This is a genomic window from Hyalangium sp. (genome assembly GCF_045802625.1).
GTDB lineage: Bacteria > Myxococcota > Myxococcia > Myxococcales > Myxococcaceae > Hyalangium.
In genome coordinates this window covers 1-57,671 of record NZ_JBJMQP010000059.1, presented here as the reverse complement: position 1 = coordinate 57,671, position 57,671 = coordinate 1, and the positions used below count along the sequence as shown (strand labels likewise).

Here is a 57,671-nt window from a genome sequence, read left to right as displayed (position 1 = left end):
AGCGAGGAGCGCATCGCCCGCGCCCGCGCCGCCTTCGAGCCGCTGACGCACGACAACATCCGCATGATCCGCCTGCAGAGCGCCTACCACCTGGGCGTGCTGTCCGTGCAGGCCGGGGACTACAAGGACGCCATCCAGCGCTTCAAGGAGCTGGCCGCCCTGCCCGCCAACGAGCCGGAGGAGCTCCGCATCCGCGAGCTGGCCAACCTCTCCCTGGGCCGGTTGCTCTACGAGACGGGCAACCTGGACGAGGCGCTGGATCGCTACCAGGAGATCTCCCGCTCCAGCGAGTCGTACACGGACTCGCTCTACGAGATCTCCTGGGCCTACGTGAAGAAGGGCGACTTCGAGCTCGCCAAGAACGCCATTGATCTCCTGCTGCTGGTGGATCCGGAGTCGTCGCTGGCGCCCGATGCACAGCTGCTCCAGGGACACCTGCTGCTCAAGCTGCAGCAGTACGAAGAGGCCACGCAGTCGTACCAGGGCGTCATCGATACGTATGGGCCGGTGCGAGACAAGCTCGACGAGCTGTTCACCCGGAACCAGGACCCGGTGGCCTACTTCGACAACCTCCTGTCCCGCAACGAGAAGACGCTGGACCTGACCACGGTGCTGCCGCCGGTGGCGCTGCGCTACGCGAAGACGCAGGAGGAGGTGTCCACCGCGGTGAACCTCATCGGCGACCTCGACAGCGGCCGCAAGGGCGTGGGCGAGGCGCAGGAGCTGGCCACGCGCATCCTCCAGGCGCTGGACGAGCGCGGGCTGGAGACGTTCCCCGAGCTGCAGGAGGGCTACACCCGCGCGGACGCGGTGGAGAGCGGCCTCACCCGCGTGGAGCAGGTGCTGGTGGCGCTGGAGTCCTCGGCGGTGCTGGAGCACCTCACCTCCGAGGAGCGCGCGAAGCTGGAGGCCGTGCGCAAGGAGCGCGAGTCCCTGTCCCAGCGCTTCGCCCTGCTGCCCACCACCCAGCGCGAGGTGGAGGAGCGCCGCGAGCGCATGCAGGCCCGCGTGGATGAGCTGGACCGCGAGGCCTTCCGGCTGGGCTACGAGCTGCAGAGCCTGCGCGCCGTGGCCACCGCCGTGCGCAAGTGGGTGGATGACACCCACGCCGAGCGCAACACGCCTCCCGAGGAGGAGGTGCAGTTCCTCGGCCAGCTCCAGGCGGAGTCGGACACGCTGGAGGAGCTCCAGGCGGAGCTGGGGCGCACCCGCACCCGGCTGGCGGACGAGCGCAACGCCGTGGCCACCGCCGTGGCCGGTGAGGAGCAGATCCGCCACCAGTTCTTCGAGGTGCTGCAGCGCGAGCACCTGCTGGTGGCCTCCTTCGCGGGGCGGCTGCCCGAGGACGTAGGCCGGCTGATGGAGCGCATCCAGGCGGTGCGCGAGCGCACGGAGGGGCTGCGCACCCGGGTGACGACGGCCAAGTCCACGCTGCGGGCCCAGCTCGAGCGCCGCGGCCGCGTCATCCGCGACAAGGTCCAGGCCGAGCAGCTCCTGCTTGGCCAGTACGACACGGAGGTGGCCGCCGTGGCTGGCAACGCCCGCAACCTGGTGGGCCGCATCGCCTACGACAGCTTCCGCCGCGTGCGCCAGCAGTTCTACGACCTGGTCCTCAAGGGGGACGTGGGCCTGGTGGACGTGGCCTTCACCCGCAAGCAGGACAAGACGTCGGAGATCCAGAAGCTGTCCGCCCAGAAGGATCAGGAGCTGCGCGCCCTGGAGAAGGACTTCAAGGAAGTCCTCAAGGACGCCGAGTAACCCATGCGCCGCCTCCTGCTCATGCTGCTGGTGCTGACGTCCCTGGCCGCCGGTGCTCGGCCCGCGGGCGCGAAGCCTGTCACCCAGAAGCCCAGCAGCAGCGCCAAGCCTGCCAGCAGCGCCAAGCCGAGCACCGGGAAGGCCCCCAGCCCTCAGCCCTCGGAGAGCGCAAGCGCCGCGCCCGCCGCCACAACGAGCGAGAGCGCCCCGCCGCCTGCCGCCGCCGCCCCGGCCGCGCCTCCTCAGAGCCAGTACCTGGAGAACCTGGGCCGCACGCCCGAGGAAGAGGCGATGCTGCGCGAGATCAGCAGCGCCCTCCAGGAGTACGAGGAGGAGTCGCGCGAGTTCCGCCGCGAGGTGCAGCGGCTGGTGGAGCGCAAGTACGAGGAGAAGCGCAACGGCCTGGCCGCCTCGTACGAGAAGCTCATCGGCGAGCAGGAGATCAAGGAGCGCAAGGAGCGGCTGGACGCCATCGCCCGCTTCGAGGAGTTCCTGCGCCGCTACCCGACGGAGCCGCGCTACGCGCCGGACGTGATGTTCCGTCTGGCCGAGCTCTACTACGAGCGCTCCAGCGACGAGCAGCTCGCCGCCATGCGCGAGCACGAGGAGAAGCTCAAGTCGCTGCCCGAGGGCGCCGAGGCCCCGCCCGAGCCGGAGGTGAACTTCGGCCCGTCCATCGCCCTCTACCGGCGGCTCCTGCGCGACTTCGAGGGCTACAAGCTCAACGACGCCGTCATGTACCTGCTCGGCTACTGCCAGGAGAAACAGAACGAGTTCGACGAGAGCCGGGGCACGTACGAGGAGCTCATCGCCCGCTATCCCAAGAGCCGCTTCGCCACCGAGGCCTGGGTGCGCATCGGCGAGTACTGGTTCGACTCGTACAGCGACCCGAACGCGCTGACGAGGGCCGCCGAGGCCTACGAGGCCGCCACCCAGGACAAGACCCACCCGCTCTACGACAAGGCGCTCTACAAGCTGGGGTGGACCTACTACCGCCAGGATAACTTCGACAAGGCGGTGGACAGCTTCCTCACGCTCGCGGACTTCTACGAGGCCCAGAAGAAGGCCCAGGGTGATGAGTCCGGTGGTGGAGATCTCCGCGAGGAGGCCCTCCAGTACGTGGCCGTCTCCCTGGCGGATGAGAACTGGGGCGGGTTGGACAAGGCACAGAAGCTCCTCGAGCTGCGAGGCCATCCCGCTTACGAGGCCGACATCTACCGGCGCCTGGGCAACATCTGGTTCGACCAGACCAACCACCCCAACGCCATCGCCGCGTATCAGCTCGTGCTGAAGAAGGATCCGCTGGCTCCGGACGCGCCGCAGCTCCAGCAGAAGATCGTCCAGGCCTACGAGCGCGACCGGAAGATGGACGAGTCCTACGCCGAGGCCGAGCGGCTGGCCACCGCCTACGCGCCGGGCTCCGCCTGGTACAAGGAGCACCGGAACGAGCCGGACGCGCTGGCCGCCGCGGATGATCTGGCCGAGAAGAGCCTCTACCGCGCCGCGATCTACCACCACCAGCAGGCGAAGACCTTCAAGCAGGAGGGCAAGTACGATCAGGCCGCCGCGGTCTTCCAGGTGGCCGCACGCGCCTACGGCGCCTATCTGGAGCGCTTCCCGCGCACCAAGAGCAGCTACGAGATGCGGTTCTATTACGCCGAGTGCCTCTACTTCTCGTTCCAGTTCGCGCTGGCGGCGAAGAACTACGAGGAGGTGCGCGACTCGCGCCTGGACGACAAGTACCGCACCGAGGCGGCCCACAGCGCGGTGCTCTCGTGGCAGCAGCAGCTCGCGGGCGAGCTCAAGGCGGGCACGGTGAAGGAGTACAAGCCGCTGCGCTCCGCCGAGCGCCTCGCGGGCGAGGTGGTCCAGCCCATTGCCCTGGCCGAGTCCGAGACACGGCTCGTCGCGGCCTCGGACGCATATGTGGCCCTGCTGCCCAAGGACGAGAAGAGCCCCGGCATCGCCTACAAGGCCGCGGAGCTGTTCTACTCGCACAACGACTTCCCCGAGGCGCGCCGCCGCTTCGAGCAGATCGTCAAGAGCTACCCGAAGAACGAGGTGGCCCAGTTCTCCACCAACCTCATCGTCGAGAGCTTCCTCATCGACAAGGACTGGCGCAGCGTCGAGGACGTCGCCGGAAGGCTCGCCTCCAACAAAGAGGTCATCGACCCTTCGAGCGATCTCTACAAGAACCTCGTGAAGTTCAAGCTGGGCGGCCGCTTCAACCTGGCCCAGCAGCTCATGGACCAGGGCAAGTACGACGAGGCCTCCAAGAAGTTCATCGAGCTGGTGGATGAGGCGCCTCGCCACGAGTTCGCCGACAAGGCCCTCAACAACGCGGCCATCTGCAACGAGAAGACCCTGCGGTTCGACTCGGCGCTCAAGCTCTACGAGCGCATCTATCGCGAGTACCCCACCTCCACCCTGGCCGACGCGGCGCTCTTCCGCGTGGCGGTGAACGCGGAGAACTCGTACGACTTCGACAAGGCCGTCGTCAGCTACCAGAAGCTGGTGAAGGACTACCCCGCCTCCAAGGACCGCGAGGCCGCGCTCTTCAACGCCGCCCGCTTGCTGGAGGGCCAGCAGCGCTACCCCGAGGCCGCCGCCGCCTTCCAGCGCTACGTGGACCTGTTCCCCAAGTCGGAGGATGCGCCCAAGTACCAGTTCCGCGCCGCCCTCATCTACGAGAAGCAGGAGGACTGGAAGGGGCAGATCCGCGCGCTCAACGCGTTCGTGAACAAGTTCGCCAAGGTGCCCGCGCAGTCGGAGCTCGTGGTGGACGCCAAGCGCCGCATTGGCGACGCGCACAAGAAGCTGGGCAACGCCAAGGAGGCCGAGCGCGCGTGGGAGGAGGCCGCCTCCGAGTTCGATCGCCGCAAGCTGAAGCCGGAGAGCTCGCAGCTCGCCGCGGACGCCGCCGCCTACAGCCGCTTCCAGTTGGCCGAGCTGGAGTTCGAGAAGTTCGACAAGCTGAAGATCGGCGGCAAGGGCAAGGCGCTGGAGCACAGCTTCACGGCCAAGCGCGCCTCGGTGAAGACCGTCAACGAGGCCTACGGCAAGGTGCTCGCATACAAGCGCGCCGAGTGGTCGCTGGCCGCCTTCTACCGCAAGGGCTACACCCTGGAGCGCTTCGCCAACACCATCATCGAGACGCCCGTCCCTCCGGACGTGAAGCGCCTGGGCGAGGAGGCCGTGGTCGCCTACCAGGATCTGCTCTCGCAGCAGACGGCGACGCTGGAGGACGCGGCCGTGGAGAGCTACTCGGGCACGCTCCAGGAGGCGCGCAAGCTCCATATCTCCAACGAGTGGACGCATCGCACCCTCGAGGCGCTCAACCGTTTCCGCCCCAAGGAGTACCCGGTGCTCAAGGAGCCCAAGCAGGCCATCTCCTCCGACTCGGCTTATCCCGATGGCCTGGTGGGTGGCCTCTTCGGCCCCGAGCGCCCCGCCGAGCCGCCGCCACAGAAGCTCACCGGTGGAGGTGAGAAGTGAGCACGCGCCGCCTGAGACTCGCGGGCTTCGCCCTGCTGCTGGGAGCTGCTTGCTCCTCCGCGCCCAAGCCGGTGCCCGCGCCCGCGGACAAAGGCGCTCCGGCCGCTGGTACCTCCGCCGCGAGCGCCCCCTCCGCGAGCGCGCCCGCTCCAGAAGCCTCCGCGGCCTCCAAGCCCGCAACCTCCGGTGGAGCTCCAGCGGCGAAGACGGAGCCCACGGCTTCGACCGAGACCAAGAAGCCCGCACCGCCTCCTGCAACGGGCCCCCGCGCGGACTTCGAGCGGGCGGTGGAGATCGCCCGGCACGGCGAGCTGGAGATCGCGGCCAAGGGGCTCGAAGCGCTGGTGGAGAGCAACCCCAAGCTGGACTACGCCTGGGCGAACCTGGGCGTCATCCGCGAGCGCCAGGGCAAGCCGGACGACGCCGAGAAGGCCTACCGCAAGGCGCTGGAGATCAAACCGGATCAGGAGTCCGCCTGGGACTTCCTCACCCGGCTCTACTGCCGCACCCACCGCGCCACGAAGATCGAGGCCGAGCTGCGCCAGAAGCTGGAGTCCCAGCCGGACGCGGTGGGCATGCGCACCGCGCTCGCCTTCGCGCTGCTGCAACAGAACAAGCTGGAGTCCGCCTCCAACGAGGCCAAGCGCGCGCTCAAGGTGGACGAGCGCTACGTGAAGGCCATGCAGGTGCTGGCCCAGGTCTACTACCACGAGAAGAAGTACGAGCTGGCCCGCCTGGTGCTGGAGAACGCTCGCGCCGTCGACGCACAGGACGCGGCCACCCACAACGCCCTGGGGCTGGTGCAGCTCGCGCTCAAGTCGAAGCCCCAGGCGCTGGAGAGCTTCAAGCAGGCCGCCGAGCTCCGCCCGGACTTCGCCGAGGCGCGCAACAACTACGGTGCCCTGCTCAACGAGACCGAGGACTACCCGGCCGCCGTCACGGAGCTGGAGGCCGCCGTCCGGTCCGCGCCGGACTTCGCCTCGGCCCGGCTCAACCTGGGCAATGCCTACCGGGGGCTCGGAGACTTCGCCCGCGCCAAGGCCGAGTACGAGCGGGTGCTGCAGCTCAATCCCTCTGGGGTGGACTCCTACTTCAACCTCGCCATCCTCTATCTGGACCTGGAGCCCGAGGGCCTGGACACCCTCGAGCGCTTCAAGACGGCCATCGCCTTCTTCGAGCAGTACAAGGGCAAGGGCGGCAAGGACGACCGGATCGAGCAGTACCTCAAGGATGCCCAGAAGGGCATCGACAAGGAGGAGCGGCGCCGCGAGCGCGAGAAGCGGGATCAGCTCCGCAAGGCCCAGAAGGCCGAAGAGGAGAAGAAGCAGGCCGCCGCCAACCAAGCGCCCTCACCTGCACCTACCCCTGCCTCGCCCGCCCCCGCCGCTCCCCCACCCTCTGCCACACCGGGCCCCACCTCGGGTAAGCTCCCCCGCGACACCCAGTAGAGGCCTCCATGCGAACCCTTCTCGTCCTGATCCTGATCGCCGCCGGGCCCGCGCTCGCGCAGGACTCGGGCGCCAAGAAGAAGAAGGTCATCCGCCTGGATGCCCTCACCGTCGAGGGCAAGATCCAGAAACCCCAGGCCTTCTACATCCTCCAACGGTCCAACCTGAACTTCGACGACCTCAGCCACCCCGAGAGCTTCGTGCCCAAGGTGGTTCAGACCGTGGACAAGCAACCTTTCTAGGGACTTCGCTGTCCAACACCCCACATGGCTTCCCCCCAGCTCTCGCAGAACAAGCTGTTGCGCGTCGGCATCATCCAGGGCGACCGCATCCTCGAGGAGCATCACCTCCTGCGCGATGACGTCACCATCGGGCACGACGCGAAGAACACCATCGTCCTGCCCCCCTCGGAGGACCTGCCGGCGAAGTTCGCCCTCTTCGAGAACCGCAACAACCAGTACCAGCTCGTCTTCGACGACACGATGCATGGCCGGGTGCACCTGGGCAGCTCGGACGTCGACCTGGAGCGCATCCGCAAGCAGGGGCTGGCCCAGGAGCGCGGCACCGACTACGTCCTGCCCCTGCAGGAGAGCGCTCGCGGCAAGGTGGACCTGGGCAACGACATCACCCTCTTCTTCCAGTTCATCACCCCTCCGCCCGAGTCGGAGAAGGTGAAGCTGCCCGCCGACGTGCAGGGCGGCTTCTGGAAGACGATGGACCGCGTCTTCTTCACCATCCTCGCGGTCTCGCTCCTGTTCCACTTCGCCTGGGGCGCCTTCATCTTCGCGAGCGCCCCGCCTCCCGAGCCCGAGGTGGCCCTGGATCAGCTCGACGACCGGTTCGTCGCCGCCATGATCCCTCAGAAGCAGCCCGAGCCGGAGAAGGCCGCCGAGGCCCCGCAGGCCGCCGCCGAGGAGACCCCCGACAAGAAGGAAGACAAGAAGCCCACCAGCGAGGACAAGGGCGACTCCAAGCCCAAGGACGCCGCCGAGCACAAGGCGGAGGTCGTCAAGAAGGTGCAGGGCAAGGGCCTGCTGAAGATCCTCGGCTCTTCGGGCTCGGGCACCCGCGGCGCGTTCGCGGACGTGCTCGGCGGCAGCACCGGCGGCGGAGAGATCGCCGAGGCGCTCGCGGGCGCGGGCGGCGTGGGCGTGGCCACCAGCGACGTGCTGGGCGCCAACGGGCCCAAGGGCGGCGGCAGCGGCAAGGTGGCCAGCATCGGAGACCTGGGCACCACCGGCGGCGGCAAGGTGGACCTGGGGGCCAAGAAGGAAGTGGCCGTCGAGGGCCGGGTGAAGGACGCGGCCCCCGAGGTGGAGAGCGCGGACGTGGACCGCGATGCCCTGGCCCGCTACGTCAAGGCGCGCCTGAAGGCCATCCAGAACTGCTACGAGAAGGAGCTCAAGCGCAACCCCAGCCTCAAGGGCAAGGTGGTGGTGCGCTTCTCCATCAAGCCCTCCGGCCGCCCCGGCGACATCGACATCGAGGAGAACACCCTGGGCAACGAGGCCGTGGGCAGCTGCATCCGCACGGTGATCCGCAGCTGGGTGTTCCCCTTCAAGCCCGATGACGAAGTGCCCGTGGCCTACCCCTTCGTCTTCTCTCCGGCGGGGTAGCCTCCGCCACACCGCGCCGGGGGCCTGGGCGTGCGTTGACACCCCCCGGCCCTGCTTCTACGCTCGAAGGCCGTCCTCCCTCCGGGCCTGAGACATAGGGTGAGTCGTATGCGCTTCATCGGACTGCTGACAGTGCTGCTCGTGGCGGGGCTCGCTGGCGCGCAGGATTTGAAGCCCCCGGCCAAGGCCCCCACGGCCGCCAAGGGCCTGCCCATCCTGGAGAAGCCCAGCACCGTGAAGGATCCGGACAAGCTCGAGCGCAGCGCCAAGGCGCTGGGCACCATGCGCGAGGTGCTGCGCGAGGTGCTGGAGAAGCTCGAGGAGGCCCGCCGCACCAAGGACGTGGTGAAGCTCAACTGCGTCAACGAGAAGCTCACGCAGATCAAGGGCCTGCTGCGCATCTCCGAGACGGCTGACGTGGCGCTCCAGGAGGCCGTCACCCGCAAGGACAGCACCTCCGCCGAGCACGAGTACACCAAGGTGATGATCGCCAACCAGAAGGTGGCTCAGCTGCGCTCGGAGACCGAGGAGTGCATTGGCCAGCTCGCCTTCCGCACCGACGAGAACCTCTCCGTCGAGGTGGAGGAGCCGAGGGATCTGCCCGGGGGTGATCCGACCCAGCCGCCTGATCCTCCGGAGGTGATCCTCCGCCCGCCGCCGGCCAGCCCGACCCTGTAGCTCCTACCCTCTGAAGGGCCTGATCCGGCACGCCCAGAATCCGACAAATTTCTGCGGGCGTACGGAGGCTGCGTGCTATGAACTTTCTCAGGGCCCCAGCCAGAAGTAGTGAAAGGTAGCCGGCATGCCGGCGCGATCGTCCGAGTCATGACGCAGTCTGGCAACAAGCGCTGGACCCTGTGTGCGCTCGTACTTGCGATGCTGGGGCCCGCCGCGGCGTGGGCGCAGCAGCCTCCCGTCGCGGCCGGTGGCAACGGCATCAAGGTGGGAGATGGGCGGCTGCATCCCTTCTTCGACGTGGAGACGCGGCTGGACACCGCGGTGGGCTACTTCCCGGAGCCCACCACGGCGGATCCCAACGCCATCTCGCCCTCGCTGTCGCCCGAGATCGTGCTGCGGCTGCGGCCGGGGTTCAAGCTGGAGGTGCCCTCGTCGAAGATGGCCCTCAGCGCCGCGGCGCGGCTGGAGTACGTGCGCTACACGGGGCTGCTGACGAAGCAATCCACCTATGGCTCGCACCTGGAGGGCGCGGCGAACCTGACGGCCCACTTCAACCCCGAGGGCCAGGTGGGCCTGATCCTGGCGGATGAGTTCACGCGCTCGGATCAGACGCGCGATCCCTCCCTGGGCGCGGGGGTGCTGTCGCTCTTCAACGAGGCGCGGGTCTCGGTGCCCATCAAGCCCGGCGGCGGCGCGCTCGAGGTGACGCCCCAGCTGGGTTGGGGGCTCGAGTTCTTCCAGCCCATTGGCCTGGCCGTGCCCGTGGGCTGCACCGAGGGGGTGTGCGATCCCGTCGCCGTGGACGCGTTCGACTACACCAACCTGCGCGCCGCGGTGGACGCTCGCTGGCGCTTCCTGCCCAAGACGGCGCTGGTGCTGGAGACGGACCTGAACCTGCGCGAGTACCTGCGCAACAGCCAGACCCCCAGCGCCCTGCTGCTGCGCGCCATGGGAGGGCTGGCCGGCCTGGTGTCCGCGAAGATCTCCGTCGTCGCCAAGGTGGGCTGGGGCTACAACTTCGGCAGCTCCGGGGGCAACACCCTCATCGCCCAGCTGGAGGGCAACTACCTGTTCAGCCCCACCATGACCTTCAAGGGGGGCTACCTGCGCACGCTGAACCCGGTGGCTGCCTATGGGCTGTTCCAGGACAACCGGGGCTACGCCGAGGCGCGGGCCCTGCTCGGGGGCAAGCTGGTGCTGCATGGGTACAGCGCGCTCGACTTCCTGACCTTCTATGATCCGACCCAGCCTCGCAGCGACACGGTGCTGTTGCTGGACCTGGGGCCCGAGTACCAGTTCAAGCCGTGGCTCGTGGGCGCGGCAGGCTACATGCTGACCACGCGCTCGTCCTCGGTGATGGGCGCCGGACTGAACTTCACGCGCCACGAAGCGTATCTTCGGCTGACGCTGGTGTACTGAGCCCCCTTGGTGATGCGCTCCCTGCCCGCCCTGCTCCTGGCCCTGCTGCTCGCGGTGGTTCCCGCGTGCCGCTCGGCTGCGCCCGCGCCCGCCCTGCCCCTGCCCTCCGAGGCGGAGGCCCACGCGGCGGCCGGCCAGGCCAGCACGCTGGGCCCGGGAGACCTGGTGGAGGTGCGCGTCTTCCAGGAGCCGGACCACTCGGGCGTCTGGCGCGTCTCCCCCGAGGGGACCATTGACTACCCGCTGTGCGGAAAAGTGGCGCTGGCGGGCCGCACCTCGAGCACGGCGGCGGACGCGTTGCGCGAGTGCCTGGCGCGCTACCTGCGCCGGCCCCAGGTGTCGGTGCTCATTCGCGAGTACAACTCGAAGAAGATCTTCGTCTTCGGCGAGGTGCAGAAGCCGGGCACGTTCCCGTACGACGGGGAGATGAGCATCATCCAGGCCATCACCCTGGCCGGGGGCTTCACCAAGACAGCCGCGCAGAACAGCACCCACGTGACGCGGCTGGTGAACGGGCAGGAGCGGAAGATCCGCGTGCCGGTGGAGGACATCGGCGTAGGCCGCGAGAAGAACTTTCTTCTCCAACCAGGCGACATCGTCTTCGTGCCGGAGAGCTTCTTCTAGGGAAGGGAGCTTGCCGCCCGAGCCGCGGCCCTCAACCGAGGGCCGCGAGGACCAGGCGGCACTCCTCCTGAAGCACCGCGGCCAGGCCCGGCGCGCTCGCCAGCACGTCCCCGTGGTTCACGTCGAAGGGCGTGCCGTCGATCTGGCTCATCACCCCGCCCGCCTCCGTCACCAGCAGCGAGCCCGCGCCGATGTCCCACGGCTTGAGGCGGAACTCGAAGAAGCCGTCGAAGCGCCCCGCCGCCACGTACGCCAGATCCAGCGCGGCGCTGCCCGAGCGCCGGATGCCCTGCGCGTGGCGGATGAAGTGGTTGAGCAGCCCCACGGGGCCGTCCGGCCTCTCGCGCACGTCGTAGGGGAAGCCCGTGCACAGCAGCGCCAGCCCCAGCTCCGTGGTGCCGCTGGCCTTCAGCGGGTGGCCGTTGAGCGTGGCGCCCTCGCCGCGCGCCGTGGAGAAGAGCTCGTCGCGGATGGGATCATAGACCACCCCGGCCAGCACTCCGCTCGGGCCCTCCACCGCGATGCTGATGCTGAAGTGCGGCACGTGGTGGGCGTAGTTGGTCGTGCCATCCAGCGGATCGATCAGCCAGCGCAGGCCCGCGCCCTGCGAGGCCCCGCTCTCCTCGGCCAGGATCGAGTGGCCCGGGTGGCGCTCTCGGATGAAGCGCAGCAGCACCTCTTCTGAGGCCTTGTCCGCGTCGGTGACGAGATCGATCCCGCTGCGCTTGAACTCGATGGTGCGCGTCTGGTGGAAGCGCTCGGCGAGCACTCGGCCCGCGAGCCGGGCCGCCTCCTCCGCGGTCCGGCGCAGCGCCGCGGGTGTGTCCTGCTGCATGGCCCCTCCTCCTGCGCTCACTGCGCGCGCTCGGCGAGCAGCTGTTCGATCTCCGTCTGGTACTTCTGGAGGAACTCCTCCGCGAAGCCCTCGTGGACGAAGCGCGCCACGCCCCGCCGGTCCACGATGAAGGTGGTGGGCATCATCTTCACCCCCAGCGTCTTCTCCGCCACGGCCGCGTTGACGTCCACGAGGATGGGCAGGTCCACCTTCATCTCCTTCAGGAAGGGGGGGATGGCGCGCTCGTCCTCATCCACGTTCATCGCGTACACCTTGAGGCCGCGCTTGCCGTACTCCTTGGCGAGCTGCTCGTAGAGCGGCAGCGCGTCCCGGCACGGCTCGCACCACGTGGCCCACACGTCCAGCAGCACCACGCTGCCGCGATCGCTGGCCACGTTGTACGCCGCGCCGTCCGGGTAGCGCTTCACCTGGAAGCTCAGCGGCCCGCTCAGGGGGCTGTGCGTCTCACCCTGCTCGGCCGCCGTGGGCGCCATGGGCGCGGCCCTGTCTCCCGCGACGAGCGGTGGCAGCTCGTGGTTCTGCGCGCAGCCAGCCAGCCCCAGAAACACGAGCGCCCCGAGGAACGTACGCATGGACTACCCCTCCCCTGCCCGGGCCTTGAGCGCCGCGAGCAGCTTGTCGATGAAGCCCCCGAAGGAGCCGTTGCTCATCACCAGCAGCACGTCTCCGCGCTGGGCCTCGCGCGCCACGCGCTCCACGAGCGCGGGCACCTCCGTCGAGGAGTCCGCCTGGATGCCCTGGGCCTTGAGCGCCTCGCACACCCGAGGCACGTCCAGCTCCTCGCTGAGGGGCACCTTGTCGTGGTGCTCGGGCACCTTGAGGCTGGCCCGGGTGGCGCCGGTGAAGGCGTGGGCGTAGTCCTCCTGGTGGATGTTGCGGCGGCTGGTGTTGGAGCGCGGCTCGAAGATGGCCCACAGCCGCCGCTCCGGGTAGCGGTGGCGGATGGCGGCGATCGTCTCTCGCACCGCCGTGGGGTGGTGGGCGAAGTCGTCCACCACGAGGATGCCGCCCAGCTCGCCGCGCACCTCCTGGCGCCGCTTCACCCCGCGGAAGCTGGCCAGCCCCTGGGCGATCTCCTCGAAGGACAGGCCCAGGCCACGCGCGGCGGCGATGACGCTCAGCGCGTTCTCCACGTTGTGCGCGCCGGAGAGCTGCATCTTCGCCGTGCCGAGCACCGCGCCGCGCTCCACCACCTCGAAGCGCGCGCCCTCGGGGCCGAAGGAGATGTTGCGCGGCGTGTAGTCCGCCGTGGCGCCCTCCTTGCCCACGTACGTCACCACCTTGGCCTTCGAGAGCCCGGCGATGCGCACCGCGTTGGGGTACGCCGCGCAGACGACGAGCTGGCCGTCGGCGGGCACCAGCTTCACGAACTTCTCGAAGGTGGACTCGTAGTGCGGCAGATCCTTGAAGATGTCCGCGTGGTCGAACTCCACGCTGGTGAGGATGGCCGTGCGCGGCTGGTAGTGGAGGAACTTGGAGCCCTTGTCCCAGTACGAGGTGTCGTACTCGTCCCCCTCCACGACGAAGTGCGGGCCTTTGCCCACGCGGTAGTTGCCCGAGTAGTTCTGCGTCACCCCGCCCACGAGGAAGGATGGATCCTTGCCGGCCTCCACGAGCACATGGGCCATCAGCGAGGAGGTGGTCGTCTTGCCGTGGGTGCCGGCCACCACCACCGAGTGGGCGCGCTTGAGGAACAGCGAGCCGAGCGCCGCCGGGAAGCTCATCTGCGCAATGCGGCGGGTGCGCACCTCGGTGGCCTCGGGGTTCACCCGGCGGATGACGTTGCCGATGATGACGAGGTCCGGCTTCGCCGCGTCCAGGTTCTCGGGGCGGTACGGGGTGAGCACGGGGATGGCCCACGCCTTGAGCATGTCGCTCATGGGCGGGTAGACGTTCTCATCGCTGCCGGTGACTTCGTAGCCGGCGGCCTTGAGCATGCCCGCGAACGAGCCCATGCCGGTGCCCGCCACGCCCACCAGGTGGATGCGGCGCGCGGCGCCGGGCTCGATGGTCTCCAGGACGTTTCCGTTGTCGTCAGCCATGATTCCTTTGAGTCAGTTCTTGGGGTCGGCGATCCCGAGCACCTCGACCACGAGATCATGGAAGAAGGGGCGGAAGTCGCGGATGCGCAGTTCCTTGCGGCCGTGGGCCACGCGGTTGGTGACCAGCGCCACCACGAGCGCGCGGCGCAGGTCCACCCAGAGGCTGGTGCCGGTGAAGCCCAGGTGCCCCACGGCGCCCGGCGGCGTGTTGCCGATGAAGTGGCCCGCGCTCGAGTTCTCCACCGAGGGCGAGTCGAAGCCCATGCAGCGCGTGCCCGCGAGGATCGGATCCACGGTGAGCAGCCGGTGCCACAGCGGCCCGGGAGCAATCGCGGGGCTGCCGGCGCACCCGTCCAGCACGGCCTGACCGAAGCGAGCCATGTCCACCGCGGTGCCGAAGAGGCCCGCATGGCCGCTCACGCCGTCCATGACCCAGGCGTTGTCGTCATCCACCTCGCCGGGAGGGCTGGGGCGCGTGGGCAGCTCGCCCCACATCTGCTCCTGGCCGGGAGCGGGCTCGCGAGGGCGCGTGGAGCCGGAGGGAGCGACCGGGCCGTCCGTGGGTAGCTCGGAGAGACGGTGGAAGCGCGCGCCGAGGCCCAGGGGCTCGGCGATGTACTGGTTGAAGAGGAAGTCCAGGGGCTTGCCAGCGGCGCGGGAGAGGATCTCCCCGAGGAGGATGAAGCCCACGTCGCTGTAGGCGGTGCGGGTGCGCGCCGGAGCGGCCAGCGGCGTCCGCGCGGCGGCCTGAACCACTGCCTCGCGGACCCGGGCGCGGGTGGCTGGAGGACAGGCCGGGTCGAGCAACTCCGGAGTAGAGGTGAGCGCCTGGGCGAAGAACGGGACGAAGGGCGGCAGGCCGGAGCGGTGGTAGAGCAGATCCGCCACGGTGACGCCGGCCTCGCCCACCGGAGTGCCGGGGAAGAAGCGCGCCACTTGCGTCTCCGGGCCGGCCTTGCCCTCGGTCCACAGGCGCAGGAAGAGCGCGGTGGTGCAGAGCACCTTGGTCACCGAGGCGAGATCAAACCGCATGTCTCCGGTGGCCGCGCCCGCCACGCCGCCGAACACCTGGATGCCTCGGTGGAGCACCACGGCCTGGGCGGCCGGGAAGAGGCCAAAGCCCACCGCCTCGTCGAGCACCGCCTGGAGATGAGCCACGGGAGCCGTGCTCATTCGCGCACCGCTCCTTCGAGGAAGGTGAGGCGTGCGTCGCCGGCCTCCAGGCGCACGGAGGTGCCGAGCGGAACCGGGTAGTTCAGGGTGCCGTGGCCGATGGGGAAGCCCGCGGCGCAGGGCAGCCGGGTCTCCTCCGCCAGCGAGCGGAGCACCTCCGCGCTGGTGTACGGAGCGTTCTTCTCGTCGCAGTCGGTGAAGTCGCCGAGGACGATGCCGCGCACGCGCTCGAAGACGCCCGCGAGCCGCAGGTGGGTCCACATGCGGTCCAGGCGGTAGGGGCGCTCGCCGATGTCCTCGAGCAGGAGCACGGCGCCCTCCAGCGAGGGCATGTACGGAGTGCCGAGCAATCGGGTGACGAGGGACAGGTTGCCGCCCATCAGCGGGCCCTCGGCGACGCCGGGGACGTAGGTGGCGGAGCCGGTGAGCGGGGCGGGCGGCTCGGGGGACTCGAGGAGGCGGAAGAGGCGCTCCTGGACATCCGCGGGCTGCTTGCCGAACTGGGTGAGCACAGGGCCATGAATGGAGACCCGGCCGCGAGCCTGGAGCGCGAGGTGGAGCGCGGTGATGTCCGAGAAGCCCACGAGCAGGGTGGAGGCCATGTCCGCGAGCGGCAACTCCGGCAGGAGCCGCATGCTCCCGTAGCCCCCGCGAGCGCAGAAGATGGCGCGAGCGCGCGAGTCCAGCAGGGCCCGGGAGAGCTCCTCACGGCGGCGGCGGTCATCTCCGGCGAGGTAGCGCCAAGCCTCGAAGAGATCGGGGCCGTACTGGGGCGAGTACCGCTGCGCGATGAGGGCGAGGCCCGCCTCGAACCCGGGCCGATCGAAGGGGCCAGCGGGGGCGACGACGTGGACGGAGTCCCGGGGACGGAGGAGGAGCGGCTTCTGCCAGCGCACGGGCGCCTTCATAGCACCGAGCGCGGAGGGGGGACGGGACTTCGGAGGAGCCATGGGAGCAAGCGTCTAAAACCCTCCTCCCCGCGCCTCTCCTACCCCGAGCGTTCGAGCACCGCCGCGAAGAAGGCATCAGTCCCCTGCCGGTGGGGGGCGCAAAGGAAGAACCCTTCCTGGAGACACTCGGGACGGAGCCACCCCGCCCCGGGAGTCACGAGCTGGTAGTCCGGCCGCTCTCGGAGGAAGCCAGCGACGAGCTCCTGGTTCTCGGCGCGGTTCACGGTGCACGTGGCGTAGACGAGGCGCCCGCCCGGGCGAACCAGGTCCGCCGCTCGGGCAAGCAGCTCGCGCTGGAGGGGGACGAACTCGGAGAGGACGGAAGGAGCCTTGAGGAAGCGGAGGTCCGGCCCGCGGCGCAGGGAGCCCAGCTCGGAGCACGGGGCATCCACGAGGACGCGGTCCACGGCTAGCCCCGAGGGAGGCGAGCGGAGCACGTGGACATTCGAGAGCCCCGCGCGGGAGCACCGCTGCATGAGCCGGTCGAGCCGCTCGGCGTCCGAGTCATAAGCGAGGAGCCGGCCCTGGTTCTCCATGGCCGCGCCGAGCAGGAGCGTCTTGCCCCCGGCGCCGGCACAGAGATCGAGCACGGCCTCGCGGGCCCGGGCCTCCACGAGCAGGCCGAGGAGCTGGCTGCCCTCGTCCTGGACCTCGAAGAGGCCCTGCTGGAGGGACGGGAGGCCATAGAGGTTGGGCCGAGGCCCCTCCACCTGGAGGGCGAGCGGGCTCCAGGAGCCGGGCCGGGTTTCCACGCCCTCGGAGCGCAGCCGCTGGGCGAGCGCCTCACGCGAGGTCCGCAGGGAGTTCACTCGCAGCGTGATGGGAGCTGGGACATTGAGGTAGGCACAGAAGTCCTCGGCCTCGGGGCCCCACTCGCGGGAGAAGTGGTCGGCGAGCCAATCCGGGAGGGAGGCTCGAAGGGCGAGCGACGGGGGCTGACCGGTGAGCAGCGAGGGAGGAGCCTCCACCCCGGCCAGAGCGGCAGCCTCGGCCTGGGGGAGGCCCGCGAGGCCATGGAGGAAGGCATAGAGAAGGAGCGAGGCGGGAGCGGCTGGCTGACCCAGCAGGTAGCCGAGCCGGCGGCGCCAGAGGCCGACGTTGAAGAGGGCCTCCTTGAGGGCCTGGCGCTGCTCCCGGGAGAGGGAGCGATGATCACGCAGGGTGCGATCCAGGACCCGCTCGGCGGGGGTGCCGGCCAGGACGAGGGCCAGGGCGGAGGTGGCGACGAGGGTGAGTCCAGCGAGGGCGGACCAGGGCTGGGAGCGTAGGCGAGCGAGCGGATCCAATCGATCTGTTGACAGGTGAGGCTCCGTTCTCTAGAAATCGTCCCCGTCGCAGCGACCCCGGTCGCGGCGGCGGACATATTCCCCGATAGCTCAGCTGGTAGAGCGGGTGACTGTTAATCACCATGTCCGTGGTTCGAGTCCACGTCGGGGAGCTACTTGGGCCAGCACGCGAGCACGCAGGCCTCTGGTTTTTTCGACAGCGGCCCTGAGGAGCAATCCTCGGGGCCGCTGGCTTTTTGCCAAAGAGTTCCGAGGGTTTTCGCCCTCCTCTCTCGTAGGACGTGCAGGGACAACCCAGGCGTAGAGAATCCGTCCAGCCCGCGAAGCGCGTCCGTCAGCAGCCCTAGCGCTCTCTCCACTGGCCAGCGGGGAGAGAGAAGCCAGAGCATTTAACGGCGGCGGGCCTTTGGGCGGAACGGAGCCGCTGACGTTTAACCGGCCACGGCATCCGCGCTCTCCATCGATGCCGCGAAGGGGCACAGCGCAGGCGCGCAGCCCCAGCACGGCGTTGTGCGCGCGGCGCAGGCGTCCCCTTGAGCCACACGGTTCGACTTCGAGCAGAACGCGTAGAGCGCCTGCTGCACGAACCTCGGCGAGTAACGTGGCAGGTCGGCTCGGAACTCGCGGAGGTCGATCTTCGCGGCCTGCTCGCGCACCCACCGCTCGCGCGCGTCGTAGGTCCGGGGCGCGCTCGGATCCTGAAGCGCGTCGGCCGCGCGTGCGACGTTCGTGTCGACCACGACCAGCTCGTTGCCGTCGACGGTCGGGAACCACGGCGTGAGCCCTGAAGCGAGCGCCGGCGTCGAGAGCGCGCTCACGAACATCGTCGCGAGTTTCCTCCCGACCCGGTGGATGCTGGCGAAGTGCTCGACGAGGAGCGCGGCCCGCTCTGTGGGTGACGACTCCACCTGGCACACGCGCTCCAGTAGCACGTTCACTCCGCCGCCCTTCCAGAACCGGAGCCATGCAGAGATCGGGAGCTTGCCCATGTCGCCCATGCGGTTGAAGACGACGGTGGCGTCCTTCACATGGCAAGGGGCGCCAGGGCAGGTCTCGCAATCCACACTCTCGCCCGTCTTCGTCACGTCGCAGCCCTTCTCGAACGCTTCGACGGAGCCAAGCGTCGGGCACGCGTGGCGCGTGGTGGCTCGCTTCACGAAGGCCACGTCGGCGACGATCCGCATCGACGCGCGCGGTAACGACCGCTGCTGGCGCATGATCACGACGTCGCGCAACGCCTGGTACATCGAGAGCGTGACGAAGAGGCGGAAGATGGCTGCGTCGGTGCCGGCCGCGAGCTCGTCAGGCGCGACCGCGAAGGCGCCCACACGCGCGGGGTCGCAGTAGAATGGGGCTGCCCATTCCTCGTGGCGCCCGAGGTACCATCGCACGGCGCCTCGGAGAGCCTCCTCCACGACTCAGCTCCCCAGGACCTTCATAGCGGCGGTCTTAGCGTCGCCAAAGAAGATCGGGTCGACATGCTCCATGATGTCGGCGCTTACGTCGAGGAAGTTCCGCTTGTTCTCGATGGGGATGAGGGCGCGCTTCGCGCCGTTGTCCTTCGCAACCTGGAGTGGCTCGGTAAGCGAGCGCAAGGGCTTGATGTTCCCTTGGACGCTCATGTCCCCGAGGATGAGGAGCGCGGGGCTCACGGGCGCCTTGCGCAGCGCCGAGTAGGCGGCGACGAAGAGGGCGACGCCGAGCTCGGCCTCGACGCGGTTGGCGAGTAGGTCGATGACCTCGACATGGAGATCGGAGACGTCGAGGTCGCGTGCGATGCCCAGCTCCGACTTCTTCGTCTGCAGAAAGCTGAAGGCGCGCTGGACGGACTCCTTCATCGCACCCGACACGCCGCCCGCAAGCTTCAACTTGCCCGTGCCGGTCGAGACGGAGACCTCGACGCGGTAGAGACCGACGGTGCCGTCGGAGGTGACACCCGCGCTGTAGACGGTGCCAGGGGCCAGCGGATCGGTGGAGATGAGGTCGCGGCCGCCTTGCTCGGGCACGCCGACGAACTTCTCCTCGCCGGTGTCCTGCAGCGTGTAGCTGAAGGACGTGTGGTAGTACTCGAAGGACCCCATCTTCTTAAGCTGTTCCTTCACGCGGCGGCGGCCTTCGATGGCCAGCTCGAGGAGCTCGCCGAGCTCCTCCTGCGTGACCTCGCCGTGCGGGAAGAGGATCTTCATCAGGCCCGAGACGGTCTTGCGCACCGCCTTGCGGTCGCGGGCGTTGAGGTGGGCGCCGAGCGAGAAGTGGCGGTCGATGATCTCGGTGAAGTTGTGCTTCCGCATCTCGCGGAGCGCCTCGGCGAGGTAGTCCACGACGAAGCCGTAGTGGCTCGTGAACATCTCGTTCCGCATCTTCGGGATCTCCCAACCCGGGAGGTAGAAGTGCATGCGGTCGATGAAGGCCATGTCGTCACGGATGATGTCGGGCATCGGCGCGAAGAGATGGCCAGTCTGCACCAGCACGTCGACGGGCTGGTTGGTGTTGCCGAACATCGCGATGCTCGCGTCGCCCGAGACTGCCTCCTGCCCGCGCTGGAAGGTGCCCGACTCGCAGTAGGTCTTCATTGTGGTGATGACCTCCTTCGGCATCTTCTGGAGGTCGGCGACCTCGTCGAATCCGACGACGTCCCAGATCTGCACCATGCCCTTCTGGCGGCCGTTCATGTGTCCGAAGAGATTGGCGACGGTGGTGCCGCCGGTGAGCAGCGCGGAGTACGGAGAGACCTCCTGGACAACGTAGCTCTTGCCCGTACCGCGCGGCCCGAGCTCGACGAGGTTGTAGTTCCGCTCCGCGAGCGGGATGAGGCGCACAAGGAAGAGCAGCTTCAGTCGCCGCGACATCTCGCTGGGCTCGTAGCCCATGCTGCGCATCATGAGATCGAGCCACTCATCGGTCGTGATCTCCCGCCGAACGCGGCGGTACTCCTCGAGGTCGAAGGTCGCGATCTGGATGGGCGTGAGCTTGTCGATCCAGAACGGGTTCCTGCCCTTCGACTCCTCGTCGTACTCGAAGCGCATGTCGACCTGCGCCCAGACGCCGCCCATGACGAGGCGCTCGTAGTCGCGCACGTAGTGCTCGGGCACGTGGACGTTCTTGTGGCCGAAGTTCGTGACCTCGGCCCAGTAGTCCGAGTCGACGAGGCGCACCTTCACCTTGTCGATAAAGGTGTGGCGTCCGCGGTCCTTCACCATCGCCTGCGCCTTCATCGACTCGTCGGAGCGGATGTAGTTGTTCGCGAGTGTGTCGTTGACGACCTGGAGTCCCATCTGGATCGCGACTTCGTCGCTCGACGCGCAATACTTCCCGAGGAGGAACTCGAGGACGAAGACCGGCACGTTGGCGCCGACCTTCACCTTTCGGACGAGATCCTTGCGCACCACCTTCCCGGCAAACAGGCGGTTGACCTTGTCGTCAAGCGCATCTCGTGTCGGGTTTGCTCCGTTGCTCATGGCTTACACTCCAAGTCGAACCGGGATGTCGGTAGGCGATCGGTAAAGCTCCGCGTCGGTCGTCGGGTCCTGCACCACGACGCGCAACGAGGCGACACTCTCGTCGCTCAGCAAGAAAGCGATGGTCACTGGCTTGTTCGGCTCGAGCTTCACAGTGCCGGTGGCCCGGTCGAACTGCGCGTCGACCGCCATGCCGACGGCACCGACCTGTTTGCCGGCCGCCATCAAGAGCGGCCGCACTTGGATCCCCGTCGCGCCGAGCATCATCTGCTTCGCGCCGTAAGTGAACGTGACGCTGAAGATGCGGTTGGTCACCGCCTCGGGCAGGCCGGTCGCTTCGATCGGCCCCGCCGAGGGACGCGCCGACTCGCGCGCCTTCGTGCGCACTGTCAGGACGGGGATCACCATCTCCTGCAGCGACGGTCCGCCGTGATGGAACGCGAGGTCGCCGCCTGCCTTGAAGACACCCAACGCCGCCGGGAAAACGGACTCGAGGTCGGACGCGTAGCCGAGCGCCGAGGCCTGCACGCGCACGCAGCCGGGAGGCGTCGCCCCGCCGCGCCCAATCCAGCAGCGCCGGTGCAGTTCCACCGTGTCGCCACCGGGCGCGTCGGTGCGCATCGATTCGTCACGGTCGTTGGCGAAGAACAGGTGGCCGTGGTCGGCACTGACGACAGCGTGCTCGATGCCCGCCGCCGCGAGCTTGCGGATCGCGCGCGCGAGGTTGTCTATGACGGTGTCCATCACCTGCCGTGCCTGGAACGTGAAGCCCGTCTCGCCGGCATGGTCGATCTCCTGCGAGCGGACGACGACGACCTGCGCTCCGTCGAGTTTCTTCGCCAGCTTCGAGGGCTGGAGGCTCAGCAGCTCGTCGAGCGCCACGTCGACCAGCTTCGGCACGCGCGCGGCGGCGAACTTCTTTCGGCTCGCGAGGTCCGGCAGGAAGGAGTCGTCGATGCGGGCGCCGAGCTTGCCGTTCTGCTCGACGACCGAGAAGCTCGCCGACGCTCCGGGCTGGAGCGCCGCCATTCCGATGGGCGTGATGCTGGGCAGCGCACCGACCGCCGCACGCACCGAAACCTCGGAGGTCTTCGGCAGGCGCTCGGCGAGCTCGACACCCATCTCGTAGCGCATCGCATCGACGAGGAAGTAGGCAACGGGCTTGGGCTTGTTGGCGACGACCTCGCTCCATATGCGCGTCTGGTGGAGCGCGCTGGACACGGTCCACCCGGCCTTGGCGAGCGCCTTGGTGAAGCCCTCGGCCATTGCATGGCACGCGTCCTCGTAGGCGCGCCGGACGACGCCGAGCGGGCGCTCCTCGGGCTCCTCGTCGAGGTTCGCGACCCAAGCCTCGAGCCGACGTTGCGCCTGGTCGAGACGGAACCAGCCCGCCCCATCCTTTCCTGGCGACACGTAGGCGTCGAGCCACGTGGCTGGATCTCCCGAGGTCTTGCTGACTGCCGCTTTCACTTGGACCGCCACGTTGCCCAGCTCGGCTATGCGCTGAGTGGCTTCCCACTGGGCCTTCCGACTCACGTCGCGGTCAAGCCAGAAGCTCTGCTCTCGCTCGGCGACGAGGGCGAGCGCGGACTCGAACATGCCGTTCGCGATGAGGTCACCTGCGTAACGGAGCAGCGCGCGCTCTTCGAAACGAAACGTGTCGATCGCTCCCAGTGCGCCGGGCGGGAGCTTCGCGTTCTTGAGCCCCAGCTCCTCCTCGACGCGATCGGCGAGCGCCGCGTAAGCGTCCGCATGGCCCGTGCGGAGGCGTCGCGCGAGCTCTCGCACGGCCGACTCTTCGTCCTTCGACGTAGGCTTAGGGACGCTGTCGAGCGACGCGGGCGCATCGTACGAGAGGTCGAGCCGAAACTCGCCTGCGAGCACGTAGCGCAGCGTGATGGCGCGCAGTTTCGAGAGCGGCGAGTCAGAGGCGAGGTCGAGCCCGAGGCGGGCCTTCACGAGCTTCGTCAACTCGCGTGTCGCCTCCTTCTCCACGATCTGCGCGTCGCGCGCGTCGCTCACGAGCCACGCCGTGAGCAGCCCGTCGTTGCCGCTGGCCTCGTGGAAGATGCTCTTCAAGATCGACGGCGGCTCGGCGCCCGAGTTGCCCGCGGCCGCGCGAGAGAGATCCTCGTAGGAGACCTTGCGGCCTCCGGGCAGCATCTCGTCGACGACGCCGAGCGTGTACTTCTGGAGGAGCACGTTCTTCGCGAGCTGCGCGAGCTGCGGCTCCCACGTCGTGCCGGCCTTCTCCAACTCCATCAGGGCGGAGGCACGGCGGTCGCGCCCGACGCCCGGGATGTAGACGACCACGGCAGACGGCGCGTCGCCGCTGACGTGCGGCTCGACGACCGCGCGCAGTTCGAACATCGAGCCCGCGTACTCGGCCAGGTGCGCGCTCGCGCCGCCGACAGCGATCGACACGGGGGCGCTTCCGGAACGCGCGCCGCCGCGCAGCTCGTCGACGAAGGCCCGAAACTCGCGACGCTCGTCGTACCAGACGACCACCCGGCGGGACTTGATCTTGTCGGCGAGCTGCTGCGCCACATAGTCGTGAAGCGGGTGCATCAGGTGTCTCCTCGCACGAGCTGTCCCTGCCGCCGAAGCTCGGACGCGATGAACGGGGCGCGGTACTCGAGGTGCGCAAGGTCGAAACCACCCGCCCCCGGACCGAGGTGGTAGCAGCGGACGTACTCCTCACGCTCCTGCACGCAGAGCCGGTGGTTCAGCACCGGGAGCGTCGCGTCGATGCGGTCCCACTCGGCCTCTGGGGCCGCGTCGCCACGTTCAACGTGCAGCGTGTTCAAGTTCAGCACGAACCAGCCCGGCCCGATGGAGAACGGATCGACCAGCGTGAGCAGCGCGCCCTTCTTGGAGTTGATGATCGCCGCGCACAGCCGGTAGTTCGCCCACTCGTAGACCTGGGTCCACGCATAGGATTTCGGCAGCACGTGATCGACCGTCGGATTGCCGGTCGCGTGATGGATGTACATCGCGAGGTATGCGCACCTCCGCTTGTACGCGACAAGCATCTCGGGGAGCGCCTCGCGCCAATACTCTGGGAACGCGTCGGCAGGGATGTCCTGCTCCTTGTCTGCGATCTTCTTCCGCTTCGGGCCCCGCCGCCTCAGACGCGGCTGGCGTCCGACCAGCTCGTCGATGGCAGACAGGCCGGGCTGCCGGACCTTCGCGTCGAACTCGGGAGGCTCTTTGGCCAACGCGACTGGGATCATGACTTCTTCTCCGCAGCGGCGGCCTTCTTGGCCTGCTCGACGAAGTAGTCCCATCGAACCCAGAAGGGATCGATGTCCGGCAGACCGGCCTCGCGGAGCTGCTTGTCGGCAGCTTCGATCTCCTCGAGCGAAGGGGCCTTTGCGCTCAGGACATCACGGGCGGCACGCACGGCCCGCTCGCCTTCGAGCGAACGTGGCTCCTTCAGGTCGAAGGCATCGCTGACCAGCCAGTTCCCGACCTCACCAAGGCGGACATACTCTCGCTTGCGAAGCTCGACCTGCCCGCCTTCGAGATCGAGGTCGAACCACGCGTCCTTCTCGACGTCGAAGAGCGGCTCTACCGATGCGAGCACCAGCGGTGAGTGCGTCGCGGCGATGAGTTGGACCGACGCCCCTTCATCCTCGGTCAGCGTCTGCACGACCTTCAGCAGCGCAGGTACGACGGCGCGTTGCCAGCGTGGGTGGAGGTGCGCCTCGATCTCATCGAATAGCATCACGACGCGGGATGACGGCTGCTGCCCGAGCTGCCTCGACGCGACGAGGTGCTCGCGCCAGGCCCACGAGAGCATGTACGCGAGCGCGGCGATGCGGCGGACGCCGAGCGAAGCGTAGAGGATGGGAACGTCCTGCCCGTAGCCCATGCGGACCGTGGGGATGTCGCGCGCGTCGTTGACCGACAGCCGCGCGAAGCTGTCACCCGGCTTCAGGCTGTCATCGCCCACGGTCGGAGCGAGAAGCGCGAGCACGGCCGCCATGCGCTTCGCGTCGTCCCTGCCTTCGCGAATCCAAGATGCCCAGTCGGCGACGAGACCATTGCTCACCTGAGTGGGCTTCCCATCGACCGAGAGTCGCAACCCGTCCCACACCTCCTTCGAGCTGAAGATGTAGGCGGGCAGCCGCTCTTGAACGTCGATGTTTCCTTGCTTCTTCCAGTAGTTCCGGGCCGGGTCCCAGACTGCGAAGCCGCCGTCGGCGAGCGCATAGATGACGAGCCCCGGATTCCACGGACGCCCGGCCTTGCCCTTCCACGCCTGCTCGTCGGCCACGTAAGGGCTCTCGTACTTCACACGTCCTGTCTTGCTCTCGACTTCGAACGCAATGGAGGCCCTCTTCGTGATGTCGGTGGGGCGCGCGGCGTAGCCCGACGTCAGGTTCGCGTTGAGGTCCTGCGGCCACTTCCGCGTGAGCGCCCACCAGGCCACGTCGAGCAAGAAGCTCTTGCCGAGGCCGTTGTCGCCCGTGATGAGGTTCAGCCGGGGCGCGAGCTCCAACTTCAGCTCGGGCGCGGGGCCGACGTTCTGGAGTTGGAGGGAATCAAGCATGGGCTTTGCCTTTCTTCGTCTTCTTGGCGTGGCCGGTCGCAGAGGGCGCTTCCAGCAGGCTCTGGAGCGCGGACTTCACGGCGGGCGAGGTGCGCTCGCGCACGAGTTCGTCGACACTGCGCGTGGGCGTCTTCAGGGCGGTCCACTTGCCGTCGGTTCCCTCGACCCAGAACACCTCCTCAAGGCCGTGGGCAATGGCGAGGCTCCGGTCCTTCGCGCACTTCGGCACCACGCGCTCGGGCCAGAGGTGCATGGCGAGGTGGGCCCAGTCGTACTTGCCCTCGCAGAGAGCGTCCCAGGTGGGCTTCAGCTCCTTCTGCCAAGCCTTGTGCTGCGGGACGAGCCTCCAGAGCGGCGCGAAGTTGATGATGACACCGTCGTCGAGATTGGGGCTCCAGAGCGGTGCGACGCGCTTCAGCTCGTCGAGGAACGCTCGCAGCTCATCGACGAAGGCTTCCTGCGCGGCGAGCGCCTTGCGCTGCGCAGTTGTCGCGCCGTCGCGCAGCTCACTGGTGAGCGACTCGAGGCGGCGCTCTTCGTGCGCGAGCTTCGGCGCGACGTAGTCGTTCTGCACGCGGAAGAGCGTGTCCTTGCTGAAGGCGTGGATGTAGAGCCAGACCGAGTAGCTCGCCGAAGGCGTCGCGAGCTGCCAGTAGATCGGCGCCTTGCGACGGCTCTTCGAGTACATTTTGATGTGCAGCGGGAAAAATTCGCGCGCCAGCCATCGGCGAATGGCGGACGGCAGTTCAACCGATACCCTTTCCGCCCAGCGAAGCACCTGCAAGGCAAGGTCGCTTCTGTGCCCCTCATCATCGACGAGCACGTCCAAGCGCTCCACGGGTTCCTCGCCTCGGGGATACATCCCCGGAGCTCTCTCGGGCAACGGATCGAAGGGCTCACGCACGAGAGGCAACGGACGCTCGCCGGTCGCGAGGCGAGGATCGAAACGCCCAAAAGCTACGCCGACGAGCCACGACAAGAGAGCATCGGTCCCGGTGCTCACAGGCGCACCACCCTCCCCAGCCTCCTCCTCGATGTCATCATCGGGAATGCCGCCATCGTTGTTCCCAGTTCCGCTGTTCGACGAGGCGTCGATCGCCGCACGATCATCAGCGCTGATGCCATATAGTTCAAAGGCGTGGTCGTCGATCTCTCGCTGAATTGCGGCAAGCTCAAGCGCGACAGCGCCATGCTTCACGCCAGTCACCCGTTCATTCAGCAGGGGCGGCAGCAGAAATGCGGTTGACGTCTCATGTGTCGTGTCGAGTGCCCGATTCAACTGCCAAGCGCGCTGGGCAAGGTCTGCCATGCGATCACGCGCAGGCCCCTCCACGACTGGCACCGGAATATCCTGGATCAGTCCCGCTTCGTACTGCACGCCGCCGACCTTCCCCGCAAAGAGACCGATGAGACTGTCGAACACGGAGGAATTGAAGAGACCGAGGCAGAACAACCGTTCCTCACGCGGCACGAAAGCCATCTTGCCTGCGACACTAAAGGCGCAGCCTTCGGGGACCTCTTGCGCGGAGAACCGGCTCCCCCGCAGTGGCCAAGTTAGGCCAGGTCGAAAGTAGTAGCTCTCTGACTGGATCTTTCGACTCGCACTTCCGACACGCGCTTCCACAAAGGCTTTGAGCTCGCGTCCCTCATCTGCCCACTTCACCATTAGTAGTACATCCGCGTAGGCCAGCGAGCGCTGCCGAGGCCCGACGTAGTTCACCCATCGCTGCTCGCGCGGTCTGTGGTCGGGCGGCTGCAATGCAAGTTCGTGCCGGGAGCGAAGAAAGCGGAAATCATCGAGCGTTCCCATGCCGCACTTGGCCGTTCGTGCTGCGGACTCGAATCTAGGAAGCTGGCGAAACATCACTCGGAGCCGGTCACTCACCCAGTACGCCATTGGACTGCCAGGAATAGCGCCGAAAGAATCCGGATCACGTTCAAAGACTCGCTCCTTACCTCCACGCCTTGTTGTGCTCCGAAGCGCGACGATACTGCCGTGAAGTACCGAGGACTTCTCCTCCACGGGGACATCCAAGACCCGAAGGAATGTCGTCACGATCGAGCCTCCAGACAGTAGGCAGCTGTTTCGACCATGGCACCGTCGAGTACACCGTGCCCAAGGTCAGCAAAAATGATCGGCGGCGCTTGCGTGAGCAGGACTTCCTCCCGCCATTTCTGAAAGCTGGTTAGGAAGAACCCTGTACGCGAGGTGATGGCTCCGAGTCTTCCACGCGACGAGAGCATCTCAATCCCGCGCTCAACAAACGCGGCGTACACATCGTTCTTCGTTCGCGGGTATGCTCTCTCGAAGTCCGCCTTCGCTCGCGTGCTACCCGCGCCGAAGGGCGGATTCATCAACACAACATCGAACCTCCGTTCGGCTACCGAAAGGAGTCCTATGCCTTGGGCTGCATCGTCGGCGAAAAGGCGCTTGCGCGCGCTCGCACTGCCTTCCTCCGCGAGGAATCGCGCGAGCGCGGCGCGAATCCGTTCCTCATGAGGCGCGAAGAGATCCCCGGTCTGACCGCGCTTCGAAGTTCGCGCTACGTGCTTCTCGATGCGAAGCAAAAAGCCCATGTCGCCTGCCAGTCCAAGCGCATCGACGAGCCCCATGAATACCCGCCCGAGTTCGGCATCGCCAAGGCGGGCAACGAACTCCTTGGCGAGGTGCGCGTCTGCTACCAGCGGCTCAGCCACGACGATGTTAGAACGGCGAATCAGCGTTCGCCCACCTCGGGCGACGCCCATGTCGAGAAACGCGCGCTGCGCCCGCATCCAGAGCGCGAGCTGCGCGATTTGCGCGCAGCGCGGGTCAATGTCCACGCCGTGGAGATTGTGCGCGAGGATGAGCCCCGGGACGGCCTTCCGAAGCGCATCGAGGCTCGGGTAGTCCTCTGCGAGTGTCTTGCCCGTTGCTTCGCTCTTTGGGCTCTCCGGGTCGGCGTAGGCCTCCTCGTAGATCGTGAGCAACAGGTCGAAGGCGTAGAGCAGGAAGTGGCCGCTGCCACACGCCGGGTCGAGCACGCGCAGGTCGCGCGGGTCCTTCTTCGCGCGCGGAGCGAACACCTCGCCGGGCTTCCTGACCATGTACTCGCAGCGGTCAGCGAGCATTGTGTTCGTGCCGCGCATCTCGTACCAGATGCGCCCGAGCGTGTTGTCGGCGAGAAACTGAACCACGTAGCGCGGCGTGAAGAACTGGTTGCGGACGGCCAACTCGCGGCTGTTCCGCGGGACTTGGCTCTCCTCGCGCATCTTCTTACGCTCGTCCTGGCCGTTGAAGAACTGGTAGACCCAGCCGATCGTCTCGTCCTCGCCCCACACGCGGGCGAGTTCGGTGGCGTTCAGGATCTCGAGGAGTTGCTCGAAGGTCGTGCGCTTCGGCCAGAGCACGCCCGACGGATCGCGCCGGTCGAAGAGCACCTTCACCTCGGTCGACAGCTCGTCGAAGAGCGACTCGATGTAGAGCCGATAGCCCGCGCTGTCGGGCAGGAGCGGCAGGCCGGGAGCCATGCCGCAGAACTCGCGGTAGCCCGCCGACTGCTCGCCCTTCGTGATGCACTCCTGCACCAGCTCGCGGGCCTCAAGCATCTTCAAGGCGACGAAGCGGTTGAGCGTGGTGAACGCGGCGTCGCGCAGGTAGTCGGCGACCGAATCAGCGGCGCTCATCCCGGCGGCGCGCTTGTGCTCGATGGCAGCGACGATGCGCTCACGCTGGAACGATTGGCGGGCCGAGAGATGACCTCCGGCCTTGGCGGCAAGCTTGCCGTCGCGGTGCACGTCGAAGTCGCCCTCGAGTTGCACGGCAAAGTCCTCCTCGAGGAGCTTCCGCGCTCGCTGGGTGGCGCGTTCGATGGCGTTGCGTGTGTCCTTGTCCATCAGGTCTTCCCCGCTTGGGCCAATGGGTTCGTTGGTGCAGGCGCCTCCGGATATCGCTCTGCGAACCACCGCACCCGCGCCACGCCGTCTGTTGGCGAATCGGTGGTGGGGGCGTGGAGATGCCGGCCGAGCTTCGGAAGGAGAAGCACTAGAAGGAGGTCCGAAGAATTCGGATCGAGAGTGAAGCGCGAGTCTCCTTGAGCCTCGAGTCGACGCGAGAACGCATCGAGGGCGGCGCGGCCGGCGTCTGTCAGCGGCTCGGGCAACACGAGGAGCCGACGGATGCTGTCAGGGCTTACGAGGCGAATCGGCTGCAGAGCCTCGAAGAGAGCACCTGCGTTGCGGCCGAAGTCGACGCCCGGGAACCAGCCACGGAGACGAGCCACGAAGTCGTAGACGTCCGCAAACGCACCGCCCTGCTCGCGCTGCCGGCGCTCGGTTTCGGCGAAGAGACTTGAGATGGTGCCGTCGCCCATCCGGACCGATTGACCGAGCATCACAAGAAAGTTCCGCTCTTGGTCTGAAAGCACTCCGGCAGCCGGCTTGTAGCCTAGATCGTGTTCGATCTCGTTCCAGACGTGCGCCATCATGCTGCACACCTGCACCTCGCACGGCACGTCCATCACGTTCGCGTAGGTGCCCACTCCGTCCGCAGTCGTGAGAAAGACCTCGACGTGGCTGGCCCGGTAGAAGTTGTTGGGGTCGTCGCGGTTCTTATCCTTGCGCTCGTGGATCGGAGGCTGGCCGCTGGCGTCGATAAACCGCTTGCAAACGAGCTGCACGACCTGGTCCTCATGACGCTGTTCGTACGTGGCGACCCGGACGGCGGCGAGGTCGCGGATTTGGTCGAACACCGCATCGACGTCGGGGAACGACTTCTTGCCGGTCGCCGCGAAGCGACGCAGCTTGCCCTCCAGACTCTTCGTGCTCTTCGCCCGTGACGTCACCTGAGCGCGGATGGCGTTGCCTTCGACGATCTCCGAACGGCAGATTTCGGCCACGCGCGCAGCGAGCTTCAGGTAACGGTCGTACTCGCGGTGGTACCGCTGCACAGCCTTCTTGATGGTGTCGTCTGAGATCGTCATGGCGCGCTACTGGATGAAGACCTTCTTGCCAGCACCGATGAGCCGGGCGCACTCCTCGCGGATACCGTCGAGCGCCGCATCGAGCTGATCCTCGGACTCAATGCCTCCGGCGAAGTAGCTCGCGACGCTCACCGTAACGACGCGCTCGCCGTCGATGAGCCGGTTGAGCTCCGCGAGCGCGGCCCGGAGGCGGCCCTCACAGGCGTCGCGGTCCGACCGCAGCTGAGGGATTGGGACCGGCTCGACATCCCGTTTACGGAGCAACTCGAAGGGTGCGGCGAGGCGCTCTCGCGCTGGCTGGAGGCGTTCCTGGTCTTCCTTGGTGAGACCTAGCCAGGCCGACGCCTTGGCGAACCGATCAAATGCGTCCTCATAGGCGGTGGCGCGTGCCTCCAGTGCATCATCGAAGCGGCGGCTGTACTCGGCCTCGATAGCCTTCGTGTGCTGCTCGATGGCCGGAAGCTCCTTGAAGAACGTTTCGCGGGCGAGCAGGTCTTCGAGCGCCGCCGCGCGCGTGCGCAGGCCATCGGAGATGTCTGGCTCCTGGCTCAGGAAGCTCCAGAGACTCGCCTGCGCCTTGCGCGCGCGCTCGAGGTCATGGAGGCGCGGCTCGTTAAGCACCTGCTCGAGCTCGACGGCACGCTTGATGGCGTCCTTGATGGCTCGGTGGCTCGTGTTGAACGTCGCGATGGCGTTGTCCTCGGAGCCCCGGAGGATGGCCTTCATCTGGCCGATGGCGCCGTCGAGAACCGCGCCGCCCGGCAGGCGATGCGTGGCGAGCGTCGCAAGCGCCGACGTGACGGTGTCTTCGTTGCGCGCGACCTCCTTGCGCAGCTCGGCGACGATGGCGCCGGCGTTCAGCTCCTTCACCTCGCTGCCGAAGGTGTCGCGGAAGGCCTCGGAGGCTTTCACCAGCTCCTCGAACTCGATGCCCTTCTTCGGGCGGAACGACGCTTGGCGGAACAGGTTGTTGTTCGAGAAGGTGTCACGCGCCTCGACGCCCGTGACGGTGTCGAGCGTCTGCCCCTTGCTTGTCGCCTCGATCTTGCCGGCGCGCAGCAGCGAGAGCACCAGCAGGCGCACGACCTCGAAGTCCCAGCCGAACGGCTCCTTGGCGAACTCGTCGGTGAGGTAGCGGCCGCTCGCGGTGTCGCCGTAGTTGGCACGCTCCTCGATGCGGTCGAGCACTTCCTTCAGCGGGCCGCTCTCTGCGCGGAAGACGGTCTTGCCCTTCTCGTCGCGAAGGAGACCGAGGCCGCCGAACACGCTCGGCAGGCCCTGGAGGTTCTCAGCCGTGAAGAGCGCGTCGGTGCCCTTCTTCACGTCCGTCGCCTTGGCGGCGGCCTCCTTGAAGCGGTCGAACACCTCGGGCAACACCTGCCCGAGCACTTCGGCGGCGGTCTTGCCCACGTCGACGGCGCGCTCGGTGGGGCTGCGGTCGTTGCCTCGGAAGTAGATGCGGCCCGAGAGGCACGCCGCGCGCAGGAGGCGGCGAAGCTCACCCTCGTGGCGGCGCAGGCGAACGCGCTCCTCGGCGATGAGGGCGGGCGTGTCCTCGCCCTTTACGTCTCGTTCCTTTCTCGCGAGCATCTCCTTGCTGCGGAACAGCTCGACGGTCTCGCGGTCGATCGCGTCGGTGAGGCCGATAGCCCAAAAGACGTGTTTGCGCTCCTGCTGGCTGCGCGTGCGCAGCTCGGCGGCGAGCGACTCCAGCTCCTTGCCGTCCTCGGCGAGGTGGACCTGGAACATCATGTCGCCGCTCGTCACTTCGCGGCCGTGTATGGCGAGGCCTGCCTTGAAGGTCTTGGTGTCGAAGAGCGTGTGCGACGGCTGCGGCTGCCAGAACCCCGACAACACCTCGGAGTAGAGGCGGTGCGAGTCACCGGGCTTCGGGCTGATGCCATTGCGCAGGCGCTCCCAGTCGTCCTCTGCTGGCGTCGGGATGCGATAGCCGTCGTCGCCGTGGCGGACCTTGTGGGCCGCCTCGAGCTCGCGGAGCGCCTCTTTCACCGAGGCGAGCTGCGAGTCGCCGCTCACGCTTGGGTGGAGCGCGGCCGCGATGTTCTCAGCGCTGCGGTGGACGCTCTTCACATACTGCAAGAGGCAGATGACCTTGGCGACGGGCTGCGCGAGCGGGTGGTTCAGCTCCTTCGAGATCGCGGCGATCTTCGCGCGCACCTCTGAGCCGATGTTGCCCTCGACAAGGTCGTAGACCTGATCGAGCCGCACGAGGTCTCCGAGCTTTCCGTCGGCGAGGTTCACTGCCGGGTTGATGAGGAGCTGCTGCGCGAGCTTGATGATGGTGCGGTTCGCGCCGCCAACGTGCTTGCTCGCGCCGCCCTGCGTGCGGAGGCCCGAGACGACCTGGATGATGAGATCGATCTGATAGGGCAGCAGCGGGTAGAGGTCGATGAAGGCCTCGCGCGACAGCTCGGGGAGCTTGATGTCGGCTGTAAGCCGGGTGTGCTCGGTGAGCCGTCCTCGGTGCTCATCGAAGAGCTTTCCGAGTGCGGCCTGCGCGCCGGAGTTCTTCGAGAGCACGCGGCGGCTGGTGACCTCGGAGATGTCCGACGACTCAAGGTGGACCTGCAGCGGGAAGCGGTCCATCAGGCGTGCCAGCTCGATCTTCTTGTCGTCGAGGCCGGAGACGAGCTCGCCGAGCTTCTCCTGCGACGTGACGACGACCCAGTGCTTGCCGCGGCCCTTCAGACCTAGGTTCTGCACGACGGCCTGCAGATCGAGCATCTTCTGGACGTCGCGCGCGACGAACTGGCCCACCTCATCGATCACGAACATGAGCGCGTGGCCAGGTTTCCTGCGCTTCATCAGCTCGCCCGCGCGCTCGGCCAGCTTGCCCGGCGAGATGTCGGCCTTGTTCTTGACGGCCTTCACCCACGAATCGGCGAGTGGGTAGGTGTCGGGGTCGAGGCTGTGGAGCACGCGGCTCGCCTCGGAGAGGGCGAAGGCGACCTTGCCCTTCTCCGTGGCCCAGCCCTTCTTGAACAGGCGCTTGTACTCCTCTTCGAAGCGCGTGAGCTGGCCCTTCTCCTCAAGGCCGATCTCGAGTTCCGAGAGGTCGAGATCCTTTGCGTAGCCGAGGCTCTGGAGAAAGAGCCCGTACATGATCTCGGTGAGCGTCTGGTTGCCGCTGCGGATACCTCGGTCGGTTGACACGTCGAAGATGACCGCGTGGGTCGGGATCTTCTCGTTGATGGCCTTCAGTAGAACGGACAGCTTCTTGTCGCCCGCGCGCTCGGCGAAACGATCGGCGGCGGACTCGCCCGCGACGGTGCGGTTCGCGATTGAGAGGCCGAGCATCTTGGCGAAGCTCGACTTACCGGAGCCGAAGAAGCCCGAGACCCAGATGGCGATGCGCTCGTGCGGCTTGTTCGGTGTCTCGCGGTACGCGTCGAAGATGCTGGTGTAATGCGAGCGAATGGCATCCGTGATGACGTACTCGTTGATCTCGTCGCGGATGATCTCTTCGTCGGTCTGGTCGACCTTGATGACCTCCTCGATGGGACGATGGATGTCCTTGGCGAAGAGCGTCTTGATGGGCGTGGGCGTCGTCATCGTCGGTAGTCCTCAGAAGATCTTCGGGCGGTAGTTGTGCTCCGCGTCGAGCACGCCCATGAAACGGAGGCCTGCCGCGCCATCGAGGTCGCCCGGGTAGAAGAGAACAGTCGGAACGTGGACGCGGCCCTTGAGCTGCTCAAGCAGCGAGAAGGTCCGGTACACGGGGAAGAGCGCCCCGGTGCGCAAGATGAACACGACGTCGCGCAGAGGGTCAGGCTCCTCGGGCATGCGTGCGGCGACGAGATCGACGAGCGGCGCGTACTCAGAGAGGACTGAGTGAACCGTCTCGACGATGGTCTGGACGCCTTGTTCGCGCTCGGCGGCGAACCACTCGTCGAGTGAACGCTGCGAGCGCATCGCAGCGTCGAGGCATTCGGCGAGCGAGATGCGCTTCACGCGCTTTCCCTTCTGGGACAGACGCGTCTCCAGCAGCGTCACCTGCTTGCGCAGGTCGAACTCGTCCTCCGGGTCGTAGCGGAACAGAGCGTACGGCATGTCGTGGTACGCGCTGATGCGCTGCCTGGGATCGGGCAGCTCGAGCACGGGCTCGAGGCTTTGCTTGATGCGGTGTTCGAGGTCGCTCATGCAACCATCCTCTCGGCGTACTCGCAGGTGCTCGTGCAGGGTAGAGAGAGCTGCACGAGGCTGCCGGCGACCTGGTATTCGAGCTTGCGGTATTGGTGCAGGCGTAGAAGCTCGTGCTCGACGTCGGCCGGGCGCATGAGGAACAAGCGCCACTCGGGCGACGCGATGACCTTGCTGGGGGCCAGCTTCTCGTCGCGCATCGCGTGCAGGAGGTAGAGAAAGCTCTTCTCCGGCAGGTGGAACGAGACGAACTCCTTGGTGATGGAGCCGCGCAAGAGGCCGAAGTCCACGGCGATCTTGAGAAGGCCCGCCGCGACGCGCTTCGTCGTCTGCACCGACCACGCGTGCTCGGTGGTCGCTCCGCGCCTGGCGATGCTTCCGAGGTAGCCCTCGACGTCTTCGGTGCGGACGCGGAACGTGCCGCCGTCGTAGGCGGCGAAGAGCCAGGTCTCGATGAAGTCGCGAACGAGGAACTCGTCGCGCGTCAGGTGCCAGAGCAAGAGGGGCCGCCACTCGTCGAGGGGGAAGCCGTGCTTGGCGAGGAGCACGAGAGGCTTGTCGCGTCCAGCGGGCTCGAAGCGGCGGTTCAGTACCTTGGCGACGTCACGCAGCCAGGTCGCGCTGCTCGCGCCGATGAAGTTCTCGTGGCGGAGGCGATCGAGGTTCTCGCGCTTCGAGCACTCGAAGTCCCACGCCGCGAAGACGGCGTAGGTCTCTTCGATCATCGCGCCCTTCACCACGGTGAAGGACGACGCGACGTTCGCGCGCGAGGACGACGTCACGCTTCCGCCCTCCGTGCGTAGGGGACGGCCAGCGCGCTGGGCTCGCCACGGGCGAAGCCGAGGGCGAGGAGCGCCACGTCGTCGTCGGTTCCGGAGAATAGCCCGGGCAGCGGTACTGCGCGGCCTTCCGCCGAGCGGCGAAGGCGGGCGTAGGCATCGAGGTCGCGGTCGCTCACGACCTCGAACGCGCGCAGGATCGCGATGAGTTCGTTGCCCTGGATGCTTTCGAGCTTCTCGAAAAACGCAGTCCAGTCCGATGCGTTGTCGAGCCAGTACTCCCAGCGTGCGTCGAACTCCTCCTCCGTAGCCTCCGGCAGGCGCCACAGGGTCACGCAGCCAGGGGGATCGAACACTTCGGTGCAGCGGTGCGCGGCGACAGCGAAGACGGATCGGGCCTGGGCGAAGCGGTGAGTGCGCGGGAAGCCTCGCCGAAGCGCGGCGGCGCCGAGGCGACCGAGCTGGCCCTTGGTATTCCACCACTTGACGAGATCCATCTCGCCGAATCGCGCGACCAGAAGGCGAAGCTTCAAGAGACGGTCGAGGTCGATCGCAGGCGCCGTCATCGAGCTTCCCCCTTGTCCGCACCGTCATTGTGAGCGTCGACCCCACCAGCACGGACCCACTCGTCGACCTCGGACAGCGCCCCCCCAAGGTGCCTCGCGACGTTCTCAACTGAGGCCCAAGGCCCTGTCGTCATCGACTCCCTCCGGTCGGGTGAAGCCCCCCTGCGCATTGGGGCAGGGTAGCCGGACCAAGCTATGCCCCAAAGGCTCGATTAGAGTCGAAAAACAAAAAAGGTAAGGTATCAACCTACCCCAGCAGCACCCGCCAAGCTGCCCGCTGCTCCGCCCAGTTCCCGGCATGGGCCACAATTCGGAGGGCGCGCTCGCTGAGCGGCTCCACGCCGTCCACCGCCTCCAGTTGGAGCACCTGGTCCCGCCGCGTCAACCTCGCCGTCGGCACGCCGTTCCTGTTCAAGCTCAAGAGCCCCTACAACGCCATCGCCGGCTTCGGCTGGTTCGCCAGGTTCACTCTCCTTCCCGACTGGCTGGCCTGGGAGACGTTCGGTGAGGCCAACGGCGTCGAGAGCCTCACCGCGCTCCGCAGCCGCCTCCAGCGAATCCAGGAAGGGGCGCGTATTGAGGCCGACCCCGCAGGCCGCATCGGGTGCTGCCTGATCGCCGAGGCCCGGTTCTTCAAGCGGGAGGACTGGGTGAGCCCTCCGAGTGATTGGTCTCCCCGGACCCAAACGGGGGCGACCTATGAGCTCTCCCGCGGGGAGGGGCTTCGCATCTGGCAGACATGTCTGGCTCGCGCCGCTCCCGGCTTCGACCCAGCCGCGCTTCCCATGGTGGCGGAGGCTCCCCGCTACGGAGCACCCAGCGTGTACCGGCCCAGGCTCGGCCAGGGCATCTTCCACGTCGAGGTTCTCGATGCCTACGGGCGAGCCTGTGCCGTGACTGGCGAGCACTCGCTGCCTGTGCTCGAGGCTGCGCACATCCGGCCGTACTCCCAAGGAGGAGCGCACCTCGTGGAGAACGGACTCGCCTTGCGCACCGACCTGCACCGCTTGTTCGACAAGGGCTACGTCACCGTGGATGAGAACCACCGGTTCGTCGTGGGGCGCAGGCTCAAGGAGGAGTTCGAGAACGGGCGCTCCTATTACGGACTCCACGGGCATCCGCTCCACCTGCCAGCGGCGCAGGACTTCCACCCCTCCTCCAGCGCCCTCGCCTGGCACCGCGAGCAAGTCTTCCTGGGCTGAGCCCCTCTTCCCGCCATCCTGGAACGACACAGTCCGGGCTCAAGGCCATTTCTTCTTCTGACCAGTCAGACATGGCCCCCCAAACGGCCCCGTGTCTGATGAGTCAGCGCCGGGACCCTCGCTTCGCAGCGGTGCTGGTACGCACGCGGGCCCCAGCCGCCGCCACAGCCTCCGCTTTCTGCGGGCTCTCCACCATGCGCGTGATTCGTTCGAGGCACTGCCGGGCGGTGCGCAGCCGCTCGGGCAGTGCCACCGCGAGGTTCCACGTGGGCCTCAGCGTCCGGATCCCGATGCGCGCGATGTGACCCGCCAGCAGGCACCGCAGATCTCCCTGCGTGATCTTCACGCCCGCGGCTCGCATCGCGACGGAGTCTGCTTCGAGCGCCTCCCGGCATTCGGAGCCCACTCCCAGCGGCATCTCGATCTGGGCTCCCTTGGCGCGGCGGCTCGAGGCCGGCTTGCGACAGACAAAGACGGAATCGAGGATCGATGACCCCGTCCCCGCGATGTGCAACGAGGCCGTCATCTCCGCGGCGGCGGGCAGCGTCGCCGTGCAGTCGAGCTCCGCGTCGAGAATCGCCACCACCAGCGGCAGGTACGCGACCGGATCGTTGTGATGGTACGTGAAGACGAACGGCCCCCCGGGCTTGAGGGCACTCGCGAAGTGCCGAAACACCTCCGAGATGCCACCCGCGAAGTGCTCGATTCCCCTGCCTAGGGTCTCGTTCCCGGTGAGCTCATCCGCCGAGCGCGTGCTCTGATTCGCGAAGGATTTCTCTTCGCCTCGGAGGGCCTGCCGCAGCCACGCAAAGCAGAAGTCGATCAGCTCCGCGTACTGGACGTTGTCGAAGTACGGCGGGTCCGTGAAGACGCCGTCGAGGGAGTTCTTTTGCAGGGGTGCGCTCTGCGAGGGCGCGTTCACCAGGAACGCCTGCTTCTTCGTCTTGCTGCTCGGCTGCCGCTGGACGAACTCCGCCTCGATCGTCTCGCCGACGATCGGGACGAGCTCCTTCTTCTTTCCCGAGTGGCGGGTCTCGAACGGGGCGCGGCAGTACTGCTTCGCTCGGGCGTACTTCTCCACGAAGTGGCGAAACGAGCCCGCTCCGGCCTCGGCGATCCCCAGCAGGCTGTTCTCGCACTGGACGAGCCCCACCGGAAAGCCGTGCACGCTGAAGATGTCCTGGCACTTCAGCGCGTAGGTGTCGTAGCGGCACAGCATGTTCTGGTACCGCAGCGTGTCCGAGAAGACGGTCAACAGCGCGTGTCTCACCGACACATCGCGAGTCCGCTGGATGCGTTGCAGGAGCAACCCCAGCCCCAGGAGCTGCCGCGCTCCGAACATCTCCCGGTACCGCCGATAGCCCCAGCGATGAAGCCGATCGCTCTCGTCTCCAGGAGGGATCTCATCCGCGGGAATCGGCAGGGCCGCCTCGGTGCTCTCGAGGCGCCGCTCCGCCTCCTTGAACCTCGAGAGGTCCTGCCGGTCCGGCCGCTTGAACTGCCGTCCTGGCTGGGACGCGTAGCACTTCTCGCAGTGGTACTCGATGGCCCACATGCGGTGGACCGGTGCGCTCGAGAAGCTCCCCATCGAGAAGGTCTGGCGGCACGCGCGGCACTCCACCTTCTTGCGCGACACGTTGCCTTCGATGTGCACCGAGTGCCCGCAGGAGCCGCAGGGGGCAGGCTGCTCGCGCGTCGGCGGCGTCTCGTATTCGTTCAGCGCACCGCAGCCCGCGCAGGCGAGCACGTGTCGCGGGTGCCGCTCGGCCTCCGCCAGGCGATAGCCGGGGAACAGATCGTTGATCTCGCCGCAGTGCGAGCAGGGGGCGGTCTTCACCCAGAGGAAGTACTTGACGTTCGCGGTCCCCCCACAGCACTCGCACTTCGTCTGGTACAGGGTGCCCACTTCGGACTCGAGCTCTTCCACCACCTTCGCCGCCTCGGCGGTGAAGGCGTCGAGATCGAGCGGCGCGAGGCTCTGGCGGACAATCCAGTGCGCCATCGGGTTGATGTCGCACGCGACCACATGAAACCCGAGGCGATTGGCCTCGTAGACGGGCGTGCCGCCGCCCATGAACGGATCGCCGATCACCCCCGTGAGGCGGTGGGCCTTCCAGAACGTGTCGCGCAACGGGCCACGGCCGAACTCGGCCAGCATCAGCGAGCGGAAGACGGTCCCAGGCCGCCGCGCGAACCACTTGTGGACCCCGATCACCGGCCGGTAGCTCTGCTGGATCTGCTTCTCTCGAAGGGCGAGCTCGGCTGCGAACGTCGCGTCGAACACGGCCTCGAGCCCAGTGAGCGGGGGTGCTTTCGCAGCTGCTGCGCGTCGCGTCATAGAGGTGGAGGGAACTCCCGGCGCGCATGCTACCATCCCGCCCAAGAGCCTGAAGCGACGTGCGGTGTTGGCGCCGATCGCCTTGGGGTTAGCCCTAGCTCGCTAGAGGCCGGGGCGTGCACGTCCGTACAATTTCGTGCATGGCTCCGCACTCCAGACTGCTCGTCCTCGTTGCCTCCGCCGTGGTCGGGTTGTCTTCTGCCATCGCGCTCGCGGGCAACCCCTCCAACCCCATCCTCTTCGTCACGCAGGTCCCCATGCCGGAGGAGGTGAACTCGCGCACCGTCTCCGAGAGCTACCAGTCCTGTGTCTCACCGTTCAGCAATCACCTCGCGGACACCGCGCATGCCGGGCGCGGCGGCTCGCTCTTCGTCCGCTTCAGCAACGGCCAGCTCGTGGATCTGCTCTCCGTCGCGGACTGGAGCGCGATCCCCGGCGGCAAGCCCGCCGCCAACACCCTCGCCGTGCGAAACCCCAGCGTCACCTGGACCGCCGACAAGGCCCTGTTCAGCATGGTCATCGGCGCGCCGAGCGGCCCCGCCGACACCACCCCGTTCCTCTGGCAGCTCTACGAGCTCACCCTCCCCACCCAGGCCCAGCTCAACGCCAACGTGAAGCCGGTGCTCACCAAGGTCGCCAACCAGCCGCCCTACAACAATGTGTTCCCCACCTACGCGCTCGGAGGGAAGATCGTCTTCGCCAGCGACCGGCCCTACAACGGCCAGGCTCACCTGCTCCAGCGCGAGGAGTACCTCGGCCTGCCCACCGTCAGCGGGCTGTGGAGCCTGGATCCCAGCAACGCCGGCTCGCTCCAGCTCCTGCACCACTCGCCCAGTGGCGCGTTCTCGCCCGAGATCGACAGCTCTGGACGGCTCATCTTCACCAACTGGGATCACCTCTCGCGCGATCCCGAGGCCGTCACCGACTCGCGCAACGGCAACACCGCGGCGCCCTACAACGAGACCTTCACCCAGACCTTCAATGGCTCGGGCAACTTCGCCGACGAGTCCTCGAGCGCGGCGTTCACCCAGGTCACCGCCATGGCTGCGAACACCTGGGACATCTTCCCCGAGCCTCGCAACTTCGACCATGTGACGCTCATTGACGTCTACGGAGACACCCTCAACGGGCTCGCCACCAACATCTTCCTGCCGTGGATGATCAACCTTGATGGCACCAACGGAGAGCTCCTCAACCACGTGGGCCGCCATGAGGTCGGCGGGTTCATCGCCAAGAACTTCAAGAACGACACCAATGTCGTTGACCTGAACCCGAGCGTGAACCCGGGCTATGGCGGCATGGGGGCGCGCCCCTTCTTCAACAACTTCATGGCCGCCCGCGAGGATCCGCTGCACCCGGGGACGTTCTACGGCAGCGACGCCGCGGATCTCGGCACTCACGGCGCGGGGCAGATCGTCCGGCTCAACAACGCGGGCACCAATGCCTCTGGCGCACCGCTGAACCCCGACAACATCACCGTGACGTACATCACCCCGGGCGCCAATGGCGCGTCCAAGCCGGCCTTCATCCCCACGGTGAAGCCGAGCATCAACCTGCCCCCCACCGGCCAGTCCCCGCTGTCCGCCTCCAACGCCGAGACGCTCTACCGCACGCCCGTGCCGCTCGCCGATGGGAACCTCATTGCCTCGCACGTGGGCAACGTCACGCAGACCGATTACAACAGCGGCACCGCCGCTCAGCCCGCGTCGTTCTACGCGTTCCGGCTGAAGTCGCTGAAGCTCTCCGGCTCGACGTACGTGCCGGACGTGACGCTGACCCCGGGCATCTCCCTCAACACGAGCTACTACGTGGGCTCGACGCTCGTGAGCTACAACGGCACGGCGTGGGAGCTCGATCCCGTGGAGATCGCCCCGCGCACGCCACCGGCCGCCGCCACTTCCAGCATTGATCCCATCGAGGCCGGAGTCTTCGCCACGGCCGGAGTCCACCTCCCCACATTCCAGAACTACCTGCGCTCGATCAACGCGGCGCTCAGCGTGAGCCGCAACGTCACCAAGCGCGACCTGCACGACCGGCAGCAGCCGTTCAACTTGAAGGTCGCCTGGTCCAGCACCCAGGCCACCGGCGCCAGCGGCACGGTCTACAACGTCGCGTGGATCCAGTTCCTGCAAGCCGATCTGCGCCGCGGCTACCTCCTGGGCGGGGGCACTCCCGCTCCGGGCCGGCGCGTGGTGGCCACCCCGCTGCATGACACCTGGACGCAGAACGTCCAGACGGCGGGGGCCCCGCCGGGAGCCTTGCGCCTGGGCGATGATGGCTCCTTTGCCGCGATCGTGCCCGCGGGGAAGGCGCTGACGTGGCACCTGCAGAACAACGACACGGCCAAGACCAGCTATGTGAAAGAGCGCTTCTGGGTCACCTTCCAGCCCGGAGAGATCCGCACCTGCGCGAACTGCCACGGCATCAACACCTCGGATCAAACAGGCACCGTCGCCAGTCCGGTGGGCAAGCCCACCAATCCGCCGCAGGCGCTCCTGACGCTGCTGCAGTCCTGGAAGACGAACCACCCGCCCGGCTCCCTCCAGCACACGGCCTCGGCGGTGAGCGTCTCCAACAGCGCGGACAGCGTGACGCTCACCGTCAGCCGCACGGGCGGAAACACCGGCCCGGTCTCCGTGGACTACTCGACCGTCGACGGCACCGCGCAGGCGGGCAGCGACTACGCGGCCACGAGCGGCACCCTGAGCTGGGCCGACGGCGACACGGCGCCGAAGACGATCACCCTCCAGTTGCTCAACAATCCCCTCCTCGGCTCGGCCAAGACGCTGTCCGTCCCCCTGCGCAATCCGCAGTACGGCTCGCTCGGCACCGTCACCACCGCGACGATCACGGTGAACCCGCTTCAGGGCCAGCTCGACGGCGGTAGCGGTGATGGCGGCACCCCAAGTGACGCCGGAACCGAGAGCGACGCGGGGGCGGGCAGCGATGCCGGCAGCGGCACGGATGCAGGGGTGCAGAGCGATGCAGGGACGGAGCCGAGCGGGCCCGAGTCCTCCGGGTGTGCCTGTCTGGCCGGCTCGGGTGGCCCATCCGCTGCTCCCGAGATGATCGCCATGACGTTGCTGGTGCTGGGCCTGGCGGCGCGGCGCATCCGGCGCGCAGGGGAGCCCTGAGGCGCGAGCGCGCGCCACCCGCGGGGGCCGTACCGCGTGTTACCCGGCCGCGCGGATCTGCTCCACGAAGCGCTGAGCCTCCTCGGGGGCCACCCCGTGCGTGCGGGCCAGGTCCCTCGCGATGCCAGCGGGCTCGTCCCCCGTGCGCAGCAGCATCCTCACGTTGTGCTCGAAGGGCCCGAGGATGCGCAGGGCTTCGTCCCCTGTGGCTACCGCCGAGCGCGGCGCCTGGCTCGGGCTCGGGCTCGCATGGCCCAGCTCGCTCCGCGCTCGCGCGTAGACGATCAGGTTCGACAGCAGGAAGTACCAGGTCATGAAGAACGAGATCGTCCCCCACCACCCCAACGTCAGGTTCCTCAGCGTGTGGTGCCAGAACGCCTTGCTCAGGCAGCCCCGGCACAGCCGCCCCGACGTCGTGTACTGCCGACGCATGAGCAGCATGCCTACGTTGTGATGCAGCTCCACGTATGCTGAGGGCTCGGAGAGAAGACAGGAGTCACATCGCATGCCGGCGCACCATAGCTCACTTCGTCCGCCGTGCACCTGCGCCCGCCGCCCCCGAGCCCCTGCTCAACCCCCGCTCCGGCGCGGCAGCCACACGCGGAAGGTCGTCCCCTCCCCCTCCTCGGAGTGCACCTCGATACGCCCTCCGTGCGCGGTCACGATCTGCCGCGAGATGTAGAGCCCCAACCCCAGGCTCCGGCCCGGCGTCGCCGCGCCCGCCTCCCGGCCTCGGTGGAAGGGCTCGAACAACACCGGGAGCTGCTCGGCCGGAATGGGCGCTCCCTGGTTGTGCACCTCGAAGAGCACCATGTCCCCCTGCCCTCGCACCGTCACCCGCACCGGCGTGTCCTTGGGGCTGTGCTGCACCGCGTTGCCCAGCAGGTTCGCCATCACCTGCGCCAACCGGTCCGGATCTCCCTCCACGTGGACGTCCTCCACGCCTCGCAGCTCGAAGCTGCGCTCGGGGTATGCCGACTGGAGCTCCTCCACCACCTGCCGCGCCAGCTCGTCCAGCTCCACGGGCCTCGGGCTCAAGGGGATGCCGCCCACTCGCGCCTGCGTGAAGTCCAGCAGATCCCGGATCAGCCGGTGCGCCCGGTCCGCCGCCGCGTAGATGCGCATGGCCGCCTTCGCCGTGCGCTCGTCCAGCTCCTCGCGCTTGATCAGCGTCGAGGCCGACAGCGAGATGGCGTTCAGCGGGTTGCGCAGATCATGGCTGACGATGGCCACCACGTCCTCCCGTACCCGCACCGCCTCGCGCGCCTCCTGGAAGAGCCTCGCGTTGTCGATCGCGATCGCCGCCCGGTCCGCCAGGCCCTGCGCCACCACCACCACCGACGGACGGAGCATGCGCCCCGGCTCCTTGGAGACCAGGTTCATCACTCCCTGCATCCGGCCTCGCGCCTTCAGCGGGAGAATGACCGTGGACCGGGGAGCCAGCGCCTCCAGCACCGCCCGGTGCTCCGCGCTCTGCGCCGCGGCGTCCAACCACTGGGGAGTGATGTCCGCCGTGGCGGCCTTCCCCGTCTTCAGCACCTGGGCCACGGGGCTCGTGGAATCGAGCTGGGGCGGGTACCTCATGGTCCGTTGCATGAGCTCCTTGTGCGCGGGCTCTCTCGACAGCACCTCCAGCCGGTGGAGCTGCCCGTCCTCTCCCAGCAGGTCCACCATGCAGAAGTCCGCCAGGTGCGTCACCGCCAGCGAGGCGATGCTCTTCAACGTCGTCTCCATGTCGAGCGACTGCGCCAGCACCGTGCCCGCCTCCACCAGCAGGGCCTGCGCGCGCTCGGCCTCCTTTCGATCGGTGATGTCCGTGGAGATGCCGCCCAGCGCCGCCACCCGCCCGCGCCCTCCGGGCATGGGGAACTTCACGGACAGGAAGGTGTGCGGTCCGTCCTCCTGGGGGAGGGACTCCTCGACCGTCACCGGCACGCCCAGCTCCAGCACCCGGCGATCCGCCTCTATCAGGGGGCGGGCCACCTCCCGGGGCCACAGGTCCTGGCTGGTCCTGCCGAGCAGCTCCTCGCGCGAGCGGTGGAGCAGGGTCGCCAGGTAGCGGTTGGCGAGCACGAAGCGGCCCTCCGAATCCTTTACGTAGATGGCGGCCGGGGCGTGGTCCACGATGGCCTGGAGCCGTGCCTCGCTCTCGCGCAGCCGCTCCAGCAGCTGCGCCTGGACGATCAGCGACGTGGCCCGCTGCCCCATGGTGCGCAGCAATTGCTTGTCGTCATCCGAGAAGTCGTACGCCGTGCGCGAGCCCATGTAGGCCACGCCGATCACCCGCCCCTCATGGATGAGCGGCACGCCGTAGAGCGCGTGGATCCCCAGCTTGCGGGCCAGGGCGCTGCGCACCACCGGATCCATCGCCGCGTCCCGCAGCAGGAGCGGCTCCCGCCGGGCGCCCACCGTGCCCGCGAACCCTTCCCCCATCCGCTCCGAGTACCCCTGGAGCTTCCCCTCCTCGAGCCCGATGGCCGCCCGGACATACAGCGCGTCCTCCTCGTTCCGCAGGAGGATCACCACCGAGTCCACCGCGGCCACCGTCTCCAGCAGCACCGTCATCAGCTGGGGCAGGAAGGTGTCCAGCGCTCCCGTGCCGAGCGCCGCCGAGGACACCCGGTCCAGCGCCTTCAAGGTGCGCTCGCGCGCCTGGGCGAACCGGGAGGCCGAGGCGGCGATGATCTCGTCGATGGCCTGGTCCAGCTGCCGCACCTGCCGGACCGTGATGGCGCTCCCCACCTCCTGCTCCCACAACTCCAGGATGGTGTCGCGCAGGGCGCTCAGCTCCTCGGTCGCCGTGCGCAAGTCGTAGCCCTCGTCCAGCCGCTCCAGCGCATGCTTGTCGGGAAGCTCCTGGAGCAGCGCGTGCTGGGGCCCGGGACAACCGCCGAGGACTTGCGCGATGCGCGCCAGGAGCTGGGGGACATGGTCGCGCAGCACCGCCCCTTGCAAGCGCTCGGCGGCTGGGGAGCTCCGGACACGGCGCTCCCATTCCCGCAGGATGACCGGCAGGCGCTCCTGGATGAAGTCGCATAACCGGAGGCCCTCGTAGGTCGTTCCAGCGCCTGGCTCGTCCATTGAAAGAAGGTAGCCACCCCTCTCGTTCCATTATCCCTGGAGGCAAGGAGCGCGCGCCCTGCCGCCTTGCCTGCCCTGCGGACAACGAAGCGAGGGGAGTGCTACGGTGCCGCCCGTGGCGCAAGACGAATCCATCGCGGAGCGGGTGAACCGGCTGGAGCTGCCGTTCAACGAGTTCGGCGTCGACCCGTATGGCATCTCCAAGCGGCACGTCGCCCTGGCGGCGACCGCGCTCGCCGCGCTCTACCGCTACTACTTCCGGGTGCAGTGCTTCGGCATCGAGCACGTGCCACCTCGCGGCCGGGCCATGCTGGTGGGCAACCACTCGGGCGGCTATGCCATTGACGGCGCCATGCTGCTCACCTCCCTGCTGCTGGAGATGGAGCCGCCGCGGCTGGGCCAGGGCATGGCCGAGAAGTTCCTCAACAACATCCCCATCGCCTCGCTGTGGACGAGCCGCACCGGCCAGTTCACCGGCCTGCCCGAGCATGCGCGCCGGCTGCTCGAGGATGACCGGCTGCTCATGGTCTTCCCCGAGGGTGCGCGCGGCACCGCCAAGCTCTACAAGGAGCGCTACTCGCTGGTGGACTTCGGCACCGGCTTCATGCGCCTGGCCCTCCAGACGAAGACGCCCATCATCCCCGTGGGCATCCTCGGCGGCGGCACGGCGGTGCCCACCGTGGCCAACCTCTACAGCCTGGGGCGCCTGGCCGGAGTGCCCTACATCCCCGTCACCCCCTACCTGCTGCCCCTGCCGCTGCCCGCCCGGATCGAGCTCCACTATGGCGAGCCGTTCCACTTCTCCGGCACCGGAGACGAGGATGATGACGTCATCGCCGGCTACGTGGAGCAGGTGAAGTCGCGCATCGCCGGGCTGATGGAGCAGGGCCGCGAGCTGCGCAACCGGAGGCGCGGGGCATGAGAGTCCTCATCCTCGGGATCGCCGGCGGCATTGCCCGGAAGCTGGCCACGCGGCTGCTCGACGCCGGGCACGAGGTGCTCGGGATCGACGTGCGCCCCTGGTCCAGCGCTCCCCACGGCATCGAGCTCCACCGCGTGGACGTGCGCAAGCGCGCCGCGGAGGACGTCTTCCGCCGCCGCCGGCCCGACGCCGTGGTGCACATGGCCACCGTCACCGCGCTCACCGTGAGCGGCGGCGAGCGGGGCCGCATCAACCTGGATGGCACCAAGGCCGTGTTTGATCACTGCCGTGCCTATGGCGTGAAGCAGGCGGTCTTCGTCGGGCGGCACACCTTCTATGGCGCCGCGGCGGACTCGCCGCTCTACCACTCCGAGGACGAGCCCCCTCGCGCCCTGGAGAACGTGCCGGAGCTGGCCGATCTCGTCGCCGCGGATCTCTATGCGGCCACCGCGCTGTGGCGCATGCCCGAGGTGACCACCACGGTGCTGCGGCTCGTCTACACGCTGGGCTCGCCGGGCACGGGGACGCTGGCCAGCTTCCTGCGGGGCCGGCGTGTGCCGATGGTGCTCGGGTATGATCCGCTCTTCCAGGTGATGCAGGAGGAGGACGTCGTCACCGCCATCCAGCTCGCGCTGGAGAAGCGCATCCGCGGCATCTTCAACGTGGCCGGCCCGCCGCCCGTGCCCTTCTCCATCATCATCCGCGAGACGGGCCGCACGCCGGTGCCGCTGCCGGGGCCCGTGCTGGAGCGGCTCCTGGGGCGCTTCGGGTTCCCGGCCCTCTCCAAGGGCTCGCTGGCCCACATCAAGTACCCCATCGTCGTGGACAACGCCCGCTTCCGCGAGGCCACCGGCTTCCGCTACGACAACGACGAGGGCCGCATCCTCCGCATCTTCCGCGAGGCCTCTCCGCCTCCCGGCTCCCAGGGCTGAGGCGCGGGTTAGATCCGCCTAATGACGGCGCGCGTCATAAATCCTGGGAACCTTTCAAATCATGCAAGGTGCTATGTCGCGGATCCCCCCAACGAAGGATCCCCCATGTCACTTCGCAAGCTGCTCCAGGCCGTGCCCCCCGCGCTCGCCCTCGCGCTGTCCGCCTGTGGCGGGCCGGCCCAGCCCGACACGCTCGAGGCTCCCGAGAGCTTCTCGGATGTGCCCACGCCCAGCTCCCAGGCGCTGACGAGCTCGGTGATCAAGTACGTCTTCGTCATCACCATGGAGAACCACGCGGCCACGTCGATCTACGGCTCGGTGGACGCGCCCTACATCAACAACACCCTCATTCCCCAGTACGGCCGGGCCACCAACTACGTGGACAACCTCGCCTCCTCCGTGCCGAGCGAGCCGCACTACATCTGGATGGAGGCCGGCACCAACGCGTTGAGCGATTTCACCTTCACCACCGACAACAACCCCTCCTCCACCAACAGCAGCAGCAGCACCTCGCACCTGGCCACGCAGATCCGCAACGCCACCAACGGCGTCACGTGGATGTCCTACCAGGAGGGGCTGAACTCGACGACGGGCACCTGCCCCATCTTCGGCAGCGGCTTCTACGCGCCCAAGCATGATCCGTTCGTCTTCTTCCAGGACGTGTCCGGCGCCACCCCCTCGAAGACGAACAGCTACTGCTCCAGCCACCACAAGCCGTTCAGCTCGCTGGCCGCGGATCTGAGCGCCAAGACGGTGGCCACCTACAACTTCATCACCCCGAACCTGTGCAATGACATGCATGGCGCCACCGGCTGCCCGGACACCAACACCGTCCACTCGGGCGACACGTGGCTGCAGGCCAACCTGCCGGCGATCATCTCCTTCGCCAACGCCAACTCCGGTGTCATCTTCATCGTCTGGGACGAGCCGGCGACCACCGGCACCATGCCCTTCCTGGTGATTGGCCCCAACGTCAAGCCCAACTTCGGCAACAGCGTCACGCTGTCCCACTCCTCGCTGCTGAAGTCCGTGGAGGAGATCCTCGGCCTGCCCGTGCAGTCCAACGTCTCCAGCGCGAACGACTTCAGCGGCTTCTTCAACGCGGGCACATTCCCGTAGCCGAGGAGCCGGGCCGCGCCCAGGGCGGGAGGCTGGCACTCACTGTGGCGAGCGGGCACACTCCGCTCTACGGATGAATCGCTCTCTCGTCATCGTCCCGCGCTGGGCCGGCCGGCCCGATACCGACTTCTACGTGTGGCTCGAGGCGAAGCTCCGGGAGGCTCCCCAGGGGTTCTCCTCGGTGCGCACGCTCGACATGCCCAACCCCGCCCAGCCCACCATCCCCGGCTGGGTGGGGGCCCTCTCCGCCGCCGTGGGGCCAACTCCCGCGCCCTCCACCGTCCTCATGGGCCACAGCGTCGGGTGCCAGGCCGTCATCCGCTACCTGGCCACGCTCCCGCCCGGGCACGTCATCGATGGCGTGCTGCTCGTGGCCGCCTGGTGGGACGTGGACAAGCCGTGGGAGAGCCTCGTGCCCTGGGTGGAGACTCCCGTGGACCTGGAGCGCGTGCGCGCCGCCGCTCGCCGCTTCGTCGTGCTGCTGTCGGACAATGATCCGTTCACCTCCAATTACGTGCGCAACCGGCGCCTGTGGGAGGAGCGGCTCGGCGCGACGGTGCTCCTGGCTCCCGGCGCTCGCCACTTCAACAACCCTCGCGAGCCCGCCGTGCTGGAGGCCCTGCTCTCCCACTTCGGCTCCGCCCCCCACGCTCGGGAGTGACTCCTCATGGCCACCTCCACTCCGGAAGCTGTCTCCGAAGCCCTCACGGGCAGCCCCTCGTTCCTCATGCTCGGCGCTTGGGAGGTGGGGGGCTCCACGTTCGAGATCGCCAGCCGCCGCCGGCTCGATACCCGCCAGGTCATCCCCTACTTCGAGCATGACGGCGAGCTGCACGTCGGGGTGCTCCAGCGCCGCCGCGCCTCGCGGGCCCTGCGAGGGGCGCCGCTCGTAGGGCTGGAGCCCGTGGGCATCGACTTCGCCGGCGTCGACGAGACCGGGGACATCCTCGAGTACGGCCGCTCCGTCTTCAACACGCGCACCCGCGTCAGCATGGATGAGCGGCGCCTGAAGATTCCCCTGCCCAGCTACGCGCGCTCCATCGGATACCTCACCGAGTTCGCCCTGCCCCTCTTCGCCGCCATCCACCCGCCTCCCTCGCCGGAGATCGACGTGGAGTGGGATGGCGCTCGCCACCGCCTGCTCTTCCGGCCCGTGGACACGCTCCTGGGCGAGCTGGACTCCGGCGTCCACTCCCACAGCGAGGAGCTGTCCCTGCTGCTCCGGGCGCTGGTGGGCCCGCCGGCTTCGTCCCCGCGTGCGCCGCGCGAGGACTCTCCGGGCGCGCGGGCCCTGCTCGAACGAGAGGCCGCTCGCGTCTGGGATGCGCAGCGGCTGGGGAGCTTCGTCGAGCACGCGCTCGAGCCGGAGACCGCCTCGGGGTTCCAGCGCCGGGTGCCTCCCACGGGTGCGGACCTGCGCTTCCTGCGCGCGCACCGCGTCCACCTGGATGGCCGGTGGTGGGAGGTGGTGACTCCCGGCACGGGCCAGTCGCTCGTGGTGCTGCCCTTCGTGCGCCTCGGCGGCGAGACGTACTTCCTGCTCTGGTCCGAGATCCGTCCCTCCGTCCTGGAGCGCCGCGTGCTCCAGCCCCTCTATGACTTGCCCATCCACCCGCGCTACGTGAACGCCACCGGGTTCTTCCTCTCGGAGACCGAGGCCCGCGCGCTGGAGTCCAACGCCGCGCTCCCGGAGCTGGTGGCCCGGCGGCTGGGGGCGGCGCTCGGACAGCCCGTGGGGGTGAAGGCGCTGCAGCGGCTCGGGCGTGGCGCGGAGCCGGCCCCGGCGGTGAGCAGCGAGGTGCGGCACCGCGTCGCTTGTGAGCTGGATGTCTCCCGGCTGCAAGCGCTTCCCGAGGACGTGTTTCTGATCCGCGCGCCCGAGCTGTCCCGGGCCGTCGCGGAGGGCCGGGTGCGGGATCCGGTCATCGTCTCTGGGCTGCTCTCGCTGGGCGCGGAGCTGGGGCTGGATCCGTTCCGGGAGGCGCGCAGGGCTCCCGTGGAGTCGCGGCTCGCGTTCCTGGACACGATGACGCATGGCTCCACGGTGCAGCGGCGCCTGCAGACCTACTCCTCCATCGAGCAGGAGCAGCTCCAGGCGCCCACCTATGCGCGGCTGATGACACTGCTGCAGCACGAGTACGGCGTGCGCGTGGCCTACCCACGGAACGAGGCGGACCGCTCCTTCTTCAAGGCCGCCTTCCGCGTGTTCATGGCGTCCGATCGCGGGGAGGACCGGGCGCTCCAGGGGCTGCACTGGTCCCACGACGCGTTCCACTTCGGGCTGGGCAACTACACGCTGCCCGGCCCCGCGGACTTCGAGCGCTGGTACGTGGAGGGCGAGCCCATGCCCGGCTCCGCTCCGCCCGAGGGCCCCGTCTTCGAGCAGTACGCCCGGGCGCTCAAGGCCGCCGAGGATGAGGCCACCTTCTTCAGCTTCTGGACGCTGTACCACGAGGTGTTCGCGCTGAGCCGGTACGTGAAGCAGCTCACCTACTACGCGGCGTTGCGCGACATGGGCATCACGGATCGCCCCACGAGCCGCGCCATCTTCGACGCGGTGACGAACCGCGCGGAGATTCCTCCCGAGGTAGAGCGCTCCGAGACCTACCGCAACCGCAAGGACGTGAGGGAGCTCTTCGAGTACATGCGCGGCTTCCGGGACTACCACCTGAAGGACATCAAAGAGGCCTGGAAGTACGCCACGCGCGAGGTGTACCGGGGATTCTTCCTGCGCTTCGGGCTCTATTCGGGAGACACGGATGCGTATGTGCGCAGCGTAAAGGGGTTCCAGGCTCGGTTGGATGCGTACCCTCCGGGCCTCAACCCGCTGCTGGCCGAGTGCGCGGACGTGCGGGTGGGGCTGGCGCTGCGCGTGTTCGATGGGACCAAGGCGCTGCGGCTGGTGCGCAAGGCGCTGGAGGGGGCAGGAGAGGCGCGGCGCCAGCAGCGGCAGGACTTCCTGCGCGGCGTGGCGGAGCCCTACTTCTCGGCGCTGGAGGAACAGCAACGGAATCTGGGATTGCTGCGGGCCCAGGTGACGAACGCGGAGATGGTGCCTCGCAACGAGCACCTCCACGTGGACATCCAGGCTCTGGCGACCAAGGTGGAGGAGCTGCGCGGGCGGCTCTGGGACGAGGTGGCGAGAACCGGACTGCTCTCGGCCGAGGCCGTGGCCGCCGAGCGCATCCGCGAGCTGCCGCGTTAGCCCTGCTCTGCTGTCGTGGCGTCCGTCCTGAACCCGAGCCCCTCGGATACTTCCGAGTCGCTCAACTGGCGCCACGCGCCCACGGGCACGTCCAGCACCACGCTCCCCACCGCCTCGCGGTGCAGCGTCCGCACCGGGTGCCCCACCGCCGCGAGCATGCGCTTCACCTGGTGGTGCCGCCCCTCCGTGAGCACCAGCTCCACCCGGTCCGGCCCGAGCAGCCTCGCCCCCGCTGGCCTCGTGGGCCCGTCGTCCAGCTCCAGTCCCTCTCGCAGCCTCGTGAGTGCTTCCTCCGAAGGACGGCCCGCCACCTCCGCCACGTAGCGCTTCGGCAGGTGTGTCTCTGGTGAGGTGCCGTGCTGCACCACCCGCTCGTCATTCGTGAAGAGCAGCAGGCCCGTCGTGTCCCGATCCAACCTGCCGATGGCGAACCACTCGTGACCCTGCAGCTCACCGGGGAGCACCTCGCGCAGGCGCTCGAACACCGTCCCCACGCCCTCTGGGTCTGTCCCCGCCACCACCACTCCCGCGGGCTTGTGGAACATCACCACGCGCAGCGGCGCCTCCAGGCTGCGCACCTGCCCGTCCACTCGCACCTGCTGCCCCGCGTGCACTGGCGCGAAGGGCTCTCGCTCCACCCGGCCTCCCAGCTCCACTCGGCCCTCGCGGATGGCCCGCTCCGCCTCCGCCCGAGGCATCACCCCCGCCCGGCCGAGCGCCCGCGCCAGCCAGTCCGCCCGCTCCCCAGGCACCACCGGCCCCTGACGCCGCCGCGCCGCCTCCAGCCATCGCGGTGTCTTCTTCCGGCCCACGGTGTCCCTCGCCTCCTTCATTTATTCCCGCGTGGTGCCTTCGTACAGCGCCCACGCTTCATTCCTCCCCGTGCATCCCCACGCCTCCGCTGCCTGCTCCGCAGCCGGTGCACCGCCCTCGGCTGGCCGATTCCTTCTCGTGCCTAGTTTCTCTTCATGAGGCGCTGTCCGTGCGGCGGAAGGGCCGTCCGGATGGCGCGCCATTCACGGGAGGAATCATGGCCAGTGTCATTCCAGGCAGTGGACTCCAAGGCTCGAGCTTCGCGAATCCATCGGGCTCGGTCGGGGGTATCTCCGGACAGGACTCGCAGGGTGAGGGGCTCGCCCAGGCGGGCAAGGAGCAGGTCAAACGCCTCGGCGGCGTCACCCGCGAGCGCGTCTTCCACCAGGTGGACGGCAAGAAGGAGGAGTTCATCAAGAGCCTCCACGGCCTCGCCGACACGCTCCAGGGTGCCGGCAAGGACGCCAACCTCGGCGTCGCCCAGTCCCTCGTCGATGGCGCCATCCAGCTCATCCAGCGCGTGTCCAATCGCCTGGAGCAGGGCACCACCGAAGAGCTGGTGCGAGAGGCCCAGACGCAAGTCCGCCAGCGCCCGGGCCTCTTCATCGCGGGCTGCGTGGCGCTCGGCTTCTTCGCGGGCCGGCTCATGAAGATCTGAGGCGCCACCATGAACCCCTATGACTCTCAGACAGGAAGCCCGGGCTTTGATAGTGACTCCGGATTCCGGACCGCGGCCACGGAGGAACCCTCACAGCCCATCAAGGAGCTCGTCTCCGAGTTCCTCGAGCAGGGCCGCCGCCTGGTGCGCGCGGAGGTGCGGCTGGCGCGCGCCGAGGTGCGCCATGAGCTCAAGAAGACCACCGCTGGCGCGGGCCTCACCGCGGGCGGAGGCTTGGTGCTGCTCCTCGGAGCCTTCACCTTCGTGGCCTTCCTCGTGATCGCCCTGGCGGGTGTGATGCCGCTGTGGGCCTCGGCGCTGATCGTCGCGGTGGTGCTGCTGGCGGCAGGCGCGGGCCTCACCTGGTTCGGCCTCCAGCGGCTGAAGACGATTCACGGACCCACGAAGACAATCCAAACCTTGAAGGAGGACAGCCAATGGGCGAGCAGGACCATGCAATCCATGAAATCGCAGATGCACGGGCACGCATGAGCAAGCTCGCCGAGGAGCTGGCGCGCCACGCGAACCCCGACCACGTGAAGGCCGTCGCCACGGAGAAGGTGTCCGAGTGGAAGGAGCTCGCCAAGGAGAAGGCCTCGGAGAAGGTGGTGGAGCTGAAGGAGCAGGCCCGGGAGGCCCTCCACGACAAGGCTGCGGAGATGAAGACCCACGCCAAGGAGGCGGTGATGCAAAGGACCATGGAAGTGAAGGATCGGGTGGACACTCCGCGAGGCTGGAGCCTGCTGGGAGCCATCCTCGGGGCAGGAGTGGGCGCCGTCCTCATGAAGAAGGCGTTCACCCTGCGCGAGGAGCGGCACCTCTGGGGCGGAGGCAGCGCCAACCGCGAGGGCTTCCGCTACCGGGGCGAGAGCTATCCCCCCATCGCGAGCACCGGGGTACATGGAGGTACCCCCGCCGCGGGCATGAGCGGGGACATCAGCGCCATGGGTGGTGACGTGGGCGGCGCTGGAGTCGACCTGAAGGAGCGGGTCTCGGACGTGGGGCAGACGGTGAAGGACAAGGCGGTCGATCTGAAGGATCGCGCCATGGACACCGTGGGACAGGTGCGCGGCCGGACCTCGCAGCTCGTCCAGCGCATCCCCTCCGGAGCCGAGCTGAAGAGCCGGACCACCGACTGGTTTGGCCGGACGCTGGAGAACCAACCCCTCATGCTGGCCATCGGCAGCATCGCGCTGGGCGTGTTCGCCTCGCTGCTGCTCCCGGTGAGCAACCGCGAGCGCCAGCTCATCGAGCCCGCCAAGCGCAAGGCCCAGGAGAGCCTCTCTCAGCTGGGCGACCAGCTCGAGGAGAAGCTCCAGGGACATGAGGAGACGGGTGGCTCGGACGTCTCGGGGGAGAGCCGCGGCGACGTGGGGGCCATGGGAAGCGCGAGGGCGGGCTCCGACACCATGGAGCAAGCGGAGCTGCTGATGGGCGCCGATCGCCCAGGCCTCGAGGGCGAGGGCGAGGACCGTGCCGAGTCCCTGGCCACCCCCACCGGCTCGCGTATCCCGCCGATGCCGCCGCTGGATGACCTGACGACGAAGATCCACTGAGAGCCTCACGGCTCCCAGGGACTGCCGGGTAAGGGTGCTCCCTTCCCGGCGGTCCACCCTCCGAGCTACTTCCTCGGGCGAGCCGCCCACTCCCGATCGAGCATGGCGTGGATGAGCGAGTCACACCACTCGCCCTTGAGGAAGGTGTTCTCCCGGAAGTGAGCCTCCAGGCGGAAGCCGAGCCTTCGCAGCACTCCCACCGAGCCCAGGTTGCGCGGATCGCAGTCCGCCCACACGCGGTGCAGCCCGAGCGTCCCGAAGCCGAAGCCCAGGATCGCCTCGGAGGCCTCCGAGGTGTAACCCTGGCCCCACTGGGAGCGATCCAGCACGTACCAGAGCGCGCCTTCGCGCTGCTCGAAGTCCACCACCTTCAGGCCGCAGCGGCCGATGAGGCGCCCGTCCTCCCGGAGCACCACCGCGAGATCATGGATGCGCCGGGGAGACTCCAGCACCGTGGCCATGGAGTCCTGGATGTACTTGAGGCTCTCCTCGGGTGTGCGGATACCGTTGGATTGGTAGCGCACCACCTCGGGATCGGACTCGTACGGCCAGGTGGCGCGCCAGTCGTCCTCCACGAACTCGCGCAGGCGCAGGCGGGGGGTGAGCAGCTCCATGGGCCCGGAGCCGACGACACCTGGGGCCGAGCGTCAAGGTCTGGAGGGCTCCGGGCGGCCAGGAGCATGAGGAGGTTTGACTCGCTCGGGGAGCTCTGCCATGTGCCGCGCGTGCTTCCGCCTGAACACGCCGCTGGGCTCCACGCGCCGCCTCCTGGGCCGGTGGTGGCGTTCATCCTGCGGCTGGGGCAGGCCCTGCACCAGTACGGCACTCCGGCTCACCGGCTGGAGGAGCAGCTTCGCCAGGTGTCCGAGCGCTTCGGTGTGGAGGCGCGCTTCTTCACCACTCCCACGTCCATCTTCGCCTCCTTTGGTGCTCCCGAGGCGCTCCAGACGAGCCTCATCCGCGTGGAACCCGGGGAGATGGATCTCGAGCGGCTGACGCTGCTGGATGGGCTCGCGCAGGAGGTCATCCACGGGAAGATCAGCCCGGAGCAGGGAGCCGAGCGGGTGGAGTTCATCCTCCAGTCGCCCGCGCGCTATGGGCCTGCCATCACCCTGGTTTGCTGGACGATCGCGGCCGGGGCCGCGGCGAGGCTGTTCGGTGGCGGCCTTCGGGAGATGGGAGTGGCGGCGGTGAGCAGCCTGGCTATCGGCGTGCTGGCTCAGCTCACGCAACGCCACCTTCCAGCGTCCCGAGTGCTGGAGCCGGTAGCCGCGCTGCTGGCTTCCGGCCTGGCCGTGGCGGCGGCGAGTGTGCTCGGGCCGCTATCTGTCCAGGTGGCCACGCTCTCGGGAGTCATCGTCCTGCTGCCGGGGCTCGGGCTCACCGTGGCCATCAATGAGCTGGCCTCTCGTCACCTCATCGCCGGCACGTCGCGGCTGACGGGTGCGGCGCTCGTCTTCCTCCAGCTCACCTTTGGCGTGGCGCTCGGGCAGAGGCTGGCCGAGCTGCTGCCGATGCCACCGCCCCTGGTGCCCGCCGCTCCCCTTTCATTCTGGACGGCAGTGGCGGCCCTGGTGGTGGCGGCGCTGGCCGTGAGCGTGCTCTTCCGCGCTCGGCCCGCGGACATCGGGTGGATCGTCGCCGCGGGGGCCCTGGCGTTCGGCGGGGCCCGGTTTGGAACGCTGGGGCTTGGCTCGGAGCTGGGCGCCTTCGTCGGAGCGCTGCTGCTCGGCATGGCCAGCAACGTGCTGGCCCGGGTGCGCAACCGGCCGGCGGTCGTCACCATCGTCCCAGGGATGATGCTGCTGGTGCCGGGGAGCCTCGGCTTCCGCAGCCTGGAGTCCCTGCTCGCTCGGGATGTGGTGGCCGGCGTGGGCACCGCCTTCTCCATGCTGCTGGTGGCGGTGGCCATCGCCGCGGGGCTGCTCTTCGCCAACGCGCTGGTGCCCTCGCGCCGGGTGCTCTGAGGGCTACGGCGCGCGGCGAGTGGCCTGCGGCGCGAACCACTTGCGCAACACCTGCGGCGAGGACAGGCGGTAGATGTTCGCGTGGCGCAGGTCCGGCTGGGGCTCGTACTGCCACTTCAGCCCGGCCGGTGCGTTTGTGCGGAGTGTCTCCGCCAGGCGCGCGATGGGGTCGATGATGTCGTCGCCTGCGGACGACAGGTACAGCCCGCCGCGCATCTCCGGTCGGGCCTTGAGGCGCTCGCTGGCCTTGCGCACCAGCTCCGCGTTGTTCCACCAGAGGCTCGGGCTCAAGGCGATATAGGTGTCGAACATCTTCGGCTGCAGGAAGAAGGTCTCGACAATGAACAGCCCGGCGAGGGACTCGCCGATGATGGCGGTCTCGTCCGTCACACGATAGCGGCGGCGCACCTGCGGCATCAGCTCGTCGCGGATGAAGGAGCGGAACCCGGCCGAGCCGCCCACGTACGGGGCAATCTTGCGATCCTCGGCGACCTCGGTTGGGCCAGTCATGTCGCGTCGCCGTTCGGTGTTCTCGATGCCCACCACGATCAGCGGCCGAAGCTCGCCGGCCCGGATCGCGGCGTCGACGTCAGCGGCGACGTGAGGGAAGTCCTCCTGTTCGCCACCATCAGGCATGTACAGCACCGCATAGCGCGTGGCCCCCGCCGCGTCGTAGCCCGGTGGCGTGTAGACGTTGATGTGCCGGGTCTCCTTGAGCGTGGCGGACTCGAGGGTGAACGACTGGTGCGGCGGCATCGGCTCGGCGGCCAAGGCACGGGCCGAGCCACCAATAATCACTGCGAACAGGAGCACGTGGACCCGTTCCATCAACCGTCGCATCAATCAGCTCCTCGAAGAAGGGAGTGCGCAGCGGAGACCTGCTCGGCGGATGAAGTCCGCGTGGTCTCACAGGTGAGAG

The 57,671-nt window shown here is 68.1% G+C and carries 44 protein-coding genes and 1 tRNA gene (1 of these 45 running past the window's edge); 20 read left to right on the top strand and 25 right to left on the bottom strand.

All coding sequences use genetic code 11. From position 1 onward, the window contains the following. From ACJ8AT_RS12620 to ACJ8AT_RS12585, 8 genes are all read left to right on the top strand, one after another. On the top strand, positions 1-1,758 hold the 3' portion of the coding sequence (locus ACJ8AT_RS12620) for a tetratricopeptide repeat protein (RefSeq protein ID WP_407737953.1). Its footprint begins 627 nt before the window's first position; only the last 1,758 of its 2,385 coding nucleotides appear in the window; its start codon lies beyond the left edge, outside the window; its stop codon occupies positions 1,756-1,758. Between the two features lie 3 nt (positions 1,759-1,761). Further along, positions 1,762-5,253, top strand: a complete 3,492-nt coding sequence (locus tag ACJ8AT_RS12615) for a tetratricopeptide repeat protein (protein WP_407737952.1) — start codon at positions 1,762-1,764, stop codon at positions 5,251-5,253. Beyond that, positions 5,250-6,701, top strand: a complete 1,452-nt coding sequence (locus tag ACJ8AT_RS12610) for a tetratricopeptide repeat protein (RefSeq protein ID WP_407737951.1) — start codon at positions 5,250-5,252, stop codon at positions 6,699-6,701. The genes ACJ8AT_RS12615 and ACJ8AT_RS12610 overlap by 4 nt, the downstream gene beginning before the upstream one ends. Positions 6,702-6,709: 8 nt before the next feature. Next, positions 6,710-6,943, top strand: coding sequence for a hypothetical protein (locus ACJ8AT_RS12605; RefSeq protein ID WP_407737949.1), 234 nt, complete (start codon positions 6,710-6,712; stop codon positions 6,941-6,943). A gap of 24 nt (positions 6,944-6,967) precedes the next feature. After that, positions 6,968-8,317 carry an AgmX/PglI C-terminal domain-containing protein gene (locus ACJ8AT_RS12600; protein ID WP_407737948.1) on the top strand — a complete coding sequence of 450 codons (1,350 nt, stop codon included), beginning with the start codon at positions 6,968-6,970 and terminating at the stop codon, positions 8,315-8,317. Positions 8,318-8,425: 108 nt separating this feature from the next. After that, the gene (locus ACJ8AT_RS12595; protein WP_407737947.1) at positions 8,426-8,995 is read left to right on the top strand and encodes a hypothetical protein; all 570 of its coding nucleotides are present in this window, start codon (positions 8,426-8,428) and stop codon (positions 8,993-8,995) included. 147 nt (positions 8,996-9,142) lie between these two features. Then, entirely contained in the window at positions 9,143-10,414 is a 1,272-nt protein-coding gene (locus ACJ8AT_RS12590; protein ID WP_407737946.1) for a hypothetical protein, read from the top strand. Between the two features lie 12 nt (positions 10,415-10,426). Next, complete coding sequence (locus ACJ8AT_RS12585; protein WP_407737986.1) at positions 10,427-11,038, top strand: polysaccharide biosynthesis/export family protein; 612 nt, start codon at positions 10,427-10,429, stop codon at positions 11,036-11,038. A 31-nt stretch (positions 11,039-11,069) separates the two neighbouring features. Here the strand turns inward: ACJ8AT_RS12585 and ACJ8AT_RS12580 are convergent, their stop codons facing one another. The 6 genes from ACJ8AT_RS12580 to ACJ8AT_RS12555 form a co-directional block, all read right to left on the bottom strand. Further along, positions 11,070-11,873: an inositol monophosphatase family protein gene (locus ACJ8AT_RS12580; RefSeq protein WP_407737945.1), complete on the bottom strand. Its 804-nt coding sequence runs from the start codon at positions 11,871-11,873 to the stop codon at positions 11,070-11,072. Between the two features lie 17 nt (positions 11,874-11,890). Continuing rightward, entirely contained in the window at positions 11,891-12,466 is a 576-nt protein-coding gene (locus ACJ8AT_RS12575) for a TlpA family protein disulfide reductase (protein ID WP_407737944.1), read from the bottom strand. A gap of 3 nt (positions 12,467-12,469) precedes the next feature. Then, positions 12,470-13,936, bottom strand: a complete 1,467-nt coding sequence (gene mpl / locus ACJ8AT_RS12570; protein WP_407737943.1) for a UDP-N-acetylmuramate:L-alanyl-gamma-D-glutamyl-meso-diaminopimelate ligase — start codon at positions 13,934-13,936, stop codon at positions 12,470-12,472. 12 nt (positions 13,937-13,948) lie between these two features. After that, the gene (locus tag ACJ8AT_RS12565; RefSeq protein ID WP_407737942.1) at positions 13,949-15,109 is read right to left on the bottom strand and encodes a serine hydrolase domain-containing protein; all 1,161 of its coding nucleotides are present in this window, start codon (positions 15,107-15,109) and stop codon (positions 13,949-13,951) included. Continuing rightward, entirely contained in the window at positions 15,106-16,017 is a 912-nt protein-coding gene (locus tag ACJ8AT_RS12560; RefSeq protein WP_407737985.1) for an LD-carboxypeptidase, read from the bottom strand. The genes ACJ8AT_RS12565 and ACJ8AT_RS12560 overlap by 4 nt, the downstream gene beginning before the upstream one ends. Positions 16,018-16,097: 80 nt before the next feature. Further along, complete coding sequence (locus tag ACJ8AT_RS12555) at positions 16,098-17,345, bottom strand: RsmB/NOP family class I SAM-dependent RNA methyltransferase (RefSeq protein WP_407737941.1); 1,248 nt, start codon at positions 17,343-17,345, stop codon at positions 16,098-16,100. Between the two features lie 79 nt (positions 17,346-17,424). Here ACJ8AT_RS12555 and ACJ8AT_RS12550 point away from each other — a divergent pair. Further along, a tRNA-Asn gene (locus ACJ8AT_RS12550) sits at positions 17,425-17,497 on the top strand. A 279-nt stretch (positions 17,498-17,776) separates the two neighbouring features. On the opposite strand, the gene ACJ8AT_RS12545 is transcribed toward ACJ8AT_RS12550, so the two are convergent. From ACJ8AT_RS12545 to ACJ8AT_RS12485, 13 genes are all read right to left on the bottom strand, one after another. Next, complete coding sequence (locus tag ACJ8AT_RS12545) at positions 17,777-18,673, bottom strand: hypothetical protein (RefSeq protein ID WP_407737939.1); 897 nt, start codon at positions 18,671-18,673, stop codon at positions 17,777-17,779. 90 nt (positions 18,674-18,763) lie between these two features. After that, positions 18,764-20,803: a protease Lon-related BREX system protein BrxL gene (brxL, locus tag ACJ8AT_RS12540; protein WP_407737938.1), complete on the bottom strand. Its 2,040-nt coding sequence runs from the start codon at positions 20,801-20,803 to the stop codon at positions 18,764-18,766. Positions 20,804-20,806: 3 nt separating this feature from the next. After that, positions 20,807-23,371 carry a PglZ domain-containing protein gene (locus tag ACJ8AT_RS12535; RefSeq protein ID WP_407737937.1) on the bottom strand — a complete coding sequence of 855 codons (2,565 nt, stop codon included), beginning with the start codon at positions 23,369-23,371 and terminating at the stop codon, positions 20,807-20,809. Next, positions 23,371-24,036 carry a hypothetical protein gene (locus ACJ8AT_RS12530; protein ID WP_407737936.1) on the bottom strand — a complete coding sequence of 222 codons (666 nt, stop codon included), beginning with the start codon at positions 24,034-24,036 and terminating at the stop codon, positions 23,371-23,373. Before ACJ8AT_RS12530 ends, ACJ8AT_RS12535 begins: the two co-directional genes overlap by 1 nt. Then, the gene (locus tag ACJ8AT_RS12525) at positions 24,033-25,358 is read right to left on the bottom strand and encodes an AAA family ATPase (protein ID WP_407737935.1); all 1,326 of its coding nucleotides are present in this window, start codon (positions 25,356-25,358) and stop codon (positions 24,033-24,035) included. Before ACJ8AT_RS12525 ends, ACJ8AT_RS12530 begins: the two co-directional genes overlap by 4 nt. Next, positions 25,351-26,781 (bottom strand): hypothetical protein, encoded by a 1,431-nt coding sequence (locus ACJ8AT_RS12520; RefSeq protein WP_407737934.1) that lies wholly within the window; start codon positions 26,779-26,781, stop codon positions 25,351-25,353. The genes ACJ8AT_RS12525 and ACJ8AT_RS12520 overlap by 8 nt, the downstream gene beginning before the upstream one ends. A 629-nt stretch (positions 26,782-27,410) precedes the next feature. Next, complete coding sequence (locus ACJ8AT_RS12515) at positions 27,411-29,234, bottom strand: Eco57I restriction-modification methylase domain-containing protein (RefSeq protein ID WP_407737933.1); 1,824 nt, start codon at positions 29,232-29,234, stop codon at positions 27,411-27,413. After that, the gene (locus ACJ8AT_RS12510) at positions 29,234-30,319 is read right to left on the bottom strand and encodes a GTP pyrophosphokinase family protein (protein ID WP_407737932.1); all 1,086 of its coding nucleotides are present in this window, start codon (positions 30,317-30,319) and stop codon (positions 29,234-29,236) included. Before ACJ8AT_RS12510 ends, ACJ8AT_RS12515 begins: the two co-directional genes overlap by 1 nt. 6 nt (positions 30,320-30,325) lie before the next feature. Further along, a complete protein-coding gene (gene brxC / locus ACJ8AT_RS12505; protein WP_407737931.1) occupies positions 30,326-33,892 on the bottom strand; it encodes a BREX system P-loop protein BrxC in 3,567 nt (1,188 codons plus the stop codon). A gap of 12 nt (positions 33,893-33,904) precedes the next feature. Further along, complete coding sequence (locus tag ACJ8AT_RS12500; protein WP_407737930.1) at positions 33,905-34,480, bottom strand: BREX protein BrxB domain-containing protein; 576 nt, start codon at positions 34,478-34,480, stop codon at positions 33,905-33,907. Further along, the gene (locus ACJ8AT_RS12495) at positions 34,477-35,262 is read right to left on the bottom strand and encodes a BrxA family protein (RefSeq protein ID WP_407737929.1); all 786 of its coding nucleotides are present in this window, start codon (positions 35,260-35,262) and stop codon (positions 34,477-34,479) included. Before ACJ8AT_RS12495 ends, ACJ8AT_RS12500 begins: the two co-directional genes overlap by 4 nt. Next, positions 35,259-35,825, bottom strand: a complete 567-nt coding sequence (locus tag ACJ8AT_RS12490; RefSeq protein ID WP_407737928.1) for a BrxE family protein — start codon at positions 35,823-35,825, stop codon at positions 35,259-35,261. The genes ACJ8AT_RS12495 and ACJ8AT_RS12490 overlap by 4 nt, the downstream gene beginning before the upstream one ends. A gap of 247 nt (positions 35,826-36,072) precedes the next feature. Then, positions 36,073-36,246 carry a hypothetical protein gene (locus tag ACJ8AT_RS12485; RefSeq protein WP_407737927.1) on the bottom strand — a complete coding sequence of 58 codons (174 nt, stop codon included), beginning with the start codon at positions 36,244-36,246 and terminating at the stop codon, positions 36,073-36,075. Between the two features lie 400 nt (positions 36,247-36,646). Between ACJ8AT_RS12485 and ACJ8AT_RS12480 the strand changes: the two genes are divergently transcribed. Beyond that, positions 36,647-37,027 (top strand): HNH endonuclease, encoded by a 381-nt coding sequence (locus ACJ8AT_RS12480; protein WP_407737926.1) that lies wholly within the window; start codon positions 36,647-36,649, stop codon positions 37,025-37,027. 103 nt (positions 37,028-37,130) lie between these two features. On the opposite strand, the gene ACJ8AT_RS12475 is transcribed toward ACJ8AT_RS12480, so the two are convergent. After that, positions 37,131-39,311 (bottom strand): hypothetical protein, encoded by a 2,181-nt coding sequence (locus ACJ8AT_RS12475; protein ID WP_407737925.1) that lies wholly within the window; start codon positions 39,309-39,311, stop codon positions 37,131-37,133. A 194-nt stretch (positions 39,312-39,505) separates the two neighbouring features. Here ACJ8AT_RS12475 and ACJ8AT_RS12470 point away from each other — a divergent pair, with 194 nt between their 5' ends. Further along, positions 39,506-42,499, top strand: coding sequence for a Calx-beta domain-containing protein (locus ACJ8AT_RS12470; protein WP_407737924.1), 2,994 nt, complete (start codon positions 39,506-39,508; stop codon positions 42,497-42,499). 39 nt (positions 42,500-42,538) lie between these two features. On the opposite strand, the gene ACJ8AT_RS12465 is transcribed toward ACJ8AT_RS12470, so the two are convergent. Beyond that, positions 42,539-42,940, bottom strand: a complete 402-nt coding sequence (locus ACJ8AT_RS12465; RefSeq protein WP_407737923.1) for a hypothetical protein — start codon at positions 42,938-42,940, stop codon at positions 42,539-42,541. A 129-nt stretch (positions 42,941-43,069) separates the two neighbouring features. Further along, positions 43,070-45,580, bottom strand: a complete 2,511-nt coding sequence (locus tag ACJ8AT_RS12460) for an ATP-binding protein (RefSeq protein ID WP_407737922.1) — start codon at positions 45,578-45,580, stop codon at positions 43,070-43,072. Positions 45,581-45,695: 115 nt separating this feature from the next. On the opposite strand from ACJ8AT_RS12460, the gene ACJ8AT_RS12455 reads away from it, so the two are divergent. The 5 genes from ACJ8AT_RS12455 (at position 45,696) to ACJ8AT_RS12435 (ending at position 51,758) form a co-directional block, all read left to right on the top strand. After that, entirely contained in the window at positions 45,696-46,502 is an 807-nt protein-coding gene (locus ACJ8AT_RS12455; RefSeq protein ID WP_407737921.1) for a lysophospholipid acyltransferase family protein, read from the top strand. Then, the gene (locus ACJ8AT_RS12450) at positions 46,499-47,434 is read left to right on the top strand and encodes an SDR family oxidoreductase (protein WP_407737920.1); all 936 of its coding nucleotides are present in this window, start codon (positions 46,499-46,501) and stop codon (positions 47,432-47,434) included. Before ACJ8AT_RS12455 ends, ACJ8AT_RS12450 begins: the two co-directional genes overlap by 4 nt. Before the next feature lie 105 nt (positions 47,435-47,539). Further along, positions 47,540-48,553, top strand: a complete 1,014-nt coding sequence (locus tag ACJ8AT_RS12445; protein ID WP_407737919.1) for an alkaline phosphatase family protein — start codon at positions 47,540-47,542, stop codon at positions 48,551-48,553. Between the two features lie 73 nt (positions 48,554-48,626). After that, entirely contained in the window at positions 48,627-49,214 is a 588-nt protein-coding gene (locus ACJ8AT_RS12440) for an RBBP9/YdeN family alpha/beta hydrolase (protein WP_407737918.1), read from the top strand. A gap of 6 nt (positions 49,215-49,220) precedes the next feature. After that, positions 49,221-51,758: a hypothetical protein gene (locus ACJ8AT_RS12435; RefSeq protein WP_407737916.1), complete on the top strand. Its 2,538-nt coding sequence runs from the start codon at positions 49,221-49,223 to the stop codon at positions 51,756-51,758. Here the strand turns inward: ACJ8AT_RS12435 and ACJ8AT_RS12430 are convergent. Further along, entirely contained in the window at positions 51,755-52,591 is an 837-nt protein-coding gene (locus tag ACJ8AT_RS12430; RefSeq protein ID WP_407737914.1) for a pseudouridine synthase, read from the bottom strand. The genes ACJ8AT_RS12435 and ACJ8AT_RS12430 overlap by 4 nt on opposite strands. Positions 52,592-52,788: 197 nt before the next feature. Here ACJ8AT_RS12430 and ACJ8AT_RS12425 point away from each other — a divergent pair, with 197 nt between their 5' ends. Genes ACJ8AT_RS12425 through ACJ8AT_RS12415 form a run of 3 tightly spaced genes read left to right on the top strand, consistent with a single transcriptional unit; the run spans position 52,789 to position 54,785 of the window. After that, positions 52,789-53,229, top strand: a complete 441-nt coding sequence (locus tag ACJ8AT_RS12425) for a hypothetical protein (RefSeq protein WP_407737913.1) — start codon at positions 52,789-52,791, stop codon at positions 53,227-53,229. Between the two features lie 9 nt (positions 53,230-53,238). Then, the gene (locus ACJ8AT_RS12420; protein ID WP_407737912.1) at positions 53,239-53,721 is read left to right on the top strand and encodes a phage holin family protein; all 483 of its coding nucleotides are present in this window, start codon (positions 53,239-53,241) and stop codon (positions 53,719-53,721) included. Next, positions 53,718-54,785 carry a hypothetical protein gene (locus ACJ8AT_RS12415; protein ID WP_407737911.1) on the top strand — a complete coding sequence of 356 codons (1,068 nt, stop codon included), beginning with the start codon at positions 53,718-53,720 and terminating at the stop codon, positions 54,783-54,785. Before ACJ8AT_RS12420 ends, ACJ8AT_RS12415 begins: the two co-directional genes overlap by 4 nt. Positions 54,786-54,850: 65 nt before the next feature. Here the strand turns inward: ACJ8AT_RS12415 and ACJ8AT_RS12410 are convergent, their stop codons facing one another. Continuing rightward, a complete protein-coding gene (locus ACJ8AT_RS12410) occupies positions 54,851-55,399 on the bottom strand; it encodes a GNAT family N-acetyltransferase (RefSeq protein ID WP_407737910.1) in 549 nt (182 codons plus the stop codon). A gap of 111 nt (positions 55,400-55,510) precedes the next feature. On the opposite strand from ACJ8AT_RS12410, the gene ACJ8AT_RS12405 reads away from it, so the two are divergent. After that, a complete protein-coding gene (locus ACJ8AT_RS12405; protein WP_407737909.1) occupies positions 55,511-56,752 on the top strand; it encodes a threonine/serine exporter ThrE family protein in 1,242 nt (413 codons plus the stop codon). Positions 56,753-56,755: 3 nt separating this feature from the next. On the opposite strand, the gene ACJ8AT_RS12400 is transcribed toward ACJ8AT_RS12405, so the two are convergent. Continuing rightward, positions 56,756-57,592, bottom strand: coding sequence for an alpha/beta hydrolase (locus tag ACJ8AT_RS12400; RefSeq protein WP_407737908.1), 837 nt, complete (start codon positions 57,590-57,592; stop codon positions 56,756-56,758). Positions 57,593-57,671 lie beyond the last annotated feature (79 nt).

What these genes read in the sequence shown, in the direction of transcription:
- ACJ8AT_RS12575 (WP_407737944.1), bottom strand. Translation starts at nt 12,466, where the DNA reads ATGCGTACGTTCCTCGGGGCGCTCGTGTTTCTGGGGCTGGCTGGCTGC.
- ACJ8AT_RS12600 (WP_407737948.1), top strand. Translation starts at nt 6,968, where the DNA reads ATGGCTTCCCCCCAGCTCTCGCAGAACAAGCTGTTGCGCGTCGGCATC.
- ACJ8AT_RS12450 (WP_407737920.1), top strand. Translation starts at nt 46,499, where the DNA reads ATGAGAGTCCTCATCCTCGGGATCGCCGGCGGCATTGCCCGGAAGCTG.
- ACJ8AT_RS12510 (WP_407737932.1), bottom strand. Translation starts at nt 30,319, where the DNA reads ATGACGATCTCAGACGACACCATCAAGAAGGCTGTGCAGCGGTACCAC.
- ACJ8AT_RS12580 (WP_407737945.1), bottom strand. Translation starts at nt 11,873, where the DNA reads ATGCAGCAGGACACACCCGCGGCGCTGCGCCGGACCGCGGAGGAGGCG.
- ACJ8AT_RS12410 (WP_407737910.1), bottom strand. Translation starts at nt 55,399, where the DNA reads ATGGAGCTGCTCACCCCCCGCCTGCGCCTGCGCGAGTTCGTGGAGGAC.
- ACJ8AT_RS12500 (WP_407737930.1), bottom strand. Translation starts at nt 34,480, where the DNA reads ATGAGCGACCTCGAACACCGCATCAAGCAAAGCCTCGAGCCCGTGCTC.
- ACJ8AT_RS12400 (WP_407737908.1), bottom strand. Translation starts at nt 57,592, where the DNA reads ATGCGACGGTTGATGGAACGGGTCCACGTGCTCCTGTTCGCAGTGATT.
- brxC (WP_407737931.1), bottom strand. Translation starts at nt 33,892, where the DNA reads ATGACGACGCCCACGCCCATCAAGACGCTCTTCGCCAAGGACATCCAT.
- ACJ8AT_RS12515 (WP_407737933.1), bottom strand. Translation starts at nt 29,234, where the DNA reads ATGGACAAGGACACACGCAACGCCATCGAACGCGCCACCCAGCGAGCG.
- ACJ8AT_RS12565 (WP_407737942.1), bottom strand. Translation starts at nt 15,109, where the DNA reads ATGAGCACGGCTCCCGTGGCTCATCTCCAGGCGGTGCTCGACGAGGCG.
- ACJ8AT_RS12615 (WP_407737952.1), top strand. Translation starts at nt 1,762, where the DNA reads ATGCGCCGCCTCCTGCTCATGCTGCTGGTGCTGACGTCCCTGGCCGCC.
- ACJ8AT_RS12420 (WP_407737912.1), top strand. Translation starts at nt 53,239, where the DNA reads ATGAACCCCTATGACTCTCAGACAGGAAGCCCGGGCTTTGATAGTGAC.
- ACJ8AT_RS12490 (WP_407737928.1), bottom strand. Translation starts at nt 35,825, where the DNA reads ATGACGGCGCCTGCGATCGACCTCGACCGTCTCTTGAAGCTTCGCCTT.
- ACJ8AT_RS12535 (WP_407737937.1), bottom strand. Translation starts at nt 23,371, where the DNA reads ATGCACCCGCTTCACGACTATGTGGCGCAGCAGCTCGCCGACAAGATC.
- ACJ8AT_RS12605 (WP_407737949.1), top strand. Translation starts at nt 6,710, where the DNA reads ATGCGAACCCTTCTCGTCCTGATCCTGATCGCCGCCGGGCCCGCGCTC.
- ACJ8AT_RS12530 (WP_407737936.1), bottom strand. Translation starts at nt 24,036, where the DNA reads ATGATCCCAGTCGCGTTGGCCAAAGAGCCTCCCGAGTTCGACGCGAAG.
- mpl (WP_407737943.1), bottom strand. Translation starts at nt 13,936, where the DNA reads ATGGCTGACGACAACGGAAACGTCCTGGAGACCATCGAGCCCGGCGCC.
- ACJ8AT_RS12440 (WP_407737918.1), top strand. Translation starts at nt 48,627, where the DNA reads ATGAATCGCTCTCTCGTCATCGTCCCGCGCTGGGCCGGCCGGCCCGAT.
- ACJ8AT_RS12465 (WP_407737923.1), bottom strand. Translation starts at nt 42,940, where the DNA reads ATGCTGCTCATGCGTCGGCAGTACACGACGTCGGGGCGGCTGTGCCGG.
- brxL (WP_407737938.1), bottom strand. Translation starts at nt 20,803, where the DNA reads ATGAGCAACGGAGCAAACCCGACACGAGATGCGCTTGACGACAAGGTC.
- ACJ8AT_RS12415 (WP_407737911.1), top strand. Translation starts at nt 53,718, where the DNA reads ATGAGCAAGCTCGCCGAGGAGCTGGCGCGCCACGCGAACCCCGACCAC.
- ACJ8AT_RS12560 (WP_407737985.1), bottom strand. Translation starts at nt 16,017, where the DNA reads ATGAAGGCGCCCGTGCGCTGGCAGAAGCCGCTCCTCCTCCGTCCCCGG.
- ACJ8AT_RS12525 (WP_407737935.1), bottom strand. Translation starts at nt 25,358, where the DNA reads ATGCTTGATTCCCTCCAACTCCAGAACGTCGGCCCCGCGCCCGAGCTG.
- ACJ8AT_RS12430 (WP_407737914.1), bottom strand. Translation starts at nt 52,591, where the DNA reads ATGAAGGAGGCGAGGGACACCGTGGGCCGGAAGAAGACACCGCGATGG.
- ACJ8AT_RS12445 (WP_407737919.1), top strand. Translation starts at nt 47,540, where the DNA reads ATGTCACTTCGCAAGCTGCTCCAGGCCGTGCCCCCCGCGCTCGCCCTC.
- ACJ8AT_RS12460 (WP_407737922.1), bottom strand. Translation starts at nt 45,580, where the DNA reads ATGGACGAGCCAGGCGCTGGAACGACCTACGAGGGCCTCCGGTTATGC.
- ACJ8AT_RS12425 (WP_407737913.1), top strand. Translation starts at nt 52,789, where the DNA reads ATGGCCAGTGTCATTCCAGGCAGTGGACTCCAAGGCTCGAGCTTCGCG.
- ACJ8AT_RS12585 (WP_407737986.1), top strand. Translation starts at nt 10,427, where the DNA reads ATGCGCTCCCTGCCCGCCCTGCTCCTGGCCCTGCTGCTCGCGGTGGTT.
- ACJ8AT_RS12590 (WP_407737946.1), top strand. Translation starts at nt 9,143, where the DNA reads ATGACGCAGTCTGGCAACAAGCGCTGGACCCTGTGTGCGCTCGTACTT.
- ACJ8AT_RS12470 (WP_407737924.1), top strand. Translation starts at nt 39,506, where the DNA reads ATGGCTCCGCACTCCAGACTGCTCGTCCTCGTTGCCTCCGCCGTGGTC.
- ACJ8AT_RS12595 (WP_407737947.1), top strand. Translation starts at nt 8,426, where the DNA reads ATGCGCTTCATCGGACTGCTGACAGTGCTGCTCGTGGCGGGGCTCGCT.
- ACJ8AT_RS12435 (WP_407737916.1), top strand. Translation starts at nt 49,221, where the DNA reads ATGGCCACCTCCACTCCGGAAGCTGTCTCCGAAGCCCTCACGGGCAGC.